48 protein-coding genes (1 of these 48 cut by a window edge) are annotated in these 45,466 nt (G+C 38.0%); 32 read left to right on the forward strand and 16 right to left on the reverse strand.

The window, feature by feature from the left end:
• The 16 genes from BN1068_RS02290 to hfq all read left to right on the forward strand — a co-directional run.
• Positions 1-92, forward strand: partial view of a DUF3243 domain-containing protein gene (locus BN1068_RS02290; RefSeq protein WP_077601222.1) — the final stretch only. 160 nt of this gene lie to the left of the window's left edge; only the last 92 of its 252 coding nucleotides appear in the window; its start codon lies off the left edge, out of view; it ends in the stop codon at positions 90-92.
• Between the two features lie 346 nt (positions 93-438).
• Positions 439-1,224, forward strand: a complete 786-nt coding sequence (locus BN1068_RS02295; protein ID WP_077601223.1) for a DUF3388 domain-containing protein — start codon at positions 439-441, stop codon at positions 1,222-1,224.
• A gap of 25 nt (positions 1,225-1,249) precedes the next feature.
• Positions 1,250-2,152 carry a helix-turn-helix domain-containing protein gene (locus BN1068_RS02300; RefSeq protein ID WP_077601224.1) on the forward strand — a complete coding sequence of 301 codons (903 nt, stop codon included), beginning with the start codon at positions 1,250-1,252 and terminating at the stop codon, positions 2,150-2,152.
• Between the two features lie 88 nt (positions 2,153-2,240).
• A complete protein-coding gene (gene pgsA, locus BN1068_RS02305) occupies positions 2,241-2,819 on the forward strand; it encodes a CDP-diacylglycerol--glycerol-3-phosphate 3-phosphatidyltransferase (protein ID WP_077601225.1) in 579 nt (192 codons plus the stop codon).
• On the forward strand, positions 2,816-4,063 hold the full coding sequence (locus tag BN1068_RS02310) for a competence/damage-inducible protein A (RefSeq protein ID WP_077601226.1): 1,248 nt from the start codon (positions 2,816-2,818) through the stop codon (positions 4,061-4,063). The genes pgsA and BN1068_RS02310 overlap by 4 nt, the downstream gene beginning before the upstream one ends.
• 229 nt (positions 4,064-4,292) lie before the next feature.
• On the forward strand, positions 4,293-5,336 hold the full coding sequence (recA, locus tag BN1068_RS02315) for a recombinase RecA (RefSeq protein ID WP_077601227.1): 1,044 nt from the start codon (positions 4,293-4,295) through the stop codon (positions 5,334-5,336).
• 435 nt (positions 5,337-5,771) lie between these two features.
• A complete protein-coding gene (gene rny / locus BN1068_RS02320) occupies positions 5,772-7,334 on the forward strand; it encodes a ribonuclease Y (RefSeq protein WP_077601228.1) in 1,563 nt (520 codons plus the stop codon).
• Between the two features lie 197 nt (positions 7,335-7,531).
• Positions 7,532-8,329 (forward strand): TIGR00282 family metallophosphoesterase, encoded by a 798-nt coding sequence (locus tag BN1068_RS02325; RefSeq protein WP_077601229.1) that lies wholly within the window; start codon positions 7,532-7,534, stop codon positions 8,327-8,329.
• Positions 8,330-8,420: 91 nt separating this feature from the next.
• Entirely contained in the window at positions 8,421-8,681 is a 261-nt protein-coding gene (locus BN1068_RS02330) for a stage V sporulation protein S (RefSeq protein WP_042534912.1), read from the forward strand.
• 256 nt (positions 8,682-8,937) lie between these two features.
• Positions 8,938-10,497, forward strand: coding sequence for a tRNA (N6-isopentenyl adenosine(37)-C2)-methylthiotransferase MiaB (gene miaB / locus BN1068_RS02335; RefSeq protein ID WP_077601230.1), 1,560 nt, complete (start codon positions 8,938-8,940; stop codon positions 10,495-10,497).
• Position 10,498: 1 nt separating this feature from the next.
• The gene (locus BN1068_RS02340) at positions 10,499-10,927 is read left to right on the forward strand and encodes a YlbF/YmcA family competence regulator (RefSeq protein WP_077601231.1); all 429 of its coding nucleotides are present in this window, start codon (positions 10,499-10,501) and stop codon (positions 10,925-10,927) included.
• A gap of 272 nt (positions 10,928-11,199) precedes the next feature.
• Positions 11,200-11,772, forward strand: coding sequence for an outer spore coat protein CotE (locus tag BN1068_RS02345; RefSeq protein ID WP_077601232.1), 573 nt, complete (start codon positions 11,200-11,202; stop codon positions 11,770-11,772).
• A gap of 364 nt (positions 11,773-12,136) precedes the next feature.
• Positions 12,137-14,734, forward strand: a complete 2,598-nt coding sequence (gene mutS / locus BN1068_RS02350; protein WP_077601233.1) for a DNA mismatch repair protein MutS — start codon at positions 12,137-12,139, stop codon at positions 14,732-14,734.
• Between the two features lie 15 nt (positions 14,735-14,749).
• On the forward strand, positions 14,750-16,633 hold the full coding sequence (gene mutL / locus BN1068_RS02355) for a DNA mismatch repair endonuclease MutL (RefSeq protein WP_077601234.1): 1,884 nt from the start codon (positions 14,750-14,752) through the stop codon (positions 16,631-16,633).
• 37 nt (positions 16,634-16,670) lie between these two features.
• A complete protein-coding gene (miaA, locus tag BN1068_RS02360) occupies positions 16,671-17,600 on the forward strand; it encodes a tRNA (adenosine(37)-N6)-dimethylallyltransferase MiaA (protein WP_077601235.1) in 930 nt (309 codons plus the stop codon).
• 46 nt (positions 17,601-17,646) lie between these two features.
• Positions 17,647-17,871, forward strand: coding sequence for an RNA chaperone Hfq (gene hfq, locus BN1068_RS02365; protein WP_077601236.1), 225 nt, complete (start codon positions 17,647-17,649; stop codon positions 17,869-17,871).
• 367 nt (positions 17,872-18,238) lie between these two features.
• Here the strand turns inward: hfq and BN1068_RS02370 are convergent, their stop codons facing one another.
• From BN1068_RS02370 to BN1068_RS02430, 13 genes are all read right to left on the reverse strand, one after another.
• Positions 18,239-19,018: a DUF1829 domain-containing protein gene (locus BN1068_RS02370; RefSeq protein ID WP_175637040.1), complete on the reverse strand. Its 780-nt coding sequence runs from the start codon at positions 19,016-19,018 to the stop codon at positions 18,239-18,241.
• A 19-nt stretch (positions 19,019-19,037) separates the two neighbouring features.
• On the reverse strand, positions 19,038-19,340 hold the full coding sequence (locus tag BN1068_RS23510) for a DUF6978 family protein (protein WP_077601238.1): 303 nt from the start codon (positions 19,338-19,340) through the stop codon (positions 19,038-19,040).
• A complete protein-coding gene (locus tag BN1068_RS02380) occupies positions 19,337-19,519 on the reverse strand; it encodes a hypothetical protein (RefSeq protein WP_077601239.1) in 183 nt (60 codons plus the stop codon). Before BN1068_RS02380 ends, BN1068_RS23510 begins: the two co-directional genes overlap by 4 nt.
• A gap of 384 nt (positions 19,520-19,903) precedes the next feature.
• Positions 19,904-20,545 (reverse strand): cupin domain-containing protein, encoded by a 642-nt coding sequence (locus BN1068_RS02385; protein ID WP_077601240.1) that lies wholly within the window; start codon positions 20,543-20,545, stop codon positions 19,904-19,906.
• A 142-nt stretch (positions 20,546-20,687) separates the two neighbouring features.
• Positions 20,688-21,395 (reverse strand): RNA polymerase sporulation sigma factor SigK, encoded by a 708-nt coding sequence (sigK, locus tag BN1068_RS02390; protein ID WP_077601241.1) that lies wholly within the window; start codon positions 21,393-21,395, stop codon positions 20,688-20,690.
• Positions 21,396-21,625: 230 nt separating this feature from the next.
• A complete protein-coding gene (mnhG, locus tag BN1068_RS02395; protein ID WP_077601508.1) occupies positions 21,626-21,976 on the reverse strand; it encodes a monovalent cation/H(+) antiporter subunit G in 351 nt (116 codons plus the stop codon).
• Entirely contained in the window at positions 21,969-22,247 is a 279-nt protein-coding gene (locus tag BN1068_RS02400) for a Na(+)/H(+) antiporter subunit F1 (protein WP_077601242.1), read from the reverse strand. The genes mnhG and BN1068_RS02400 overlap by 8 nt, the downstream gene beginning before the upstream one ends.
• The gene (locus BN1068_RS02405) at positions 22,247-22,723 is read right to left on the reverse strand and encodes a Na+/H+ antiporter subunit E (RefSeq protein ID WP_077601243.1); all 477 of its coding nucleotides are present in this window, start codon (positions 22,721-22,723) and stop codon (positions 22,247-22,249) included. Before BN1068_RS02405 ends, BN1068_RS02400 begins: the two co-directional genes overlap by 1 nt.
• 5 nt (positions 22,724-22,728) lie before the next feature.
• On the reverse strand, positions 22,729-24,213 hold the full coding sequence (locus tag BN1068_RS02410; RefSeq protein WP_077601244.1) for a Na+/H+ antiporter subunit D: 1,485 nt from the start codon (positions 24,211-24,213) through the stop codon (positions 22,729-22,731).
• Positions 24,206-24,544, reverse strand: coding sequence for a Na(+)/H(+) antiporter subunit C (locus tag BN1068_RS02415; RefSeq protein WP_077601245.1), 339 nt, complete (start codon positions 24,542-24,544; stop codon positions 24,206-24,208). The genes BN1068_RS02410 and BN1068_RS02415 overlap by 8 nt, the downstream gene beginning before the upstream one ends.
• Positions 24,544-24,975 (reverse strand): Na(+)/H(+) antiporter subunit B, encoded by a 432-nt coding sequence (locus BN1068_RS02420; RefSeq protein WP_077601246.1) that lies wholly within the window; start codon positions 24,973-24,975, stop codon positions 24,544-24,546. Before BN1068_RS02420 ends, BN1068_RS02415 begins: the two co-directional genes overlap by 1 nt.
• On the reverse strand, positions 24,972-27,389 hold the full coding sequence (locus tag BN1068_RS02425; RefSeq protein ID WP_077601247.1) for a Na+/H+ antiporter subunit A: 2,418 nt from the start codon (positions 27,387-27,389) through the stop codon (positions 24,972-24,974). Before BN1068_RS02425 ends, BN1068_RS02420 begins: the two co-directional genes overlap by 4 nt.
• A gap of 417 nt (positions 27,390-27,806) precedes the next feature.
• Positions 27,807-27,947 (reverse strand): sporulation histidine kinase inhibitor Sda, encoded by a 141-nt coding sequence (locus tag BN1068_RS02430; RefSeq protein WP_077601248.1) that lies wholly within the window; start codon positions 27,945-27,947, stop codon positions 27,807-27,809.
• Positions 27,948-28,458: 511 nt separating this feature from the next.
• Between BN1068_RS02430 and BN1068_RS02435 the strand changes: the two genes are divergently transcribed.
• The 11 genes from BN1068_RS02435 (at position 28,459) to BN1068_RS02485 (ending at position 37,250) form a co-directional block, all read left to right on the forward strand.
• Complete coding sequence (locus BN1068_RS02435; RefSeq protein ID WP_077601249.1) at positions 28,459-28,965, forward strand: YqeG family HAD IIIA-type phosphatase; 507 nt, start codon at positions 28,459-28,461, stop codon at positions 28,963-28,965.
• Between the two features lie 12 nt (positions 28,966-28,977).
• Positions 28,978-30,087 carry a ribosome biogenesis GTPase YqeH gene (gene yqeH / locus BN1068_RS02440; protein WP_077601250.1) on the forward strand — a complete coding sequence of 370 codons (1,110 nt, stop codon included), beginning with the start codon at positions 28,978-28,980 and terminating at the stop codon, positions 30,085-30,087.
• Positions 30,088-30,154: 67 nt separating this feature from the next.
• Positions 30,155-30,985, forward strand: coding sequence for a shikimate dehydrogenase (aroE, locus tag BN1068_RS02445; RefSeq protein ID WP_077601251.1), 831 nt, complete (start codon positions 30,155-30,157; stop codon positions 30,983-30,985).
• Position 30,986: 1 nt separating this feature from the next.
• Entirely contained in the window at positions 30,987-31,277 is a 291-nt protein-coding gene (yhbY, locus tag BN1068_RS02450) for a ribosome assembly RNA-binding protein YhbY (protein ID WP_077601252.1), read from the forward strand.
• Positions 31,278-31,384: 107 nt separating this feature from the next.
• Complete coding sequence (locus tag BN1068_RS02455; RefSeq protein ID WP_077601253.1) at positions 31,385-31,960, forward strand: nicotinate-nucleotide adenylyltransferase; 576 nt, start codon at positions 31,385-31,387, stop codon at positions 31,958-31,960.
• The gene (gene yqeK / locus BN1068_RS02460) at positions 31,941-32,525 is read left to right on the forward strand and encodes a bis(5'-nucleosyl)-tetraphosphatase (symmetrical) YqeK (RefSeq protein ID WP_077601254.1); all 585 of its coding nucleotides are present in this window, start codon (positions 31,941-31,943) and stop codon (positions 32,523-32,525) included. The genes BN1068_RS02455 and yqeK overlap by 20 nt, the downstream gene beginning before the upstream one ends.
• Positions 32,518-32,874: a ribosome silencing factor gene (gene rsfS / locus BN1068_RS02465; RefSeq protein WP_077601255.1), complete on the forward strand. Its 357-nt coding sequence runs from the start codon at positions 32,518-32,520 to the stop codon at positions 32,872-32,874. The genes yqeK and rsfS overlap by 8 nt, the downstream gene beginning before the upstream one ends.
• A gap of 5 nt (positions 32,875-32,879) precedes the next feature.
• Complete coding sequence (locus BN1068_RS02470; protein ID WP_077601509.1) at positions 32,880-33,626, forward strand: class I SAM-dependent DNA methyltransferase; 747 nt, start codon at positions 32,880-32,882, stop codon at positions 33,624-33,626.
• Positions 33,627-33,729: 103 nt separating this feature from the next.
• Entirely contained in the window at positions 33,730-34,341 is a 612-nt protein-coding gene (locus BN1068_RS02475) for a helix-hairpin-helix domain-containing protein (RefSeq protein ID WP_254846684.1), read from the forward strand.
• A gap of 42 nt (positions 34,342-34,383) precedes the next feature.
• On the forward strand, positions 34,384-34,962 hold the full coding sequence (locus BN1068_RS02480; protein WP_077601256.1) for a ComE operon protein 2: 579 nt from the start codon (positions 34,384-34,386) through the stop codon (positions 34,960-34,962).
• The gene (locus BN1068_RS02485) at positions 34,959-37,250 is read left to right on the forward strand and encodes a DNA internalization-related competence protein ComEC/Rec2 (protein WP_077601257.1); all 2,292 of its coding nucleotides are present in this window, start codon (positions 34,959-34,961) and stop codon (positions 37,248-37,250) included. Before BN1068_RS02480 ends, BN1068_RS02485 begins: the two co-directional genes overlap by 4 nt.
• Positions 37,251-37,738: 488 nt before the next feature.
• Here BN1068_RS02485 and BN1068_RS02490 read toward each other — a convergent pair whose 3' ends face one another.
• Entirely contained in the window at positions 37,739-37,873 is a 135-nt protein-coding gene (locus BN1068_RS02490; protein ID WP_077601258.1) for a YqzM family protein, read from the reverse strand.
• A 370-nt stretch (positions 37,874-38,243) separates the two neighbouring features.
• On the opposite strand from BN1068_RS02490, the gene holA reads away from it, so the two are divergent.
• On the forward strand, positions 38,244-39,248 hold the full coding sequence (gene holA / locus BN1068_RS02495) for a DNA polymerase III subunit delta (protein ID WP_254846685.1): 1,005 nt from the start codon (positions 38,244-38,246) through the stop codon (positions 39,246-39,248).
• Between the two features lie 108 nt (positions 39,249-39,356).
• Here the strand turns inward: holA and rpsT are convergent, their stop codons facing one another.
• Positions 39,357-39,614, reverse strand: coding sequence for a 30S ribosomal protein S20 (gene rpsT / locus BN1068_RS02500; RefSeq protein ID WP_077601259.1), 258 nt, complete (start codon positions 39,612-39,614; stop codon positions 39,357-39,359).
• A 358-nt stretch (positions 39,615-39,972) separates the two neighbouring features.
• Here rpsT and gpr point away from each other — a divergent pair, with 358 nt between their 5' ends.
• The 4 genes from gpr (at position 39,973) to lepA (ending at position 44,726) form a co-directional block, all read left to right on the forward strand.
• Positions 39,973-41,073, forward strand: coding sequence for a GPR endopeptidase (gene gpr, locus BN1068_RS02505; protein ID WP_077601260.1), 1,101 nt, complete (start codon positions 39,973-39,975; stop codon positions 41,071-41,073).
• 190 nt (positions 41,074-41,263) lie between these two features.
• The gene (gene spoIIP, locus BN1068_RS02510; protein ID WP_077601261.1) at positions 41,264-42,427 is read left to right on the forward strand and encodes a stage II sporulation protein P; all 1,164 of its coding nucleotides are present in this window, start codon (positions 41,264-41,266) and stop codon (positions 42,425-42,427) included.
• 11 nt (positions 42,428-42,438) lie between these two features.
• A complete protein-coding gene (locus tag BN1068_RS02515) occupies positions 42,439-42,738 on the forward strand; it encodes a hypothetical protein (RefSeq protein WP_077601262.1) in 300 nt (99 codons plus the stop codon).
• Positions 42,739-42,917: 179 nt separating this feature from the next.
• Positions 42,918-44,726, forward strand: a complete 1,809-nt coding sequence (gene lepA, locus BN1068_RS02520; RefSeq protein ID WP_077601263.1) for a translation elongation factor 4 — start codon at positions 42,918-42,920, stop codon at positions 44,724-44,726.
• A gap of 520 nt (positions 44,727-45,246) precedes the next feature.
• Here lepA and BN1068_RS23815 read toward each other — a convergent pair.
• A partial coding sequence (locus BN1068_RS23815; protein ID WP_217697295.1) for a hypothetical protein occupies positions 45,247-45,466 on the reverse strand: 220 nt, incomplete at its 5' end.

Raw genomic sequence — 45,466 nt, forward strand, 5'->3', positions numbered from 1 at the left:
AGGTGCTGAAAGAGTTGTGGAGTACGGCTTCTGAAGAAGAACAGCAAGCGCTTGCCAGTACGATGATTAAGCTTGTCCAAAAGCATGATTAACTAATGAATATTTCGGGAAAGAAGCTGTATAGTATTATCTATATGGCTTCTTTTTATGTATAGATAAACGTTATTGTTTATCTTTTTTAAACGGTTTTGGAAAAATGAATGAGGAAAAAGATGTTAGCTGTTTAGGAAAAACTAAAAAGATGGTATATTATAATAGAAAACTTGTCCTTTTTTCGATATGATGGTACATAGTACGACATAATAAGTTATCTGTTTGAAAAGATTACTTTAAAAAGTGTATGTTCAAAAAGTACGATAAAAAAGGCCGGGATTTTCTTTTCCTGAAGTTATTTTTATTTTATTGGACTTTTTGAGCAACCTATAAAAGGAGCTTATCATGGACAGAACACAATGGTACTTAGAGTATGAAAATCTAATAAACCGCCCGGGATTACTAGGCGAAATTTCCTCTTTGCTCGGTATGCTTTCCATTAATATTATTATGATTAATGGCGTGGAAAATTCCCGCAGAGCAATGCTTATCCTGTCTAAATATGATGAAAATATAATTAGACTTAAATATATTTTAGAAACAATGGATGCGATTAAAGTACACAAACTTCGTAAGCCTAAATTACGCGATAAAATTACAGTCCGGCATGGAAAGTTTATCCATCATGATAATGAGGATCGTAAAACCATTCGTTTTGTACGAAATGAACTTGGACTTTTAGTTGATTTTATGGCTGAATTATTTAAGGTGGAAGGGCATAAACTTATTGGGATAAGAGGAATGCCCAGAGTAGGGAAGACAGAATCCGTTGTTGCAGCGAGCGTCAGCGCAAATAAGAGATGGCTGTTTGTCTCCAGCACCATGATTAAACAAACTGTACGTAAAAGTTTAATTGAAGGGGAATATGATTCAGATAATATATACATTATCGATGGTATTGTGTCAAAAAGAAAAATGAATGAAGAAGAGCACTGGCAGCTGATTAGAGAAATTATGCAGCTGCCGACTGTCAAGGTGATTGAACATCCAGATATATTCGTTCAATCTACAGAATACAATATGGAGGACTTTGATTATATTATTGAACTCAGAACACATGAAGATCAGGAAATCACCTATGAGACAGTGGAAAATGAAGATTTACGGCAGGGCGGATTCTCGATGTTTTAATTTATAAAGGTGGAAGGTGTTTTAAATGGATGTTGGTGAAAAACTGAAAGAAGCAAGGCTGGCCAAAGATATTTCTCTGGACAGTCTGCAGGAAAAAACAAAAATACAAAAAAGGTATTTGGTTGCAATTGAAGAAGGGAATTTCAATATTCTCCCGGGAAAATTTTACACACGTGCGTTCATAAAAGAATACGCGTCAGCTGTAGGGATAAATCCGGACGAGCTTATGACAGATCATAAAGAGGAGCTCCCTCCTACAGAAGAAGAAAATGTACAATACAGCAGGATACAACGGACAAGGAAAGAGAGTAAATCAGATAAAGAATCCCGTTCATCATCCATCATTCCAACGGTTACAGTCATTTTATTAATTATCGCTATTATCGCTGTAGCAATATTTTTCCTGCGCCAAAGTTCTTCCTCGAATGAAGGAGATCCGGTTGACGATAATAATACGGAAAGCAGTACAATTATTACTGATTCGGATGAAAATGGTAATAACAATGGTAATGATGCTGCGGCAGATGATTCTGAAGATAACAACAATGATGAAGGAACTGAAGACGAGGAACAGGAAGCAGAAGAAAATGAGGAAGTTTCTGTAGAAGTGGTAGAAGAAGGAACAGGCTCTTCCCCAACGTCTGTGCTTGAAATATCAAATGTCAGTGATGAAGCTGTACTAACGCTGGAATCATCTGATCCAGAATTGAACAGCTGGTTAGATGTGACCGGCGGAGATGACGAGTCCTTATTCAGCGGCAACTTCGATGAAGAAGCATCTCCATTAGAAATTGATATTTCTGGTGAAGCTTCCGTCTTATTAAATATAGGTAATTCATCCGCTGTAACAATTTCTGTTGATGGAACAGATATTGAGTACCCAACGTCTGCGATTCACCAGCGTTTAGAGTTACAAATTGGTAATTAACTATGTTAAGTAACAAGTAAACCCTCCCTGAAAGGGAGGGTTTACTTCATGCACACGATGCACGATAAGAAAAAATGGAGGATACAAAATGAATTTACCAAATAAGCTAACTTTTGCTCGTATTTTAATGATACCGTTTTTTATGATATTACTGGCAATACCATTCCCGTGGGGAAGCTGGGATATTGGAAATGCAGAACTGCCTACCGCTCATTTTGTTGCAGCTCTGATATTTATTATCGCAGCAGGCACAGATTGGGTAGACGGCTATTATGCAAGGAAACATAATCTGGTTACCAATTTAGGGAAATTTATGGATCCTTTAGCAGATAAGCTGCTTGTTTCTGCAGCCCTTATTTTATTAGTAGAGATAGAGCTTGCTCCAGCATGGGTTGTTATTATTATTATCAGCAGGGAGTTTGCAGTTACCGGATTAAGGCTGGTTGCAGCAGGTGAGGGAATTGTTTTAGCTGCAGGAAGTATGGGAAAATTAAAAACAGCTACACAAATGATTGCTATCGCTTCTTTATTGTTGCATAATTTTCCTTTTTCTTATATGAGCTTTCCATTTGGTACGATTATGTTATATATTTCTTTAGTGTTCACTATTATTTCAGGAGTGGACTATTTTGTTAAAAACTGGCATGTAATGAGGGATTCTAAATGACAAAAAATTATCAAGCAGAAATTGTTGCAGTAGGTACAGAATTATTATTAGGTCAAATAGCGAATACAAATGCCGAGTGGCTGTCTGAGCAATTAGCTACTTACGGAATTAATGTTTATAACCATACCGTGGTGGGAGATAATTTGGATCGTGTTGAGCAGGCATTTCGTCTGGCGCAGTCACGGTCGGATATTGTCATTGTTACAGGCGGTTTAGGACCTACGGAAGATGATTTAACCCGTGAAGGCTTTGAACAATTGACTGGTCTTGAAATTTTAGAAGATAAAACAACGATGGAGAAAATAGAAAGTTATTATAAAGAACGTAACCGTACGATGACACCGAATAATCGGAAGCAGGCACGTGTTTTTAAAGGAGCGAGTGTGTTAAAAAATAATGCCGGCATGGCTCCGGGAATGTATGTAGATTATCAGGATACCCATTGGTTCTTTTTACCGGGAGTACCCCGGGAAATGAAACAGATCTCTTCAGAAGAGCTGTTTCCATTTTTAGAAAACTTAACTGGCAAACAGCAGGTAATCCAATCGACTGTCCTTAAATTTATAGGTATCGGCGAATCGAATCTGGAGCATGAATTAACAGATATGATTCATGAACAGACAAATCCGACAATCGCCCCGCTTGCCCAGGATCAGGGTGTAGTTATCCGGGTAACAGCAAGTGCTTCATCGAAAGAAGACGCCCAAAAGCTGGTCGCAGATAAAAAGCAGGAAATCTTAGCCCGTATTGGTGAATACTGCTTTGGCGAGGATGATCAGACGATTGAGAATAAAGTTATTGAGTTATTGGCTGAAAAAGAAAAAACAATTGGTGCCGCAGAAAGTTTAACAGGCGGATTATTCTCCAGTAACCTTGTATCAGCCCCTGGAGCATCCAATGTTTTTGCAGGCAGCTTAATTACTTATCAGACATCTGCAAAAGAATCTCTATTAGGTTTATCGCCGGAATGGATTGCTGAATACGGTGTGGTGAGTAAGGAATGCGCTGAAAAAATGGCTGAACAGGCCGCTTTAAAATTAAATACACCAATGGCTATTTCTTTTACAGGGGTTGCCGGGCCCGATACGCAGGAAGAAAAACCGGTCGGACAAGTCTATATTGCTATTTTTGATGAAGGAAAAATTGTAGAATCAAGCTCTATTCTATTATCAGGAAACCGTAATAATATCCGCGAAAGAGCTGCTTTAAAAGGCTTTGAATTATTATACCAATACTTAAAATAATATTTTTGGGGTAAATGAAAGATTTATTTTCATTACAAAAGAGGCCGGTTTAATAATTCAGTTTATATAATAAAGAGAATAAAGCGCTTTTGAACAAAATTATAAAGAGATTTTGATTTTTGAAGTGAAATCTGTTTTAAAAATAGCAGAACATTTATTCGTCTTTTTGCTTGTTAAATATATAAAAACGTTGTATGATGGATAAAGATAGATTAAGGAGGTAGTTTCGGTGAGTGATAAACAACAAGCTTTAGATATGGCTTTAAGACAAATAGAGAAACAATTTGGTAAAGGTTCCATTATGAAAATGGGGGAACATGAGATACCTAAGATGGCAACTATTCCAAGTGGTTCATTGGCTTTAGATGTAGCTCTTGGAATTGGCGGTTATCCAAAAGGAAGAGTAGTAGAGATATATGGTCCGGAATCTTCCGGTAAAACTACCGTTGCGCTTCATGCTATTGCAGAAGCTCAAAAAAAAGGTGGTCAGGCAGCTTTTATTGATGCAGAACATGCATTAGATCCCATCTATGCAAGAGCTTTAGGCGTTAATATTGATGAACTTCTGCTATCACAGCCGGATACAGGAGAACAAGCTTTGGAAATTGCTGAAGCGCTTGTTCGAAGCGGCGCAGTAGATATTGTTGTTGTAGACTCTGTAGCAGCACTTGTACCAAAAGCAGAGATTGAAGGGGAAATGGGAGACTCTCATGTCGGTTTGCAGGCAAGATTAATGTCGCAGGCACTTCGTAAGCTTTCAGGGGCAATCAATAAATCAAAAACGACAGCTATTTTTATTAACCAGATCCGTGAAAAAGTAGGCGTTATGTTCGGGAACCCGGAAACTACTCCCGGCGGCCGTGCATTAAAATTCTATTCTTCTGTAAGACTGGAAGTGCGCCGTGCCGAAACACTTAAGGTTGGCAATGACGTGGTAGGGAACAAAGCCCGTATTAAGGTTGTGAAAAACAAAGTAGCACCTCCGTTCAAACAGGCTGAAGTAGATATTATGTATGGTAAAGGTGTTTCCAAAGAAGGAGAGGTCCTTGATATTGGCTCGGATCTTGATATCGTACAAAAAAGCGGTGCCTGGTATTCTTATAATGGAGACCGTTTAGGTCAGGGCAGAGAGAATGCTAAAATATTCCTGAAAGAAAATGAAGCAGTATTTGAAGAAATCAGCGCAGCAATTCGTGATCATTATGAGCTCGACAAAGACTTGGAACAGCCTGAAGAAAAATCAAAAGAAGAGCAAGAAAGCCTGGATCTTTAATGAAATCTGTTTTATACCTCGAAAACCGTAGTACATCCGTGCTATGGTTTTTTTGAGGTTAAGGAATTCGCTCATGTTCAGGAATACTTCTATTCAGCTCTGAACGCCAAAGCCGTATATCATAGGACAGCTAAATGAGCTAAATGTATACCGGCAACCTGCTGTTATCGGCGTTTTTTTAGAGCAGCACGTTCTTAAACTGGAGGATACTTTGCAGGCGTTTGTTCTTATTAACAAACTATATAACAAAATTTCGAATATATTTTAATTTATATATCGGGTGTTCCTTGACATTCAGGCTGGTGAGAATTAATATTAATAGTGTATAATTTTATAATTTGTATTATGAAATTACCTTTATTTTAATGCATTTGAAAATGTGATATGCCGACAAATACACAATTTACAATTTTATAGGCAATAGGAGGTGAAGTTATGAACACAGCTATTATTATCATCTCCATTTTGCTTGCTCTAGTCGTCGGTATTGTTGTTGGTTATCTGGTACGTAAATCTATTGCAGAAGCTAAGATTTCTAGTGCGGAAACATTAGCTAAACAAATTATGGACGAAGCACGTAGAAATGCAGATGCTGCTAAGAAAGAGGCGCTTCTGGAAGCAAAGGATGAGAATCACAAGCTTCGTCAACAAGCCGAAGATGAGATTCGTGAGCGCCGCATGGAAGCTCAGAAGCAAGAGAATCGTCTGATGCAAAAAGAAGAGAATCTGGACAGAAAAGGTGAAACATTAGACAAACGTGAGGTTCTGCTCGAACAGAAAGAACAAACTCTTGTAGAACAACAACAACAAATTGAAGAAATGAAAAGCAAAGTGGAAGCTATGAAAGACGAGCAGCAAGCGGAGCTTGAGCGCATTTCAGGATATACAACCGAACAAGCGAGACAACTTATTTTAGAGCGTATCGAAAAAGAAGTGCAGCATGAATCAGCGGTAATGATAAAAGAAGCTGAAAATCGTGCGAATGAGGAAGCAGATAAGAAAGCGAAAAATATCCTATCACTTGCACTTCAAAGATGCGCAGCTGATCACGTTGCTGAAACAACGGTCTCTGTTGTGAACTTGCCAAATGATGAGATGAAAGGCCGCATTATCGGAAGAGAAGGACGAAACATCCGTACCTTAGAAACATTGACAGGAATTGATTTAATAATTGATGATACTCCTGAAGCAGTTATTCTTTCCGGTTTTGATCCGATACGGCGTGAAATCGCACGAATGGCATTAGAAAGACTTGTACAAGATGGCAGAATTCATCCGGCACGTATTGAAGAGATGGTTGAAAAATCGAGACGTGATGTTGATGAATATATACGTGAAGTGGGTGAAGAGACAACGTTTGAAATTGGAGTCCATGGATTACATCCGGATCTTGTGAAGATTCTGGGCCGTTTGAAATATCGTACAAGCTACGGTCAAAATGTTCTGAAGCACTCAATGGAAGTTGCTTACTTGTCAGGACTGCTGGCGGCGGAATTAGGTGAGGATATAAACCTTGCTAAAAGAGCCGGCCTGCTGCATGATATCGGAAAAGCGATAGATCATGAAGTAGAAGGCAGTCACGTTGAAATTGGTAAAGAATTGGCAATGAAATACAAAGAACCTGAAGTTGTTATAAATTCAATTGCTTCCCACCACGGAGATGAAGAGGCAACCTCCGTTATAGCTGTATTAGTTGCAGCTGCAGATGCACTTTCTGCTGCCAGACCAGGAGCTCGAAGTGAAACACTTGAAAATTATATCAAGCGTTTAGAAAAACTGGAAGAGATATCTGAGTCGTTTGAAGGCGTAGAGAAGTCATTTGCTATCCAAGCCGGTCGTGAAATTCGTATCATGGTTCGTCCTGATGATATTGATGACATGGAATCAGCGAGAATTGCACGTGATATCAGAAAACGTATTGAAGGGGAGCTTGACTACCCTGGACATATTAAGATTACGGTTATTCGGGAAACAAGAGCAGTTGAATATGCAAAATAAAAGCAAGGGCGGCATATGTCGCCTTTGTTTTTTTGTTCTATAAAAATATAAATTTGAGGATGAACATACATTTACTTTTTCAGGTAAAATAAGCTATCCTGTATTTTAAAGAAAATAAAAAAGTTCTGATTCTTTTTCGCGTTTTTCACTAAAATCTATGGGTGTATGTAGCAGGAGCAAAGGAAGGTTGGATACTAATGAAAATATTATTTATTGGCGATGTTGTAGGTTCTCCGGGGAGAGATATGATTACGGAGTATCTGCCGAAATTAAAAGAAAAGTATAAGCCGAATTTAACCATTATAAACGGAGAGAATGCCGCTGCAGGAAAAGGGATTACAGAAAAAATTTATAAGCAATTTCTGCAGGCAGGTGCTCATGTTATTACAATGGGAAACCACACTTGGGATAAAAAAGAAATTTTTGAGTTTATTGACCAGGCACCGGCTATGATTCGCCCGGCTAATTTTCCAGAAAATAATCCTGGAAAAGGCATTACTTATACGAACATTAATGGAAAAGAAGCTGCCGTGATTAATTTGCAGGGAAGAACATTCCTTCCGCCAATCGATGATCCATTCGAAAAAGCGGATCAGCTAGTTGAGGAAGCTAAGAAAAGAACTAAAACGATTTTTGTGGATTTTCATGGAGAAGCAACAAGTGAGAAACAAGCAATTGGCTGGTATTTAGATGGAAGAGTAACAGCTGTTGTCGGCACACACACCCATACACAAACGGCAGATGAAAGAATATTGCCCGGAGGTACTGCATATATATCAGATGTGGGGATGACAGGACCGTATGATGCGATATTAGGCGTGGAGAAGGAATCCGTTATTAAAAGATTTCAAACTTCCCTTCCGGTACGTTTTGAAATTGAAAAAAAGGGAAGAACACAACTAAATGGAGTATTTATTAGTACGGACGATTCGACTGGTAAAGCATTAACCGTTGAAAGGATTCTCATTAATGATGATCATCCCTTCTTTGCGTAATATTTGCTTACCATCCAGTCGAACAAGGTATACATCTCCAGGAGAAATAGTAGCAATAAATGTATAAATAGCACATGAGGAGGTACTAGTGATGGAAGTTTTAAAAGTTTCAGCAAAATCAAATCCAAACTCAGTGGCAGGAGCTTTGGCAAATGTACTTAGGGAACGGGGTACGGCTGAAATCCAGGCGATCGGTGCGGGAGCATTGAATCAATCCGTCAAAGCAGTTGCTATAGCTCGCGGTTTTGTAGCACCAAGTGGGGTCGATTTAATTTGTATACCAGCATTTACAGATATTTTAATTGATAATGAGGAACGTACAGCGATTAAGTTAATTATTGAGCCAAGATAAGGGATGTTTCGGGCATCTGTTCAATAAAAAGAGGCATACGCTGCCGAATTGTACAGAAGCGTACCCGTTCTCAAATTTATTGGTAATTTAGCAATTATTTCTTTATGAATCAGAAAAAATCTCTTTTTTCAAATTTGAAAAAAGAGATTTTTTTAATGTTTCCAGCCTTGAGTATTGTACATTTTTTCTGTAGGCTTTATACTGTAAGTTAGTGCATCAATACATATGAATCGATGAAAGAAGGGGGATCAACCTGATGAACGAAGAACAACGTAAACAGCAGGCCCAGATTCGTAGCGAAGAAGCAAATATTGAACGAATTAAGAATACATCCAGTGAAGAATTAATCGCTAAATATTTTCATGCGGAGTATGAGCCGCAAGCTCCAGATATAAAGAAAGCGAGAAAACGTCGCAAGGAAGATATTCAGTTTCATTATGATTTCTCTATCCCGGAGGATATGCAACGAATTGGGGAAGGGAAAAAATTTCTAATACGAACCTATGGCTGTCAAATGAACGAGCATGATACAGAAGTAATGGCCGGCATTTTATCTGAGATGGGCTATGAGTCCACAAATGTAACAGAAGAAGCGGATATTATCCTGCTTAATACTTGTGCCATCCGTGAAAATGCTGAAAATAAAGTATTCGGTGAAATCGGGCATTTAAAACCGTTGAAATTGGAAAAACCGGATCTTATTATTGGCGTGTGCGGCTGCATGTCACAGGAGGAATCTGTAGTAGACCGGATTTTGAAAAAACATCAGCATATTGATTTGATTTTTGGAACGCATAATATTCACCGTCTGCCGCATCTTGTCAAAGAAGCATTGTTCGGCAAAGAAATGATTGTGGAAGTGTGGTCAAAAGAAGGCGACATTATTGAGAACCTCCCGAAAGTACGTAAAGGTAAAATCAAAGCATGGGTTAACATTATGTACGGCTGTGATAAGTTCTGTACATACTGTATTGTACCAATGACGCGGGGGAAAGAACGCAGCCGCCGTCCGCAGGATATTATCCAGGAGGTACGTCATCTTGTTGCACAGGGATATAAAGAGGTTACGCTTCTTGGTCAAAATGTGAACGCGTATGGAAAAGACTTTGAAGATATTGAATATGGCTTGGGTGATTTAATGAATGATATTCATAAAATCGATATACCCCGTGTCCGGTTTACAACCTCGCATCCCCGCGACTTTGATGACCGTTTAATTGAAGTTCTGGCCCAGGGTGGAAATCTTTTGGATCATATTCATTTGCCGGTTCAATCTGGAAGCAGTGAAATATTGAAGAAAATGAATCGGAAGTATACCAGGGAAGAATATTTAGAATTGGTAAGAAAAATCCGGGAAGCAATGCCTAATGCGACCCTTACAACAGATATTATTGTCGGCTTCCCGAACGAAACAGAAGAGCAGTTTGAAGAAACGATGACATTAATGGAAGAAGTCGGATTCGAAGCAGCTTATACTTATATCTATTCACCACGGGAAGGCACACCTGCTGCCAGAAAGAAAGACGATGTACCTGAAGAAGTGAAAAAACAGCGCTTATACCGTTTAAATGAGCTGGTTAATAAGCAATCAGCAGAAACAATGAAAACTTATCAGGGTGAAGTTGTTAAGGTGCTTGTTGAAGGAGAGAGCAAGAAGGATCCGGATGTACTTGCCGGCTATACAGAACGAAATAAATTAGTAAACTTTAAAGGGCCTAAATCTGCAATTGGCCAGATTGTTGAAGTAGAAATTACAGAGACAAAAACGTGGTCACTAAATGGTGTGATGGCCGAGAATAGAGTTGAGGTGAAATAAGATGGCGATGTATGAGCGAAAAGAAGTGCTTGACGAAGCAAAAAAGTTAGCTGCAATGCTTGCAAATACAGAAGAAATCGAACGTTTTAAACAAGTAGAGGCTAAATTAAATCAGAATAAAAAAGTTCAAAGTTTGATTAAGAAAATTAAAACCTTACAAAAACAGGCAGTAAATTTTCAAGCGTATGATAAAAAGGAAGCCTTACAGCGGATCGAGCAGGAAATTGACCGATTGCAAAATGAAATTGATGACATTCCGGTTGTTCAGGAGTTTAAAGAAACACAAATTGTAGTAAATGATGTACTGCAGCTGGTTTCTAAAACAATCTCCCGTACAGTGACAAATGATATTATTGAAGCTACAGGCGGCGATGTGCTTAAAGGTGAGACAGGTTCGCAAATAAAAAACAGTTCCAGTTGTGCACACTAATCCTGTATCTGTTTAATAAAATGAATAAACAGATAAAGTCGGACAGTTATTTGTCCGGCTTTTTGTTCTCACAGAATATAAAAAGCTAAACAAAAGTATAAATTCATTATTATATCGGTTTGAAGACGCCCACTTTTAGCCCATTTTTAGAGACAAAAACCTTTCAAGCTATTATGAAGCGGCTCCTTTTCTTTTTTCTTGGCGATAGTTATGCACTTTAGGTATTTGCCGTGCATAAAATGACTATGAAAAAAGAGGAGGTAAAATGTATCATGACTTTTCTTGATAAAGAATATAGAGAAATCATTACGAAAGCAGTATGTGGTAAAGGAAGAAAATTCACCAAAGATACCCATACCATAACTCCAAGCCATCGTCCGACTAGTATTCTTGGATGCTGGGTAATTAATCATTTGTACCACGCAAAGAAGAAGTCTGAGGATACTGTCATTATCAGTGGCAGTTATGATATTAATGTATGGTATTCTTACAATGACAACACGAAAACAGAGGTTGTTACAGAAAGAGTGGAGTATACAGATTTAGTTCCTTTATCTGTAAAGGATGATAATTGTATTAATGATGAATACGATATTATTGCAAAAGTGCTTCAGCAGCCAAACTGCTTAGAGTGCATGATTTCAGATAAAGGCGGAAGTGTGTCCATTGATATTGAACGTGAATTTGTAGTTCAAATCATTGGTGAAACAAAAATCTGTGTAAAAGTAAAGCCAAACTGGAAAAGCGATGACGATGAAGATGATGTTATGTGGGATTACGAAATGACCGATGATGAAGCAGAAGATATTCGTCCGGACTTTATTCATCATAAACGAAAGGATTAAATTTATGCGAGGGTAGTTATTACTCTCGTTTTCTTTTCAAACAGGATAGGACAAGAATGCTTTAGAATATGCTATAATAAAATCTCAGTCATCTTAAAAATTGTATTTAAAAGATGATTGGGAACGGATAATAAAAAAAGATGTTTAAACAATATAAATAAAAGAGGATGTTCAAAAAGTCCAATAAAAATGACACGGCGAATTTCTGCGTTGACGAACTTTTTCCGATACTCACGTATTACAAACCATACGCTCCGTTCGTAAAAAGTTCGTCGCCTTGAACTTCTTGGTCCTATTTATCAGACTTTTTGAACACACACTTTAAGTAAAATAGATAATTATAGCAAGCTGGGGGAACTTTTTTATGGCTAAATTAACACCAATGATGCAGCAATACATAGAAATAAAATCACAATATAAGGATGCCTTTTTATTTTACCGGCTCGGGGATTTCTATGAGATGTTCTATGAAGATGCGACAAAGGCTGCACAGGAGCTGGAAATTACTTTAACCAGACGGGCGGGTGGAAATGACCCGATTCCGATGTGTGGAGTGCCTTATCATTCTGCAGAAAATTATATTAGGATATTAATTGAAAAAGGGTATAAGGTAGCCATTTGTGAGCAGGTTGAAGATCCCAAAACGGCTAAAGGTGTAGTGAAACGGGAAGTTGTCCAAATGATTACACCGGGAACAGTTATGGAGAGCAACATGCTTGTGGAGGGGGAGAACAATTATATTGGCAGTCTGTCTCATTTTGAAGATGGCTCCTTTGTGATTGCTTATAATGATTTGTCAACCGGCGAGAATCGTCTTGCTTTAATGGAGGATGGCTGGGACAGTGTGATTCATGAATTTTACCATCAGCCGGTAAAGGAGATTGTTATTTCTTCCAAGCTGCCTGAAGAAATGCAGGCACAGCTTCAGGAGCGATTGCAGGTTACACTGTCCTATCAGGATGAAGTGAATTTTAATGCAGAATTTCGTGATTTAAGTGAGAACTTAAATGATGAACGCCTGATGAAGGCTTTCAGCAGATTATTGAATTATATCCAGGATACCCAAAAACGCTCCTTGGATCATCTGCAGCCGGCAGAAGTGATCGAATTAAAACAATATATGAGCCTGGATATGTATTCAAAACGTAATTTAGAGCTGACAGAGTCTATTATGAAAAAATCGAAGCATGGCAGTTTATTATGGGTACTTGATAAGACAGTAACAGCAATGGGGTCCAGAATGCTGAAAAAATGGCTGGAACGGCCACTGTTAAATCAGGTTAAAATAAATCGCCGTCTTGAGATTGTCGGAACTTTTCTGGATGCTTTTATGGAACGGGAGAACTTAAGAGAGAGCTTAAAATCAGTATATGACTTAGAACGTTTATCTGGAAGAATTGCCTTTGGAAATGTAAATGCAAGAGATTTAATTCAGTTAAAACAATCGCTGCAGAAAATTCCTGCGATTAAAGAGACGCTTGGACAGCTAAAGGTTCCGGAAGTAACAGACCTGGCAGATTCTTTAATTTATCCGGATTATATTGTAGACCTTTTGGAAAAAAGTTTAGTAGAAGAGCCGCCAATCTCCATCAAAGAAGGAGCTCTGATTAAGGAAGGCTATCATGAAGAATTAGATAAATATCGCGATGCTTCTAAGAATGGAAAACAATGGATTGCAGCTCTAGAGAAAAAAGAACGGGAATTAACCGGGATTAAGTCGCTTAAAATTGGCTACAATCGGGTGTTTGGCTATTACATTGAAGTGACGAGACCCAACCTGCCCTTACTAAAAGATGACCGTTATGACCGTAAACAAACACTTACAAATGCGGAGCGGTTTATCACACCGGAGTTAAAAGAGAAGGAAACCCTTATTTTAGAGGCTGATGAGAAAAGTGTGGAACTTGAGTATGATTTATTTATTAAACTCAGAGAACGGATCAAGCAGGATATTCCATTAATTCAGCAGCTTGCACAAATTATTAGTGAAATAGATGTATTACAAGGATTTGCAACGATTAGCGAAGAGAATAACTATAAGCGTCCTGCCTTTCAGAAAGGTGTATTTTCTGTAGAAGGCGGCCGCCATCCGGTTGTCGAGCAGGTGATGAAGAACGGAACCTATGTGCCAAATGATGTGCAGTTAGATGATAATGATCAGATGCTGCTGATTACTGGTCCAAATATGTCCGGTAAAAGTACCTATATGCGGCAGGTAGCTCTGATTGCGATTATGGGGCAGACAGGCTGTTTTATCCCGGCTGAATCAGGGACATTACCTATATTCGATCAAATTTTTACAAGAATCGGTGCAGCGGATGACCTGGTTTCCGGACAGAGTACCTTTATGGTAGAGATGCTTGAAGCGAGACATGCTATTCAAAATGCTACCTCTAACAGCCTGATTCTATTAGATGAAATTGGACGGGGGACAAGCACTTATGATGGAATGGCCTTGGCTCAGGCAATTGTGGAGTACATTCATAACCATATTCACGCTAAAACACTATTTTCAACCCACTACCATGAACTAACTGCCTTAGAGGCTTCGTTAGAGCACTTAAAAAACATCCATGTCCGTGCAGAAGAGCATGAAGGCAATGTCGTATTCCTTCATCAAATTAAAGAAGGAGCAGCGGATCAGAGCTACGGGATTCATGTAGCTAAATTAGCTGATTTGCCCGACGAATTAATCAGCCGCGCTTCTATTATTCTGGAAGGACTTGAAACCAGCGGTACAAAAGAAGAACTGAAAGAGTCAGCACCATCACTTGAACCGGAAGAAGCCCAAACAGACCAATTATCCTTCTTCGTGGAGGAGAGCAGCAAAGAAAATAAGACAGCAAAATTAAGTAATAAAGAAAATGCAGCTTTGGAAGAGCTCAAAAGCTTAAATATATTGGAAATGAACCCGTTAGAGGCTATGAATGAGTTATATCGCCTGCAGAAAAAGATAAAGTAACAGGAAGGTGATAACATGCCAATTATGCAAATGCCGGACAGCTTGGCAAATAAAATTGCAGCTGGGGAAGTGGTAGAACGCCCCGCTTCGGTTGTAAAAGAAATCATGGAAAACAGCATTGATGCGGGAGCGACCTGGATACGGATCGATGTACATGAAGCAGGATTATCAGAAATACGAATTGTTGATAATGGTTCTGGAATTGCTGCGGAAGATGTAGAAAAAGCGTTTTTACCTCATGCAACCAGTAAAATAAGTACAGAGACAGACCTATTCCATGTGAAAACACTGGGATTTCGTGGAGAGGCGCTGGCGAGTATTGCTTCTGTAAGCAGGCTTTCTATTCAAACCTCTGAAGGAAATGCTGCAGGAGTGTCATTGGAATTAGAAGGCGGAGAAGTTGTCAAAAGAGGTAAGAGTGATGCCCGTCAAGGTACTGAGATTGTTGTCAGAGATTTATTTTATAATACACCGGCACGCTTAAAATACATGAAGAGCCTGCATACAGAGCTTGGCCATATCTCAGATGTATTGAACCGGATGGGGCTGGCCCATCCGGAAATCCGGATGGAAGCAACGCATAATGGCAAGGGGCTTTTAAAAACATCTGGAAATAATGATATGCTGCAGGTGATTTCACAGGTGTATGGAATGAGTGTTGCCAAGCAAATGTCCCCCGTTGAATACCAGACGTTGGATTTTTCGATTACTGGATATATAGCGAAGCCGGAAGTAACGAGAGCATCCAGAAACTATATGTCCACCATTATTAATGGCAGATTTGTCCGAAACGTTGCTATAAATAAGGCAATTATCGAAGGGTATCATACACTGCTGCCAATTGGCCGTTCACCAATTGTTGTCCTTTCCATTGAAATGGATTCGATATTGGTTGATGTGAATGTACATCCTGCTAAGCTTGAGGTCCGTTTCAGTAAAGAAAAAGAGCTGTATGCTGCGGTCAGAGACATGATACAGTCTCATTTCCGGAAAATGACGCTTATTCCAGAAGTAACGAAAAAACCGGAACCAAGAGAAAAATCAGAACAGCATACTTTTCAATTCGAAACGGAGCCTGCCAATCCGTTTAAGGAAAACAGGAAAAATATTGAATTTGAAAAAACAGAGCCGGTTATCAAGGAAGAGAATCCATTTCAAAAGGAAGCACCCGCCTATCTTCGTGACGAGAACAAGGAGCTGGAGATGAATGTGGAAGAACATGAACCAACCATCAATCAAGAATCCGGAGCCTCTGAGGAGCCTTTAAAAGACATCTCAGCCCCTCTTGAAACAGAAGAGAGGCCAGAACAGCATCAGCGGGTACCAATGATGTATCCAATCGGCCAGCTGCAGGGGACCTATATTATGGCACAAAATGAAAATGGCTTATATATGGTGGATCAGCACGCCGCGCAGGAGCGGGTCAAATATGAATTTTTTAAAAGCAAGCTTGGCAAGCCGATTAATGAATCACAGGAGCTTTTAATACCGATGACCTTTGACTTTTCCAGAAAAGAAGCCATTTTTATCGAACAAGCAAAGGATACGTTGGAACAAGCAGGCTTATTTTTTGAACCTTTTGGCAGCCAAACTTATGTCATACGTTCTCATCCTACCTGGTTCCCGACAGGTTTTGAAGAGGAAATTATACGTGAAATGGTAGACCAGTTTATTCAGGAATCAACAGTTAACGTAGAAAAGATACGTGAAGATGCAGCGATATTAATGTCCTGTAAACGTTCGATAAAGGCAAATCATTATTTAACAAATGAAGAAATGTTCCAATTGCTGGAGGATTTACGCAGCACAACGGATCCTTTTACATGCCCGCATGGCAGACCGATTATTGTTCATTTCTCTACTTATGAATTAGAAAAGATGTTTAAACGTATTATGTAGGGTGGAAACAAAAATATTGAAGTTGAGGAATAGGTAAATGAAGAAAAAAGTAGTTTCTATCGTAGGGCCAACAGCAGTTGGAAAAACAACATTAGGAATTGCTGCTGCAAAAAAATTCCAGGGAGAAATTATCAGCGGTGATTCGACACAAGTGTATATGGGTATGGATATTGGAACAGCGAAGGTAACATCGGAGGAAACAGAAGGCATCCCTCATCATATGATTGATATTATCCGTCCAGATCAGCCATTCTCTGTAGCGGATTTCCAAGAGCATGTGAAATATCATATTGAAGCTGTTCATAAACGGGGAAACCTTCCTATTATCGTCGGCGGAAGCGGATTGTATATTCAATCTGTCCTGTTTGATTATCATTTTTCTGATCAGCGCCGTGATGCGGAATTAACAAATAAGCTGTTCCAGCAGATTGAAGCAGAAGGTCCAGAAAAGCTTTATGAGCGCTTGAAGCAGATTGACCCGGAACAAGCCAAAAAAGTTCATCCAAATAATCACCGGCGTCTTGTGCGTGCTTTAGAGGTCTATGAACTGACGGGACTGACAATGTCGGAGTATCAAAAAGAGCAGCAGGCAGAGTCTCCGTATGATCCATTTATTATCGGATTAGATATGGAACGGGCAACATTATATGACCGGATTAACCGGCGGGTGGATCAAATGATAGAGGAAGGCTTAATGGATGAAGTTCAGTCACTGGTTGCAAAAGGCTATAAGGACTGTCAATCGATGCATGCGATTGGATATAAGGAAATTGTTTCCTGCTTGGAAAATCGCTTATCACAAACTGATGCGATTGCTGCAGTAAAACAAAACTCACGCAAATATGCGAAAAGACAGCTCACATGGTTTCGGAATAAGCTGGATGTGAACTGGTATCAGCTGACTGAAAAAGAAGCATCTCAACAAATGAAATTAATTTTAAGTGATTTAGCAGGATTTTTAGAATAATAAATCGAATAAAGATGTATAGATAGAAAAGAGGAGGAACTCATTTATGGCTCAATCCGTGAATATTCAAGATCAATATTTGAATCAGCTGCGAAAAAATCATATCTTTGTAACAGTTTTTTTAACAAACGGTTTTCAATTAAGAGGAACGGTAAAAGCGTTTGATAACTTTACTGTACTGTTAGAAACAGATGGCAAACAGCAGCTTATTTTTAAACATGCTATTTCTACATTCTCACCGTCGAAGAATGTGGAGATTGAAAAAGAATAGAGGGTATGAGAGAGAAGCTTGAGTGAGCTTCTCTCTTTTGAATAGTTTTAGCAATGTATAAATCTTATTTATTAATATATTCCTTCTACTTACTTAAAGTGGCTTCTCCAAATAGAAATTAACAAGGCGAAAATGGAATAAAGAATGCTTATTTCTTGTCAATGAACTTAAAAGTAATTGTTATTAATGAAACAAAATAGAGGACGTAAACCACGTCCCTAACCACCGTAACTCTTTATTAACCTATTTAATAATGCTGATCCCTTGGAGTGTACAAATTTGGCTGTTCATAAAGAATATTTCTGTTTATTTACATCAAAACAATAATATGGAAATGGTATTTGCAAGAAATTTAAAACTAGTAACATTAAAAAATCAATAAGTCATTTACCCAATCTTCTCTTTGAGACCAAGGTAATACTTTAACTTCCCAATTAGTTAATGAACTTTGAAATTTATCTGCAATAGGAGTGTTAACATCATTAGCAATCACTATGAATTCCGAATTAGATCTAATGCTCTGAACATCAGTAAAAGGAAATAACGTATTAGTGTAGTTATCAGAAGCTGGTTTATTTACTGCTTTAATTAATTTTTCATTTTTCTTTGGTGAATGTGGTATTACAAAATCAAATGTTTGCTGATTTCCTGTTTTTCCAATGAATCCTAAGTTAGGGGAGAAAATAACATTTTTTGTTTCAAAATAGTTCGTGATTTCCTCAGTAAAAATACTCACTACTGTATTTTTTGATGTTAGAAGCATATCGGAGATTTTAATAATACATTGTAACAGGTTATGTTGTCTTTTTGGATAATCTTCAAGCGTGTTGAACGTAACGTAAAGTTCATTAGAATTTTTGTTATACTCTACTCCAAAAACTTTTAAAGTAATTTCGAAAAAATCTTTTCTTTTTTGCGTATTGTTTACATCGACGCCGAGCATTTGTAACTCGTTTAAAATATAACCATCATCTGTTAGAACATAAGGTGTTTTTTCTTTTTTTTCAACCAAATATAATTGAATTAAATCATGATGCATATCTACAAAGGGAGTGGTAATTTCAATGAAATCTCCTTGATTTTTAAAACTTAAATGATCTTTATTCCACTGATCGAAAAGTGTACTTAATTGATTTGTCAATTCCATTTTAATTAACCCCCTCACATTAAAATAATTCTTCCTGAACACTAAAATTAATAGTATTAGTATTTCCGACATTGCAGTATTTTAAAAATTCTTTTAAAATCTCAACTAAATCAGATAATTGATCGTTTGTTAAGTACATTTTAGCATATTCTTCATTTAGTGGATATGCTCTTTTCGCTGCATATCTTTCCTCTGCAATATGTATATGAGGACATTCAATTCGTTCCCCGGCATATGGAAATTCTCCTTCTGGATTAATATGAGGTGGACCAATGATATCTAATCTTAGTAATGGATAATCTTTGAAACTCTTATCTCTCAATTGTAATGTGAACTGAGGTTTTTTCTGCCTTTTCTATTAATATCTATAATAAAAAAATGATTATGACTTTTTAAACCTAATTTCTCATCAAATCCTATTGATGGTAATTTGAAGTAAGAGCTTTGGTGATCAATCATTTTCAAACAAGCTAGTAACTCATCTATAAGTGCTTGGTGCATCCATCCTATCTCTCCTTTATTTTATAATCTAATTAAGTTTTTATTCTTAAAAACTTAATTAGATTATAAAATTCGAATTCAATAAATATATGCTTACAAAAAATAAAAAAGGTCTTCTGCAAAGGTTTCAATTATTATCCTAAAAAAGCACCGGGATGTAATGAATATATTAACTATATTCATTATTAAGATAATTTATTTTTGGGTATATTATACCATGATATAAAGTTTTAAATAAATTTTAAAGCCTAATTTATTTAAAAAGATTGTAGAACCGCTCAAAGTATAGACCTGAGAAAATATAATTTCTAATAATTGATAAAAGCTATAAAATCATAAACATAGCTTAAACCATGTTTATGGAATCCCCATTATTAATCTATTTCAATAATATGGATATCTAGGAGTATAAGGATTTTGCTGATACTGCTGAATATATTCCTGTTGTTGATAAGGCCGGGTTTTATATTGCTCACCCGTCCTATTATTTTTTCTTTCGCAATCCTTATAAGGGCCGATATATGTGGAAGGTTTTACAGGTTCTGTTGCTTTTTTCCATTGGCCTTCATCCAGGCAATAAGTATGAGCCATAATATTCGAAGGAGTGAATTTTAAGATATCAGAACCTAAAACCACCTCGGGTGTCGGGGCATCGAAAATTGCCAGCAGCTGCGTGTTATCGGCAGCAGCTACCTCATAATGCCACCATCCTTGAGGAATATTTGCAACTTGGCCGGGCGTAATAGGGTGGTTTTGTATTTCTTTAGTAAATGGGTTTAGCATTGAAATTGTAGCAGCACCGGAAATGCAGTATACGAGTTCAGCTGCATTTTGATGATAATGCGGTTCTACAACATTTTCCTCGCTTAGAAAAATATCAAGCAGAGATACATTTTCTAATGTATTTAACTGTTGAATCCCTAAAACATTAATGAAGTTTTTATTATCCTTTTTGAACAGGGGGCTTGTATTTACATCAAAAAAGAATTGAGCTGATGGGGAAGTGTAATCCATATACGACGCCATAATTTCTTCACTCCTTAATAAATTATGTAGTCATTTTATTCATATAAAAAGAATCGGTGTATTTAAAAAATGCTTCAAGTGATAAATCTTCACTTGAAGCATTTTTAGACGTACTTTTATATTTAATAAACAAATTCAATCATTAAAACGATGGATGCTCATTCCGGTAATACTCATGAAATATCTTCATCAGCGCACGTTTCTCAATCCGGGACACATAGCTTCTGGAAATATTCAGCTTCTTCGCAATTTCCCGCTGTGTCATCTCATCCTGTTCATTTAAACCATAACGATACACAATCACTTCACGTTCCCGGCTGTCCAGGATGGAGAAATACTGTTCAATTTTGGAAATCTCCATATTTAATTGGATATACTCAATCACATTTTCATTTTCAGCTTCTAATATGTCAATTAAGCTGATTTCATTACCTTCTTTATCCTGCCCGATTGGATCATGCAGGGAGACATCCTTTTTGACCTTTTTTAAAGCTCTTAAGTGCATCAGTATTTCGTTCTCCACACACCGGGCTGCATACGTAGCGAGTTTTGTTCCTTTTCCCGTAGAAAAGCTTTCCACACCTTTAATCAAGCCAATCGTCCCGATGGAGATTAAGTCTTCCATGTCTTCTCCGGTATTCTCGAATTTTTTGACCAGATGAGCTACGAGACGGAGATTGTGTTCAATCAGTTTGTTTCTGGCTTCTTCATCTCCTTCCTGCATCAGTTGGATGTATTTTGCTTCTTCCTTTGGGGATAGTGGCTGGGGGAAAGATTGGTTCTTTACATAAGAGACAAAAAATAATGCTTCTTTAATAAATAATCCAAGTGCAGATAATACAATGGACAAATCCCATCACCTCCAAGAGTCAGCACCTCAAAATCTTCTAGGTAATTGCCTATAGCCTATTCTTATGTGCAAAAGGTGGAAAACGTGTCTGTCCATGATGAATACAAAAGCTGAAATGAAGAAATAAATTTATTTTGGAAGACGATTCGCAGGTTAGACATATATTCGTTCATTAAAAAAAGCTCAGATTTCCTTTCACAGGATAAATCTGAGCTTATATTTTAAATTAACTATTTGGATTGGTTCTGATTGGTTTCGTACATTTCCTTTAAGTCGTCGATGACAGTATTCTTTTCGAGCTTAACACCATTACGGTAAGCAGATCTCGTAATCATTAAGCTGGCTACCGGAGCTGTCAGGAATAAAAATAAAATAGCCAATAATATTTTGGCATTCATGACACCCTGAGATAAAAAGTGAATAAACACTGCCAGCATAATAAAAATAACACCTAATGTGGCACTTTTACCGGAAGCGTGTGCGCGGCTATAGACATCCTTTAATCTTACAATACCAATGGCACTTACTACGGCAAAGAACACACCAATGACAACAAAAATTGCTACAAGTACATCAATCATCGTGCTCAATGACAACACCTCTTTCCAGGAATTTTGAGAGACTCAAAGTTCCCACAAATCCCAAAATAGTCAATACGAGAACAATATCTGAGAATACAGATGTATCTTGTAAAATCATCAAAATCCCAATAAAACCGACCAGCAGAACACCAATTGCATCCAATGCCAAAATTCTGTCCTGTGTCGATGGACCGATAATAACCCGGATAAACAATAGCAGAAGTGCTATGGAGAGTGCAGTTAATGCCACAATTAAAACTGTATCGAACATTATTTCGTCACCTCCATAATTGCTTTTTCAAAGGAACCTTGAATATCTTTGATCATGGCTTCTTTATCCGGAACATCAATAGAATGAACGTATATAGTCTTGCTGTCTTGAGAGAAATCCATGGATATCGTCCCGGGGGTCAATGTGATTAATGCTGCCAGAATGGAAATCTCAAAGTTTGATTCTAATTGTGTTCTGACAGCAACAATCCCGGGCTGGTGATCTTGTTTTGGTTTAAGAACTACTTTCACAACATCAATATTGGCTTTAATTAATTCAACAATAAATAGATAAATTAATTTAATAATGGCCCAGACTCTTTTTAAATAAAAGTCAAACTTAAGAAAACGACGGATGATAAATAGAATCAGGATTCCTATAATATAACCGGAAATAAAATTTACGGCTGTATACTCATTTTGTAAAAACATCCAGAGTACCGCGAGCAAGACATTGATTAATATTTGAAAAGGCATAGCAACTACTCCTTCAGCACAGATTCAATATAATTTGTAGGATTCATAATTTCTTGAGCAACTTCCATCGAATAATTGAACATCGGTTCAGCCGCGAAACCTAAAATAATGGTAAGTGCAATCAGGGGCAGGATTGGCAGTAAAAGTTTCCCTACTGAAATTTTTGCCTGCTCTTCGGTATGTTTCTGCTTGCCCCAGAAGACATGACTGAATATTTTCATCATCGTGATTAATGTAAGTAAACCGACCAGCAGGGCAACCCCGGAGATCACATAATGCTGTGCCTCGAAACCGCCTAATATGATTGGAAACTTACTAAAGAATCCGCTTAGCGGAGGTATACCTGCCATGGAGATGGCTGCAATAAAGAACATCCAGGTCAGCCAAGGGTGCGTACCGATAAGTCCTCCCATTTTCTTTAAATCAGTCGTTCCAGTAATTTTCTTGGTTACACCGGCAAATAAAAACAATGCTGGTTCTACAATCATATGGTGAGCGATATAGTAAATGGCGCCGGCAACAGCAAGCGGGGTGAAAATCCCTAACCCCATAACCATATAGCTGACCTGACTGATAATTAAGTAAGAGAGTACACGTTTGAAATCGAATTGCGATATTGCTCCAAGAGCGCCGATGAACATCGTAACACCGGCAATCGTAATGAGTACCCCTTTATGTGTGAATTCTGGATTATGATTGAAAATCAATGTAAAGGTTCGGATGATTGCATAAATTCCTACCTTGGTTAAAAGTCCGCCGAATAATGCTGCAATTGCTGCAGGTGGTCCATAATAAGATTTTGGCAGCCAAAAATGAAGCGGGAATAAAGCTCCTTTAGATGCAAAAACAATAAACAGCATGATAGCGATAATATTTAATGCACCTGCCTGGTCCAGCTCAGCAACACGCTGAGCTATGTGAGCCATATTCATTGTGCCGACAATGGAATAAATCCATGCAATGGCAACAACGAAAAGGGCGGATGCAAAAACATTGATAATAACATATTTAAAAGACTCTCTTAATTGATAGCCTGTCCCTCCGTGAACAATCAATCCATAAGAGGAAATTAACATGACTTCAAAGAAAACAAATAGATTAAATAAATCGCCTGTCAGAAAAGAACCGTTTACTCCAACCATTAAGAAAAGAAAAAGCGGATAGAAAAATTGTTTCTCTCTGTCCATGGCAATAGTTTGAAAAGCAAAGAACATACAAGCCGTTCCGACCAGTGTAGATAGCAGCAGCATCAAAGTGGAGAGCATGTCTGCTACAATAACAATTCCAAATGGCGCTTCCCAGCCGCCGACCTCCAGGACAACTGTGCCATGCTGGTAGACATAAATTGCTAAAAAAACGGAAAAGGCTAATAATATCAGCATTGTGATTCCACTTATTACACGTTGAACAGTATGTCTTTTATATAAAAGTATAAGTATAGCGCCGATTATAAAAGGAATAATAATCGGCAAGATAACGATATTACTCATCAGCAGAACCCCTTAACTCTTCTAAATCATCTGTCTTATGCACTTTATAGGTGCGATAAGACATAACCAGCAGGATAGCAGTCACACCAAAACTGATAACAATTGCTGTCAGTACTAATGCCTGTGGCAGCGGATCAGTGTAGGCGTCTGCATCAAAACTTAAAATAGGAGCAGCACCGCGCTGCAAGCCGGACATTGTTAATAATAAAAGGTGTACCCCATGAGAAAGTAATAATGTAGCTGCAACAACACGGAGCAGATTTTTAGACATAAACAAATAGATGGTTACGCTAAAAATGATTCCTATTACGATTGACATTAATAGTTCCATTATTTATCATCCTCCGCAATCGTCAGAATAATTGTAAGTGCACTTGCCAGTACAACAAAGTAAACTCCCAGATCGAAGACCATAGCAGTAGTCAATTCCACTTCTCCCAAAATTGGAAGGGTAAAATAGTCAAAGAATTGTTTCAGAAAAGGAAAACCGAACAACATGGATACGACACCTGTGAGGCTGGCAAAAAGTAATCCAATCCCGATAATTTTTATATAATCAAATTTTATAGCCTTTTGAATTGATTTTAAATCAAATGAAAGGTACAAAATAAGAATTGCACTGGCAGTCATTAAACCGCCGACAAACCCTCCGCCGGGACTGTTATGCCCTGCCAGTAACAGATATATGGAGAAGGAGAGGATAATAAGTATAATTAATCTGGCCAATGTCTGAAGCATCATATTATTAGGCTTTTGCATCATATATCCTCACTCCCTTTAAATCGTAATCGAATTAAGCTGACAACTGTGAGTACTGCCATGGATACGACGAGTATTTCCAACATGGTATCCAAACCACGGAAATCTACCAAGATGACATTAACAATGTTGTACCCGCCAGCTTCTTCTTTCGAGTTTTCAGTATAGTATTCAGAAATAGAATCAAAATTAACTTCCTGTCCCATAGAAAATACGGATAATGACCCGAGTGTAATCATCAGTCCGAAGCCGATAGAGATAATTAATTTGACAGCTTTCATCTTCGGCGGTGTTTTCACCTTTTTCAATTTAGGTAAATGATAAAAGACAAGCATAAACAGAATAACAGATACTGACTCTATAAGCAGCTGAGTCAATGCTAAATCAGGAGCTCTGAATAGAACAAATAAAAGAGCTACAATAAATCCGCTGACACCAGTTGCAATAATCAGTGCTACCCGATTATTAATGAATGGAATAACCACAATTGATCCGATAAATACCAATATAACTAACCAGAAATAAATTGGAATTGGTGATAAATCAAGAGACTGAATGGCCGGCAGACTATAACGGTACATGGTATAAGCCATGATTAGAATAATAAATGTATTCATATAGATGAAATAATCTCTCAACCTTCCAGTCATTTGCAGACGGGTTATCCATTGTGAACCTTTAATCAACCCTTCATAACCAGAATCATAAGCATAGTTGAACAGGTCTTGCTCTCCACGGTAAAACGCAGTATTTTCCCATTTTTTAAATGTCATAAACAGGAGTATACCTAAAGCAACAACCCCAAATGTCATCCAAAGCTCCGGAGAAAATCCATGCCAATGAGAAATGTGTACATCAAAAAATTCCCCCGGAGAAAGGATTCCCGGTATAATTGCAGCCATTGCCGGTTCGATAAGCGAGTAGGCTAACAAATTAGGGAAAAGTCCGAATACAACAACCAGAGCAGCTAATATAACAGGGCTGATCAGCATACCAATCGGTGCTTCATGAACATGCTTCACCTTCAGCTTGCTGATATCGAATTTACCCATAAATGTTTTAGAAAACATAAGAATACAATATAAGAAGGTAAATACACTGGCAATCCAGGCAATAACAGGGATGATAAATCCAAATGTTTCTAAATTAAAAATACCGTATTCTGTTACGTTAAGCATACCTGTAAAAAACAATTCTTTACTTAAAAATCCGTTAAATGGCGGCAGTCCAGCCATTGAAGCCAAGCCGATAAGAGAAATAGTCGCAGTAACAGGGAGGACGGTCATTAATCCGCCCAGTTTGCGGATATCTCTTGTTCCTGTTTCATGATCAATGATACCTGCTGCCATAAACAGACTTCCTTTAAAGGTTGCATGGTTAATTAAATGAAATACAGCTGCTAAGATAGCAGTCATGTATAACGCGTTGTCTCCATCCTGGAAGTAGAAAGCAGCAGAGCCTGCGCCAAGTAAGCTCATAATCAAACCGAGTTGGCTTACTGTAGAAAAAGCCAGGATACCTTTTAAGTCCTTCTGGCGTACTGCTGAGATGGAGCCCCAGGTTAAAGTGACTAATCCGGCGATGGTAATAATCCAAAACCATTCCGGAGCGCCGCCAAAAACACCTGTTAATCGTGCAACAAGGTAAATTCCTGCTTTAACCATTGTTGCAGAGTGAAGATAGGCGCTGACAGGTGTAGGTGCCTCCATAGCGTCCGGCAGCCAGATATGGAATGGAAACTGAGCAGATTTGGTAAATGCTCCTAATAAGACAAGTATCATCGCAGGGATGAATAAACTGCTTGCCATAACAAGGTCTGCATTTGCGATAAGTTCCCTGATGCTGAATGTGCCTGCAATAACGTAAAGTAAAGAAAAACCGCCGAGCATGGATAATCCGCCGAAAACAGTGATATACATAGATTTTTGAGCACCATAAACAGATTTCTCTCTCGTATACCAATAACTGATTAATAATGAAGAGGCAATACTTGTTAACTCCCAGAAAACGTAAATGACGATTAAGTTATCAGAAAGAACAACTCCAAGCATAGCACCCATAAACATTAACAGATAAACGTAAAAATTATTCAGCTTTTCTTTGTGCTTCGATAAGTAGTAAATAGAGTATAGAACTACTAAAGACCCGATTCCGGTAATTAATAATGCAAAAAGCAAGCTTAAACCATCTAGGTATACATTAAAATTAATACCGAGTGAAGGTACCCAGTTCAGGTTATTTAATATCACTTCGCCGGATGATGTTTTCGGTATAAATGATAAGAAATAAACAAACAGGACCAAAGGCAGGATTAAAACAAACCAGCCAGTATGTATTCTTTTCAAGTACTTATACAAGAATGGAATAAGGATAGCTGCAATAAATGGTAATAAAACAGCCCAATGTAGTAACGTCAACAGTAATTCCTCCTTTAGTGGTAATAACGAATGGCCTTTAACCTTCAGGAAATATTAAAAATCTTTAAATACTCCTTCAGCCAAAAGCGTTCGCTCCCTTTTCTGATGTTAAAAAAATAAAAGCTCTTCTGTTTATAATGAAAACGGGATGGAAGCTTTTTATAACATAAAGGTAATTCGATATGATAATCAAGGGGAATACCATGCTTTTCTTAAATCTTTCCCTATCTCTTTACAATATTTTTAGACACAAACCAGAGTACTATTCTAGATTATAACTTATTCAGAAAAAAGATGCATACAAAAAGAATACGGTTACCAGGGGTTAAAACTTTTATTTTAAATAGGAAGGAACAAGGGGAAAAAGGCAAAAAAAAACTTCAATTTTAAAATTGAAGATTTGTAAACAAGACAAAATTATACAGATTCTTTGATTTTATGAGTTAGAGATCTTTTATGGATTTCTTCTTCAAATAAAGAAAGAAAATCAGGACTGAGGTTTAATGCTACCGCTGTATAATAAGATTCTAGTAATAGTTCGTCCGATAATGTTTCCACAATACAACCTCCTCAATTTGTAGGCAAATATTTAAGATAATAATAATTTAACATGTATATCTAGTGTTAACAAGCTCTAACTTATCTACATATAGTTGTAGATAAGTTGTGTATAAGGAAGGGGGTAACCTTGTTCGAGATTGTTATTGGTGCATTCTTATGTTGATAAAGTTATCCACAAAATCGAAGCGTATCGGAATTTGTCGAACGATTTTTAAAACACATATACATTTTTAATAAGGTTTCTGCATAGTTCCTTTTAGAATAGAAGACAAAATTGGATATCACTGTCAATGAAGCACCATTTCCTTATGCAGATAATAATTCTTTGAAACGCTAGTCAGTTGTAGTAGGATTAGGTATAATGTGATGTAGCGTAAAGTTGCTTTGTCTTGTGTTTTCTCAGGATAAGAAATAAAAGCAGTATTCTTTTAAATGAAGTATCTTTACATAAATAGTATAATATGCAAGAAATATAATGTTAACTAATTGGAAATCTTGAGGTGTGAATATGTTTTCAAAATTTTTACCGGATGAACAAATTGATCAAATTTTTGACCTGAAACCGGAAACGTTAAAAAAGAAGGGAATTAAAGGGATTATAACGGACCTGGATAACACCCTCGTTGCATGGGATGTAAAGGACGCGACCCCTGATGTCGTTTCATGGTTTAAAACAATGGAAGAAAATGATATAAAAGTAACGATTATATCGAATAATAATCAGGAGCGTGTAACAGTTTTTTCAGAACCGCTTGGAACACCGTTTGTATTTAGTGCCAGAAAACCTTTGAGCAGGGCATTTAAAACAGTTGCCAGACAGATGGAGCTGAAAAAAGAAGAAATTTTAGTTGTCGGAGACCAATTGCTGACAGATGTCCTTGGCGGCAATATAGCCGGATTTTATACAGTACTGGTTGTTCCTGTAGTGCAAACGGATGGTAAAATAACGAAGATTAACCGTTTGATTGAGAGGAAAATTTTAAAACGAATGCAGAACAAGAGTGATAGTAATTAAGGAGGAATAAGTTTGGAGCAACATATTTGTCAGGGATGCGGGAGCGTTATTCAGACAGAGCATCCGGATGAGCCGGGTTATGCGCCTGTCAGTGCATTAGAGAAAGATATTATTTTATGTAAAAGATGCTTTCGATTGAAGCATTATAATGAGATTCAGGATGTATCGATCACGGATGCAGACTTTTTGAAAATGGTCAGTTCGATTCGGGACAGAAATGGATTAATTGTTCACATTATTGATATTTTTGATGTGGATGGCACATTATTAAGTAATTTACCCAGGATTACAGGTGATAATCCGATTATTTTAGCCGGTAATAAACTAGACTTATTGCCGAAATCGACAAATGAAAATAAATTAAAGCAATGGCTGCGTCATGAAGCGAGCCAGCTTGGAATTAAAATTCAGGATGTTGTTTTAATTTCTTCTGTAAAAGGAAGAGGAATAGATGAGCTCAAGAAGAAAATAGAAATACATCGGGAAGATAAGGATGTGTTCATTGTCGGTGTTACCAATGTTGGTAAATCAACTTTTATCAACCGTTTAATTAAAGAGACAACCGGAGAAGAGAACGCTATAACGACTTCTTATTTTCCTGGAACAACACTTGGTTTTATTGAAATACCACTGGATGCAGAGACGTTTTTGGTAGATACACCAGGGATTGTCAACAAACAGCAGATGGCTCATTATGTTTCTGAAAAGGAATTAAAGATGATTACTCCGAAAAAAGAAATAAAAGCAAGAGTTTATCAGCTGAATGAGCAGCAGACGCTTTATGTCGGCGGCTTGGTCAGATTGGATTTTATCAAAGGAGACAAGCAATCATTTGTTTGCTATTTCTCTAATGATTTAACAATTCACCGGACAAAGTTGGAGAATGCGGATGAATTGTATGAAAAGCATGCCGGAGAACTATTGTCACCCCCTTACAGGGAGCAACTGGATAAATTTCCTCCACTGACAGCACATAGCTTTAAAGTGGAAAAAGGAAAAACGGATATAGTTTTTCCGGGACTGGGCTGGATCAGCATTCAAGGCGAGGGAGCTACTGTAGTAGCACATAGCCCTAAAGGAGTCTCTGTAACAACAAGAAAATCCTTTTTATCTGGTCAGTAGACAGGCAAGACCCGCAGATAAAATAAAGGTAAGATTTAATACGGTTGGTGGGGGAGGAGACGTTTCGTTGAGTTTGAAATTAAAATTAATTGGTTATCCTATCAAGCATTCTTTATCACCCTGGATTCAGAGTTCTTTTTTAGAACGAAGTGGTATAGAAGGTTCTTATACATTGCATGAAATACCAAGTGAGGAAGTATTTGGTGAGGAAATCAAGAAATTAAAAGAAGCAAAAGTTAATGGGTTTAATATTACGGTTCCTTACAAGGAAACAATTATTCCTTATCTTGATAAAATGGATGTTACGGCGGAACGCGTCGGGGCAGTAAATACGGTTTCTTTAGAAGGAAACAGCTGGGTCGGATATAATACGGATGGTATCGGTTATGTGCAGGCGCTGCGCGATAAGTTTCCGGATATAGATAAAAATATAGATGTTCCTATAATAATACTCGGTGCAGGCGGTGCTGCACGAGGCATATTCCATGGTTTGGTACAGGCAGGGTATAACAATCTGACGCTTGCAAACCGGACCAGATCAAAATGTGAAGATATTATAAAAGGAACCAGCGCTTCTGTGATCACATTGGAAGAAGCTGAAAAAAATATTGGAGCTTATGATGTGGTTATTCAAACCAGTTCCGTGGGGATGAATGAAGCAAAACAAATCATAGATTTGTCCAATATACAAAAGGGCACCATTGTCAGCGATATTGTTTATCAGCCGCTTGACACACAGTTTTTAAAACAAGCAAAGGACAAAGGCGGGCGCATTCATTATGGTCATACAATGCTGCTTTATCAAGCACAGAAGGCGTTTGAAATTTGGACAAATAAAAAAGTAGATGTGCACGGGATGGACGAAGAAATGATAGCAAAAATAAAAGGAGAGAAATAAGATGTTAACAAATAAGCAAAAGCAATTTTTGCGTAGTGAATCACACCATATTAAGCCAATTTTTCAGGTTGGTAAGGACGGTGTAAATGAAAATATGATAACTCAAATTGGTGAAGCTTTGGAAAAAAGGGAATTGATAAAGGTCAGTATCCTTCAGAACTGTTCAGAGGATAAAAATGTGGTTGCCGAGCAAATCTCCGGCGGGACGGAATCAGAAGTGGTACAGGTTATCGGCAGCACGATTATTTTATATAAGGAATCAACGGATCACAAAGAAATTAAACTTCCATAAAGAGGATGTTCAAAAAAAACGGCCGACGGTGCCAGGGGAAGTGTCATCGTAAGGACTTTCATTGGCACCTTTTTGAACACGTATTAACAATTGCAGAAGGTGAGTCTTTGAAGAAGATTGGGATTTTAGGCGGTACATTTAACCCGCCGCATATAGGACATTTATGGATTGCCGAAGAAGTAAGAATAAGAAAGCAATTAGATGAGATCTGGTTCATTCCGACACGGACACCGCCTCATAAAGACACCTCGGTACTCGAAGCATCATACCGTTTAGAAATGCTCCGGTTGGCAGTACGCGATAACCCTCATTTTCATGTGAATGCTTTAGAGCTTGAAAGAGAAGGGAAATCGTACACATATGATACAGTAAAGGAATTAACTTCAAGTTATCCTGATGATGACTTTTACTTTATTATTGGCGGAGACATGGTAGAATATTTGCCAAAATGGTACCGGGTGGATGAATTAGTGCATATGGTTCGTTTCATAGGAGTATCAAGACCCGGTTATACATTAAAAACGGTTTATCCAGTTGAATGCCTGGAGATACATCCACTGGACATTTCCTCTACTTTCATAAGAAATCGGCTGGAAGACGGCGAGCTCATCCGTTACTTGCTTTCTGATGATGTAATGAATTATATTAAGGAGAATCAGATTTATGGATATAGAGAACCTTAAAGCAGATCTGAAAGAAAGGCTGACTGAAGCAAGGTATGAGCATACATTAAGAGTAACAGATACAGCAATTGTTCTGGCAGAGACCTTTCATGAATCAGTAGAAAAAGCAAAAATCGCTGCCTTATTTCATGATTATTGCAAGTATGATTCTTTAGAGGAAATGAAAAAAATTATTGAAACAAATAGCAAGCTGCCGGATTTGCTGCTTTCTTTTCATCATGAGTTATGGCACGGACCAGTTGCATCTGTTCAAATAGAAGAAAAATATGCTGTTACGGATCAAGAGATAAAAGATGCGATTTTCTTTCATACCACGGGAAGAGCAAATATGACAAAGCTGGATAAAATTATTTTTCTTGCTGACTATATAGAGCCAGGAAGAAGCTTCCCGGGATTAGATGATGTAAGAGCTGCAGCTAAAACAGATTTAACAAAAGCGTGCTACCAGGCTGCCAGGAATACGGTTCACTTTTTATTGGAAAGGAATCGTACTGTATACCCTGACAGTTTTCATGCTTATAATGATTTAAATCAACAAGTTTTTGGAGGAATAATTAATGAATAGTGAAGAATTAATTCAAGTAGTCGCAGAAGCCTGCGATGATAAAAGAGCAGAAAATATTGTTGCCTTAGATATGAATCAGGTTTCTTTAGTTGCTGATTATTTCGTGATTTGTCACGGGAGCAACGAACGGCAGGTACAAGCAATTGCACGTGCAATTAAGGAAACAGCTGAAGAAAATGGAAAAGATATTAAAAGAATGGAAGGCTTTGAAGAAGCCCGCTGGATTTTAGTAGACATTGGGGACATTGTCTGTCATGTCTTCCATAAAGATGAAAGACATTATTATAATTTAGAAAAATTATGGGGCGATGCTGACCGTGTTGCGCTGAATATTACGCAAGAAGGTTAATGGAAATGGCATATCATAAAATGGCTGAGGTTTATGATGGGCTGATGGATAACGTTCCATATGATGATTGGGTGGTCATGATCAGACAAATGATAGCTCAGGCAGCCAGACCGATTCAATCAATTATCGATTTAGGATGTGGAACTGGAGTCATTACCCGGAAGCTTGCTGCAGGAGGATATGCGTTGACCGGGGTGGATCAGTCCCCGGAAATGCTGGAAAAAGCACAGAAGGATTTAGAGTCTGTCAGCAGCATCAACTGGTTAGAAGCAGATATTACAGAATTGGATGGATGCAAACGGCAATATGATATGGCAATCAGCTGTTGTGATGTCATAAATTATGTGACAGATCTTCAAAATGTAGAGAAGGCATTTAAAAATATATATCAGTTATTAGAGAAAGATGGACTATTTTTCTTTGATGTTCATTCTCTCTATACAGTAGAAGACGTCTATATCGGCCAAACATTTTCAGATGTAACTGCTGAAGCAGCTTATATCTGGGAATGTATCCCTGGTGAGGAAGTTGGAGAAATGTATCACCAGCTGACCTTTTTCCATCAGGAGGAAGGAGACCGCTTCATTCGTTTTCAGGAAAAACATCATCAGCGGACATTTCCAGTAGAAGTATATAAAAATATTTTAAAAAAAATTGGTTTTGAAAAAATTAAAATTTACGCTGATTTTTCATTGGAACCAAATAATTGGAATGAAAAATCAGAGAGAATTTTCTTTTTAGCCGAAAAATAAACGATAAAAGCGAATTTTAACATTATTGCTATGGAAAAGGAGATTACCTTTCTTTGTAGAAGTATTTATTTAGCAGTATTTTAACAAAGAAGGAGGTAATACCTTGAATTGGTTAAAGAAAAAAATTCCATTTTTAATCGTTATTGCTGTTGTTTTGGTATTTTTTGCGTTTATGAACAAGAAAGAAGCCTCCAGTCCGCTATCCGCCTCATTAATTTCTTCTGAACCCGCCGAACCCGCCGAACCCGCTGAATCCCCTCTTACAGTAGAAGCCATAGAAGAGAAGGAAAGAGCTGCAGTAGTTGATATAAAAGGAGAAGTGGTTCGGCCGGGGGTGTATGAGATTGAAGAAGGCGACCGTGTCCAGGATATTATTGAACGTGCTGAGGGTTTTACAGAAGATGCGGATGTATTTCAAGTGAATTTAGCACAAATTGTACAGGATGAAATGGTTGTCCTGATTCCGGCTGTCGGACAGGAAGGGGATACCGCTGATAGCCCTGGGGGGGAGCAGACCAATAATAAAGTGAAAATTAATTCTGCAACAAGCGAAGAACTGACACAGCTGCCAGGAATCGGACCTGCCAAAGCAGAAGCAATTATTGCTCACCGGGATAATCATGGTCAGTTTCAAAAAGCCGAGGATTTATTAGATATTTCCGGTATTGGAGAAAAAACACTGGAGACGCTTATAGAGCATATCCAGGTACCCTAGATCGAACCAATGTAATACAAAATAGAGAAAGAGGTAATAATTATGGAGAGAATTGCTTGGAATCAGTATTTTATGGCTCAAAGTCAACTGTTAGCTCTAAGAAGTACTTGTACCCGTTTAATGGTCGGGGCTACAATTGTCCGTGATAAACGCATTATTGCCGGCGGTTATAACGGGAGTGTTTCCGGTGATGTTCATTGTATTGATGAGGGGTGCTATGTCATTGACGGACATTGTGTACGTACTGTACATGCAGAAGCTAATGCGCTTCTTCAATGTGCGAAATTCGGTGTGCCTACGGATGGTGCAGATGTCTATGTAACACATTTTCCTTGTCTGCAGTGTACAAAACAACTTATTCAAAGTGGAATTAAAAATTTATTTTATGCAGAAGATTATAAGAATCATCCTTATGCAATCCAGTTATTTGAAGAAGCTGGTGTGAAAACACAAAAAGTGCCATTAGTTGATGCCATGGTTGACACTAATTTTATGGAAAAGAATGCTTTTGTTCATAACCTTATGGAAAAGTTAGATTCATCAGGCTTGAGCTCATCGGAAAGAGCAGATATCCAAGCTGAGGCGGACAGACTTTTTTTTAATGAAGGCAAAACGCATTGAGAGGTTATTGGCATTTTCCTGCTATCGCAGGAGTAGTCGCCATTTTATATCAATTGCTGGATATAAAATGGCTTCTCCTTCTTTTTATAACGTGGCTCTTATGGCTGAAGCTTCTGAAAAAACTTGATACCAATGTATGGCTGATTACCATATGCAGCTTTATCGTCTTTAATTATATTATTCCTGTGATCCCGCAAGCAGCTTTTGAAGAAAGCTCTGTCGAGGCAGAGATTACCGGGAAAATTGAAGGAGAGGTAAAGCTCAGCTCTAAACAAATACAATTCACTCTTCATTCGCCCCATAGTTCCTCTAACCTTCTGGTTACTTATTTTCCTGATAAAAATGAAGATTTTCGAGATATTCCTTTGAAGCATTCATTGTTTCACGGATCCCAATGTACCATTTACCAAAGTATTGAAATTCCCCCTTCAAGCACTAACCCTGCTCAATTTGATTTTCGTCAATTTCTCCTTCAAAAGCAAATTAGCCACCAGGCAATTTTAAAGGATTTTAATCATATTGTTTGTACTCCAGAAAGCGGTATCCTTCCTTTACTATATAAACTGAGAACAAATTTGCTGAATAAAATGGAATACACATGGAGTGATTATACTGCTCCGTGGATGAATGCAATTGTTTTTGGAGATGCTTCCGGAATAGAGGAAGCCATAACGGAGCTGTTTCAGCGTTTTGGACTATCGCATATTATCGCTATTTCAGGTACACATGTGACATTAGTAATTTCTTTTATATATTTGATTTTTGTCAAAGGAAACATAATTACAAAAGAGAAGACATATCTATTCTTACTTATTTTCCTTCCTGTTTACTCTATATTGGCTGGAGCTAATCCGCCTGTACTCCGCGCGGCTTCTATGATGGTAGTAGTGCTTATACTTCAGAAATACCGGTGGAAGCTTCCGTATTCTGATTTATTCTCTATCCTTTTTATGATTTTTATTCTCTGGGATCCTTATATTATTTATAATGTGGGCTTTCAGTTTTCGTTTTCGGTAACCTTTGCAATTCTCTTGTCTCAAGGCTGGGTCCACAAAACAAAATCTCCAATATGGAATATCTTCCAAGTGAGTTTTGTTGCGCAGATGGCAATTCTTCCGCTGCAGATTTATTATTTCAATATCTTCCATCCACTGTCTATTTTAATGAATTTAGCTGTAATCCCTTATTTTACCTTCTTCGTTATTCCACTAATGTACACATTTGTGCTTATTCATTTCTTACCCGGTAAATTTTTGTATATTGCAGATCGGAGCTTTGCATTCATCCATGATAAAGTTCTGCTAATTATGGAAACAATAGATGATACATTATTTTCCCCGATTTATCTGGATCAATTATCTATATGGAGCGTTGCCGTTTATTTTACTTGCTTTTTGCTGTTTATGAAATATTTAGAACATAAACAGCAAAAACGGGCATGGATAGCCGGAATTATTTTTATACTGCCAATTTTAATAACTGCAGGCAAGCCTTATTTTCAGGAAGAAGGTATCGTAACGATGTTTGATATGGGGCAGGGAGATGCCATACTGGTGGAGGCGGCCAGGAGAGAAGCTGTGATTATGATTGATGCAGGAGCTGCTTTTCATTTTGAAGATATGGCACCGACGAGGGGAGTGTACAAAAATATTATTCGGGCCTATTTCCATCAACGCGGAATTAAGGAGCTGGATGCAATTATTGTTACACACGATGACGTAGATCACTTTGGAAGTATCCGCTATATTTTAGAAGAGGTTAAAGTCAAAGAATTAATAGTAAGCCCCTATTTTGATGTGGAGCTGTTAAAAGAATTTCAAGAGGTGCAGCCTGCTTTATATATAACACAGGCTGAAGCGGGAGATATTCTGAACTTTAATGATGCTATGTCTTTTCAGGTTTTAGCGCCTAATACAGATACTGGAAATTCAAATGATAATTCAATTGTACTTTATGCAAACCTTGGTTTGAAATGGTTATTTACAGGTGATATTAGTAAGGAGGTAGAAGAAAAAATAACACGTAATTATCCGGGACTGCGCATTGATATATTAAAGGTTGCACACCATGGCAGTAAAACCTCTACAGGAGAAGCATTTATAGAAGCTGTTCAGCCGCATATAGCTCTTATTTCAGCAGGGAGGAATAATCAGTTTAATCATCCGAATGAAGAGGTGCTGGAGGTTTTGGAGGATAATCAAGTACATGTTTACCGGACAGATGAACAAGGGGCAATACAATTTTTCTATACAGATGAAGGAGGAACCTTTTCAACCTTCTTACCATAAAATAAAATAAGAAAATAGACATAATATAAATTAGTCAACTTTGGCAGCTTAAAAAATAACTTGCTTATCATAGTGACAGGTGTTGATCGTTCCTTCCATCTAACTCTTGACAAAGCAAAAGCTCTATTTAGAAAGCAGGTAACGTGTAAGGCCACCGCTGCGGCGGACCGTTTTGCTTTCCTAGGGGCATGCTCTTCAGCTAACTTTTGCCAAGAAGAGCACTTCGCAAAAGTTAGCTGAAGCCGTCCCCATGGAAAGCGGAGTGGTTGGTCGGAGCGGCGCTATACACAATCTCCATTTCAATAAAAAGATGATTTAACAAAATGCAAGCGGAATAATGAAGAATATGTTCATCCTGGAATAGGAAGGTATAGATGCTTATTCTCAGGTGCGAAAGTTGAATAAATTAGGATCAAAAAAATGAATATTAATACAACAAAAAAAGAAGAGATGTAATCCCTTCCTTTTTGACCTTTTATCTCTTTTATTTATCGGCCAATCACGCTGATGGTAACACCTACCGCAAAAATAATAAAGAAAAAGAGAAATGAAAAGGTAAATCCTTTAATGGAGTCTACTACATCGCTTCCTTTATACTGCGGATCTTTTTCAAATTCGTTCAAGACATACCCCTCCTATACTCACAATTATAGTATAAATCATACACATAAAAAAATCCACATTATTTAAAGGATTCCAGACTAATGCGGTATCAGCCATTTTTAGCAACAGTTGACATCTATACTTTTTGCCTGTAAGCACAAATTATATATAAGCAAATATCGTTCTTAAAATTTGTTTCTAGAGCAGATTTTAAGACGTTTAATATAGATGCTTCATAAGGGAGAATGCAAAATACTTGCGTTTCTTCCTTTATTTTTTTGTTGCGTTTACGCGTGCTTCCTTATAGGATAAAAAGAGATGAATGTATGGATTGCAGAGATATCACAAATTATGAAATGAAATTTTGTTTAGATGGGAAGCGTAATATTCATGATGGATCAAATCACGAAAATAAAAAGTAATCAGATTCAGCCGGTTTACTTTGCTTTTGGAACGGAATCGTTTTTTCAGGAGCAATTAAAAAATCGGCTGATAAAAACAGTATTAGATGGAGATAAAACAAATTTATCCCTGTATGATTTAGAGGAGACACCCATACAAGAGGTTTTAGCAGATGCTGAAACCTTCCCGTTTTTCGGTGAGCGCAAATTAATATTTGCCAGCAATGCTTCTTTTGTTAAAACAAAGCCCGATAAAGCGCCTTTTGACCATAATTTAACATATCTGCAGGAATATTTGGAAAACCCGCCTGAGTACTCTGTTTTGCTTATTATAGCACCATATGAAAAATTGGATGAGCGTAAAAAAGTAACCAAACAATTAAAAAAGCTGGCCTATTCTGTTGACTGCCAATCTGTTAAAGAAAAAGATGCGAGAACGTGGATTCAAAGCCTGGTGAAATCATATGGAATACATATCGATCAGGAGGCAATGGAAATACTGGAGGCAGAGGTTTCTAATAACATTCAGCTCCTGCAGAGCGAAATTGAGAAGCTGGCTCTTTTTGTCGGAGAGAATGGAACGGTTACTAAAGAAATTGCACAGCAGTTAGTGTCGCATACTCCAACTACAACATCTATTGCACTTGTTGATGCTGTTATGAAAGGGAGTATTCAGGAAGCAATTCAAATTTATCAGGATTTAGAGAAAATGAATGAAGATCCCATTGCAATGATTGGTTTGCTCGCCTATCAATTTCGGATGATTTTAAGAGTGAAGCAATTAAAGAAGAAAGGCTATTCTCAATTTCAAATCCAGAAAAATATTGGTGCACATCCATATGTTATTAAGGTAGCAATGGCAAGAGAGGCGAGATTATCGGAGGAGCGTCTATCTTATATTATTTGTCAGCTGGCAGATGCTGATGCCAAAATGAAGCAGGGGCTGATGGAAAAAGGTCTGGCATTTGAGCTGCTGTTAATGGATTTGGTATAGCAGCTGTCTGCATCTGGCAATTATAGTATTCGTTTTATAAAATAGTAAAAAAATAAAAGGTGAAGTATCTGCGGATATATCCGGGATTACTTCACCTTTTATTTATCATTATGCGTTCACTTTTTTAGCTAAACGAGCTTTTTGACGATTAGCAGCGTTTTTGTGGATAATCCCTTTTTGAGCTGCTTTATCGATATGCTTGCTAGCAGATTGGTATGCTGCTTTTGCATTTTCAGTATCGTTCGCTTCTACAAGCTGTTCTACACGTTTAATCTCTGTACGCATTGCAGAAAGCTGAGAGCCGTTATTAGCACGTTTCTTTTGGTTAACTTCTACGCGTTTAATTGCAGATTTAATATTTGCCATGTTTATTCACCTCCTAAAAAGTGTACGATTTAAAAAAACATGTTTAAGTATGCTTTAATCAGTTGTCAATTTTTATCCGTACGACAAGATGTATTTTACCAAAGCTACCCCATCTTTTCAATAGAATTGTTACTTAATCAATAAATTGGTATGAAATAATTAAAGGCGTACATGCTAAGAATGTAAAAATACAGGAGTTTATCATAGCATAAATATTTATGATTTTCACCGTCTGATAAGAGGATAGATGAATTTATCACGGTCCAAATCTAGTGATGATGGGACGAGTATACGCAATTTCAGTCCTGTAATGTTTTATTTATGCCAATAGTACGCATTGAAAAAGGTGGATGAGGTTATGAAAAATATTGAGGAAAATTTTCAGGTGAGAACGGATTTAGCTGTTGAAGCAAGGGACATGTATACAGAAAAGAAAGAAAGTAAAGAAGACAAAGAAATTGCAGGAGTTACCTTTAAAGAAACCACGATAAAGGATGTAAAAATTTCTTATGTCACTATTGACGAAGCTGGTGCCGAGCAAATTGGTAAGAAGCCCGGGAATTATGTCACCATTCATGCTGACGGTGTAAAAAAACAGGATACAGAGAAACAGCATCAGGCGGCGAAAATATTAGCAAAAGAGCTGGAGCATTTAATAAAAAAGCAGGATCTGTCTGACAATGCTTCATGCTTAGTGGTTGGTTTAGGGAACTGGAATGTAACTCCTGATGCTCTGGGGCCGATGGCGGTGGAAAAGGTTCTGGTAACCAGTCATTTATTTCGTCTGCAGCCGGAAACCGTGGCGGAAGGCTATAGAGAAGTAGCTGCTATTACACCTGGGGTAATGGGCGTGACAGGGATTGAAACCAGTGATATTATTTTTGGAATTGTAGAAAAATATCAGCCTGACCTTGTTATTGCTATTGATGCTCTCGCTGCCAGATCGATCAGCAGAGTAAATGAAACAATTCAATTATCTGATACAGGTATTCACCCCGGCTCAGGTGTAGGCAACAAACGAAAAGAAATAAGTAAACAGACCCTTGGAATGCCTGTCATCGCTATCGGTGTGCCGACAGTGGTAGATGCAGTAACAATAACAAGTGATACGATAGATTACTTATTAAAGCACTTCGGGAGAGAATGGAAGGAAAAAGATGACCCGTCAAAATCCTTAACACCCGCCGGTATGAGTTTCGGACAGAAGAAGTTAACAGATGCGGATATGCCTGATAAAGAACAGCGTGAAAAACTGTTCGGTATAGTTGGCGGGCTGTCCGACGAGGAGAAAAGGCAGCTGATTATGGAAGTATTGACGCCACTTGGCCACAATTTAATGGTTACTCCCAAAGAAGTGGATGGGTTTATGATTGATATGGCTGAAGTAATAGCAAATGGATTGAACGCAGCTTTGCATGAGACGGTAACAATAGATAATTTTTCAAGCTATTCCAGATAAGCTCTATTAGAAGGTGTTCAAAAAGTCACCGGGCTTTTTGAACACACTCCATTCGTGTCCGCTCTCTTTTTTCTTTTCAGGACACATACTATTAAGTCTATTTTTTTCTTTTTACACGGTTCTACTTTCTCTATTTTACTCATAGATTAAACTATAGAGTTGTTAGAGAAAGGTGGCATCGTGTATTTTTATGAAAAAAAATAATTGGAGTAAAATGGTACAAACCTTTTCTCGACGAAGCGGGATTTACATTATATTTTTTATCAGTATCTTTTTATTAATCAGCGTTTTGACAGCTGTCCAGCCTGCGTACCGGTTTTCATCAGATATGCTCTCGAATTGGACAAAAGAAATGGATAGTACCATTTTTTATCATTTAATCACGATGGAAAACAGGGCCTACGAGCAGAGCTTTCCAGAAGGAGAGGCAGAAATACCGAAACTGTCCAGTTTATTCTTTGAATTGACGTCTAATGTGAAGCCTACAGATCCCAGAAGCCTTTTCGGAAATGAAATACCGGGGTTCGCAATATTTGATAATCAATTATTAATGGCAAGTGATAATGATTTTACACACTTCCCAATCGAATCGAATCCGCCTTTAGAAGAAGTGTTACGGGATAGAGAAGCCGTATTGACAGAAGAGGAAGAAACAGAAGAGGACAAGGAAGAAGAAATAGAGAATGAACAGACTACCGGAGACCGGGACGTCGTTTTTATTTATAACACACACAATAGAGAGTCCTTCTTGCCGCATCTGCCCAACGAAACGAACCCTAATGCTGCAATGCATGGAGAAATTAATATTACAAAAGTCAGTGACCGTTTAGCGGAGGGACTTGAGCGAAAGGGAATTGGCACACAGGTGGATAAGACAGATATCGGGGAGGTGCTCAACGAACTGGGGATGGGGTATAACCAATCTTACGAAGCTTCCCGTGATGTGGTTGAGGAAGCTATGGCAGGTAATCAGGAGATTCAATATATGTTTGATCTGCATAGAGATGCGCTCCGGAGAGACAAGACAACGCAAACTATTGAGGGCGAAGATTATGCGAAAGTGCTATTTGTAATTGGAACCGGGCATCCGGATTATGAAAACAATTTGAAAGTAGCGACCGAGTTACATGCGTTAATAGAAGAAGCCTATCCCGGAATGAGCCGGGGAGTTTACCAAAAGGATGGATCGGGCGGCAATGGAATTTATAATCAGGATCTGGCAGACAACGCATTACTCATTGAGTTTGGCGGAGTAGATAACACCATGGAGGAGCTATACCGTTCTGCAGATGCATTAGCAGAAGTGTTCAGCGAGTATTATTGGGACGCTGAAGCAGTACAGTCTGATCAATAAGGAGAGATTTGATGCGAAATATTATAATATTACTATTGCTTGTCATCTTTTTTCTGAGCGGACTCGTATTCGGGATGCAAAAGAATGAAACTGCTGAACAAACAGCTATTCCAGATGCAGACGAGTCTGCAGTAGAGGTAGCAGAGGAGATAAATGAACAAGAGCAGGTAATTATCGCTGAAACAGATGTATTGGAGGAAGGCAATTATTCCTTAACAAACCGGGCGGCAGCAACAATGGAAGGAATCGTTAAAGGACTGTTTGAAGTAATTGTCTCCATCATGTATGGGATAGGGGAGCTTTTTTTCTAAAAAAATGAAACCATGCAGGTATTTATTTTGAACAGAAAATTCAACGGTACGAAGGTTATTTATTAGTTAATCATTGAATCTCGGGGCGTCAATTGCTATAATCAATGCTAGTAATTGACGCCTTTTTATTGTGGAAAGAAATTTAGGTTGTACAGGAAAAACTTAGGAGTGTGCGTGAAATGACGAATAAAAAAAGAAACGTCAGAAATTTTTCGATCATTGCTCATATTGACCACGGAAAGTCAACATTAGCTGATCGGATTCTTGAAAATACAGAAACCGTAACGAAACGTGAAATGAAAGAACAGCTGCTGGATGGAATGGATTTGGAGCGTGAACGCGGCATAACCATTAAATTAAACGCAGTACAATTAAAATATACAAATAAAGCTGGAGAAGAATTTATTTTTCATTTGATTGATACACCGGGCCATGTTGATTTTACATACGAGGTATCCAGAAGTTTAGCTGCTTGTGAAGGTGCTATTCTTGTAGTGGATGCTGCTCAGGGTATTGAAGCGCAGACGCTCGCAAATGTTTATTTAGCAATGGAAAATGATCTGGAGATTATTCCGGTAATTAATAAAATCGATTTGCCGAGTGCAGATACTGAAAAAGTGAAAAAAGAGTTAGAAGATGTTTTAGGAATTGACGGTGATGAAGCAATCCTGGCTTCTGCCAAAGCAAATATAGGGATTGAAGAGATTCTTGAGCGTGTAGCTGAGGTTGTGCCGGAGCCCCCTGGAAACGCAGAGGATCCATTAAAAGCGTTGATTTTTGATTCGCTTTATGATTCCTACCGTGGAGTTATTGCTTATGTCTGTGTGAAAGAGGGCTCTGTTAAAGTCGGAGATAAAATCAGAATGATGGCTACCGGTAAAGAGTTTGAGGTAAATGAAGTGGGTGTATTTACACCAAAGCAGCTTCCTCAAAAAGAATTAACCGTCGGTGATGTCGGCTATTTAACTGCGTCGATTAAAAATGTCGGAGATTCACGTGTCGGGGATACCATTACATTAGCAAACAGACCGGCGGATGAAGCACTTCCAGGTTACCGCCGTCTGAATCCAATGGTCTTCTGCGGACTCTACCCGGTAGATTCCAATGACTATAATGATTTAAGAGAAGCTTTAGAGCGTTTGGAGCTGAACGATTCCTCTCTGCAATATGAAGCGGAGACTTCTCAGGCACTTGGTTTCGGCTTCCGCTGCGGCTTCTTAGGATTGCTCCACATGGAAATTATTCAAGAGCGTATTGAAAGAGAATTTGGTATCAGCTTAATTACAACAGCTCCAAGTGTTATTTTTGAAGTGGAGCTGACAAATGGCGATGTCGTTTCTGTGGATAACCCGTCAGAAATGCCGGACCCGCAGGTAATTCAAGAAGTACGTGAGCCATATGTAGAAGCTACTATTATGGTTCCGAATGATTATGTCGGGGCTGTGATGGAAATTGCTCAGAAGAAACGCGGGAACTTTGTAGATATGCAATATTTAGATGATATTCGCGTGAATGTGGTTTATCATATTCCGCTTTCAGAAATTGTGTATGATTTCTTTGATCAGTTAAAATCACAGACAAAAGGGTATGCATCGTTTGACTATGAATTAATCGGCTACCAGCCTTCCCGACTTGTGAAAATGGATATCCTGCTCAACAGCGACTCCATTGATGCGCTGTCGTTTGTTGTTCACCGTGATTTTGCTTATGAGCGTGGGAAGCAGATTGTTGAAAAATTGAAGAAATTAATACCAAGACAGCAATTTGAAGTGCCGGTTCAGGCAGCAATCGGCAATAAAATTGTAGCCCGGTCAAATATCAAGGCAGTTCGTAAAGATGTAACTGCAAAATTGTATGGCGGAGATATTACGCGTAAAAGGAAGCTTCTTGAAAAACAAAAAGAAGGTAAAAAGCGTATGAAAATGGTAGGATCTGTAGAAGTTCCACAGGAAGCGTTTATGGCTGTTCTGAAAATGGATGAGGATTAAGTGCGGATTTAACGCAAAGTTTATATCGAAACAAACATTTAATTTAACAGTCTGCTCTTACTCTTTTTGAGCCGGCAGGAATTGCAGACTGTTACAAATATTTTCATAAGTAAAACCCGTCGTGGCAAAGATACATGCTTTTGACGGGTTTTTGAATTTTAGGTTCTCCTATGCTGATTGATGGACTGTATTTGATTCAGCTTCCTCCCCCATATAGGGAAATTATAGCTTGTTTTTACATAAAACGAAACTACCATCAGCAGAAGATTTAAGCAGACTGATCTGTGGCGAAAGATCTCCTTATGTCGACTAACATCCTTCACTGGCTTTATTTTTTTTGATTTACTCAACTTTCGCACCTAAGAATAACCATATAAACCTTGCTGTTCTAGGATGTTCATGGTCTCTATTATCATGCTGGTGTTTCAAATGATTTTTAGCAGTTCAAATCATGACAGCATGAATAATTCATATCGAGAATAGCTTTCATGCACCAAAAATAAGGATCTCTGAGCATGTTTTACCATACAACACGAAAATTTATTCTGTCGGATCTACCTTTTATTTGTTCAGTTATTTCAGTATAGAATATCCTGCCAGCGGAGGCGGACCGTTTTGACTCCTGAGGGATTAGCACCATCTGAAGATCCACTTTTGCCAAGTGATCTTCTTGGAAAAAGTTAGCTGAAGAGCGTGCCCCTAGGAAAGCAAAACGGTCCGCCGTAGCGGTGGCCTTACAC

The sequence above is a fragment of the Oceanobacillus sojae genome (genome assembly GCF_900162665.1).
In the GTDB taxonomy this organism is placed as follows: domain Bacteria; phylum Bacillota; class Bacilli; order Bacillales; family Amphibacillaceae; genus Oceanobacillus; species Oceanobacillus sojae_A.

Bases quoted from the DNA above. Each gene is read 5' to 3' on its own strand.
- BN1068_RS02400 (WP_077601242.1), bottom strand. From the start codon at position 22,247: ATGTTCGATACAGTTTTAATTGTGGCATTAACTGCACTCTCCATAGCA.
- holA (WP_254846685.1), top strand. From the start codon at position 38,244: ATGATGGATCAAATCACGAAAATAAAAAGTAATCAGATTCAGCCGGTT.
- BN1068_RS02330 (WP_042534912.1), top strand. From the start codon at position 8,421: ATGGAAGTTTTAAAAGTTTCAGCAAAATCAAATCCAAACTCAGTGGCA.
- spoIIP (WP_077601261.1), top strand. From the start codon at position 41,264: ATGAAAAAAAATAATTGGAGTAAAATGGTACAAACCTTTTCTCGACGA.
- BN1068_RS02515 (WP_077601262.1), top strand. From the start codon at position 42,439: ATGCGAAATATTATAATATTACTATTGCTTGTCATCTTTTTTCTGAGC.
- mutL (WP_077601234.1), top strand. From the start codon at position 14,750: ATGCCAATTATGCAAATGCCGGACAGCTTGGCAAATAAAATTGCAGCT.
- rpsT (WP_077601259.1), bottom strand. From the start codon at position 39,614: ATGGCAAATATTAAATCTGCAATTAAACGCGTAGAAGTTAACCAAAAG.
- BN1068_RS02340 (WP_077601231.1), top strand. From the start codon at position 10,499: ATGGCGATGTATGAGCGAAAAGAAGTGCTTGACGAAGCAAAAAAGTTA.
- BN1068_RS02435 (WP_077601249.1), top strand. From the start codon at position 28,459: ATGTTTTCAAAATTTTTACCGGATGAACAAATTGATCAAATTTTTGAC.
- BN1068_RS02410 (WP_077601244.1), bottom strand. From the start codon at position 24,213: ATGAGTAATATCGTTATCTTGCCGATTATTATTCCTTTTATAATCGGC.
- rny (WP_077601228.1), top strand. From the start codon at position 5,772: ATGAACACAGCTATTATTATCATCTCCATTTTGCTTGCTCTAGTCGTC.
- yhbY (WP_077601252.1), top strand. From the start codon at position 30,987: ATGTTAACAAATAAGCAAAAGCAATTTTTGCGTAGTGAATCACACCAT.
- rsfS (WP_077601255.1), top strand. From the start codon at position 32,518: ATGAATAGTGAAGAATTAATTCAAGTAGTCGCAGAAGCCTGCGATGAT.
- lepA (WP_077601263.1), top strand. From the start codon at position 42,918: ATGACGAATAAAAAAAGAAACGTCAGAAATTTTTCGATCATTGCTCAT.
- BN1068_RS02295 (WP_077601223.1), top strand. From the start codon at position 439: ATGGACAGAACACAATGGTACTTAGAGTATGAAAATCTAATAAACCGC.
- miaA (WP_077601235.1), top strand. From the start codon at position 16,671: ATGAAGAAAAAAGTAGTTTCTATCGTAGGGCCAACAGCAGTTGGAAAA.
- yqeK (WP_077601254.1), top strand. From the start codon at position 31,941: ATGGATATAGAGAACCTTAAAGCAGATCTGAAAGAAAGGCTGACTGAA.
- BN1068_RS02405 (WP_077601243.1), bottom strand. From the start codon at position 22,723: ATGCCTTTTCAAATATTAATCAATGTCTTGCTCGCGGTACTCTGGATG.
- BN1068_RS02470 (WP_077601509.1), top strand. From the start codon at position 32,880: ATGGCATATCATAAAATGGCTGAGGTTTATGATGGGCTGATGGATAAC.
- BN1068_RS02370 (WP_175637040.1), bottom strand. From the start codon at position 19,018: ATGGAATTGACAAATCAATTAAGTACACTTTTCGATCAGTGGAATAAA.
- BN1068_RS02300 (WP_077601224.1), top strand. From the start codon at position 1,250: ATGGATGTTGGTGAAAAACTGAAAGAAGCAAGGCTGGCCAAAGATATT.
- hfq (WP_077601236.1), top strand. From the start codon at position 17,647: ATGGCTCAATCCGTGAATATTCAAGATCAATATTTGAATCAGCTGCGA.
- miaB (WP_077601230.1), top strand. From the start codon at position 8,938: ATGAACGAAGAACAACGTAAACAGCAGGCCCAGATTCGTAGCGAAGAA.
- BN1068_RS02310 (WP_077601226.1), top strand. From the start codon at position 2,816: ATGACAAAAAATTATCAAGCAGAAATTGTTGCAGTAGGTACAGAATTA.
- BN1068_RS02480 (WP_077601256.1), top strand. From the start codon at position 34,384: ATGGAGAGAATTGCTTGGAATCAGTATTTTATGGCTCAAAGTCAACTG.
- BN1068_RS02415 (WP_077601245.1), bottom strand. From the start codon at position 24,544: ATGGAACTATTAATGTCAATCGTAATAGGAATCATTTTTAGCGTAACC.
- mnhG (WP_077601508.1), bottom strand. From the start codon at position 21,976: ATGATTGATGTACTTGTAGCAATTTTTGTTGTCATTGGTGTGTTCTTT.
- mutS (WP_077601233.1), top strand. From the start codon at position 12,137: ATGGCTAAATTAACACCAATGATGCAGCAATACATAGAAATAAAATCA.
- gpr (WP_077601260.1), top strand. From the start codon at position 39,973: ATGAAAAATATTGAGGAAAATTTTCAGGTGAGAACGGATTTAGCTGTT.
- BN1068_RS02345 (WP_077601232.1), top strand. From the start codon at position 11,200: ATGACTTTTCTTGATAAAGAATATAGAGAAATCATTACGAAAGCAGTA.
- BN1068_RS02325 (WP_077601229.1), top strand. From the start codon at position 7,532: ATGAAAATATTATTTATTGGCGATGTTGTAGGTTCTCCGGGGAGAGAT.
- pgsA (WP_077601225.1), top strand. From the start codon at position 2,241: ATGAATTTACCAAATAAGCTAACTTTTGCTCGTATTTTAATGATACCG.
- BN1068_RS02420 (WP_077601246.1), bottom strand. From the start codon at position 24,975: ATGATGCAAAAGCCTAATAATATGATGCTTCAGACATTGGCCAGATTA.
- BN1068_RS02380 (WP_077601239.1), bottom strand. From the start codon at position 19,519: ATGCACCAAGCACTTATAGATGAGTTACTAGCTTGTTTGAAAATGATT.
- BN1068_RS02385 (WP_077601240.1), bottom strand. From the start codon at position 20,545: ATGGCGTCGTATATGGATTACACTTCCCCATCAGCTCAATTCTTTTTT.